Genomic DNA, 57671 nt, shown 5'->3' on the forward strand with positions numbered 1-57671 from the left:
GACACCTGGTCGGAGACATTCGTCAACGGAGTTCGCGCGACGTATACGGTCAACGACATCACCGGCAACAACGGCAGCTCCTACACCAACTCGTACAGCAGTTCCGGCGTGCTGCTCTCGCAGAGCGGAGTCTATGACAGCGGGGTGCTGACCGGGGATACCTATACCACCACCTACAATGCCAACGGGTCCGTGGCGTCGTATAGCGTGAGTGGTAACACGGGAAACAACGTTCTCAGCGGCGGAACCACCGCGGCCGTGCTCCGCGGCAACGGAGGATTTGATGAATATCAGTTCGGTCGAGGCAGTGGCCAGGATCGCATCATCAATGGGACCGGCAGCGGAACAATTGCGCAAGGGGAGTTGGATGTCGGGCCCGGCGTATCCACCAACCAGCTGTGGCTGCAACGATCCGGGAATGACCTCGCTGTTAATATCTTGGGTACGCATGATCAGGCAATCGTAGCGAACTGGTTCGGAGGTAATGCAGATGCCCAGCTCGCACGCATCGTAACGGCGGACGGGAGCGTACTTGACACCCAAATCAACCAACTCGTTCAAGCTATGGCGACCTACGCCTCGGCAAATAGCGGCTTCGACCCAGCCACTTCAACACAGGCGCCGAATGATCCTGCTCTCCAAAATGCAATTGGGAGCGCGTGGCATCACTAAACGACGCGGCCTTCAGCCAGGACAGGTGAACTACACGAATGAGTTTTAGGGGAGGTTGTCGGACAGCTATTGACCGCCTGGAGCTTTCGCTCGGCAGTGGCTGGGCAGGTAGCGTTGCTGATACTTCGGTAACCGTCGCGGTTTGGATTGAACGTGAGTAGCAAAAGTAGAGGACACCGGCGATAGCCCAGTGCGCACACTTGGAGCCGCAGAACCATCCAGTGCGATAGCGGGCGTCCTTCTTGTTGAGACACCCTGCGGGTGGGGACGCAGGAGCCGTGCGTCGCCAATGGGCGGGCTTGGCATTTGCAGTTCGGTTGTAACCTATTGATCCATATGGTCCCGCCGAGAAGGATTTTTATAGCTAAGAATCTGTAATCGCCTGCAAAGGAGCTGACATCAGCTGCTCTTCTGAGGAGGCAACTGGTTAGCTCGTGAGCGACGAAAGGCGCGTAGTACGACCCAAACTAACTGCCTGCCGCCGTCAAATGACAGTGGTGCATGAACCTGCGCACGAACGAAAAGAGGACGTACCTAGTACGGTCTCTGGTGCGGTCGTCGCGCCGGCGGCAAACAGCTCCGGTAAGGTGTTGATCTTCTTGGTGGGCTCGGCAGGACTTGAACTTGCAACCAGACCGTTATGAGCGATCGGGCCCGCCTGACGCGGCGTAGCACGGGCCATTTTCAGTACGCCTAGCCCGCCCTCGGTGCCGCGTGGACGACATGAGATCTGGCGTGCCTGAAGTGTGAAACAGGGCCAAAGGCACTTTCGAGCGCGAAACGCACCTCAGCTCGTTCCTCTCCTCTGTAACCCATTGAAATCGCACCAAATGCGAACGCCCTCCGAGCGCACCATAAACCCACGCCCAGTTGTGCGACCCCCGTCGAATATACGGCTCGGCATCAATCTCACTTGCCGCGCGGACAGACCTCGCGGTCTGTAGTGTTGAATGTATCCAATCTATATTTTTCTGCTCCGCACTTTCGATCTGGTGTCGCCTTGGCTAATGCAGAATATGGCGGGTCATCATGTGTAACCAACTGATAATAATTACTATATTGTCGATCTTGGCGGCTACGTTTCCTTGCGCGAGATATCCCGTCACTTGGCCATCTGGATACAGAAGTTGACTTTTGGATACATCTTGTCCAGTTTCCGTCTAGAATAAAAATCAACCTTGGGAGGACCCGGTGACCGGCACTTCGGGCGCGCGCGGGCCGAAATTGACGCAGACGACCGCCGTGCTGGCGATGTGCGCGGTCTTGATCGTCGTTTTCTCGATCTTCCTGAAGGGCTTTCTGACGCTCGGCAATCTGTTCGCGCTGGCGCGCAACATTTCGATCCTCGGTATTCTCGCGCTCGGCATGGCCGTTGTCGTGATCGGCCGTGGACTCGATCTGTCGCAAGTCGCTTCCTTCGCTGCCTCCACCGCGATCGCGATCATTCTGATGAACTCAGGCTACGCGACGCCGGTGGCGCTGCTGATCGGGTTCGTGATGGCAATTGCCATCGGCATCCTGAACGGGTTTCTCATCTCGGTGATCGAGATGCCGCCGCTGCTGACGACCCTGGCGTCGAGCCTTGCAGTGTTGGGTATCGTACGCACCACTGCCGTGCAGCACTATGTCGTGTATCTTTCCAAGGGGCATGATGAGTTCCTGCGGCTGGGCGGAAACATCTGGGGTGGCGTCCCGATCTCGATCCTGATCTTCGCAGCCACTGCGGTCGTCGTGCATCTCTTCCTGTCGCGCACCGTCATCGGCCGCTTCGTCTATGCGCATGGCGACAACCCCGACGCGGCGCGCCAGACCGGTCTGCCGACCCGTCCACTGACCATGATCGAATACGCGCTGTGCGCGGCGATCGGTTACGTCGGCGGCGTCGTGATGGTCGCGCAGACAGCGTTGATGCATCTCCAGGTCGCGGAATCGACGATCATTTTCGATGTCATCATGGTCGTGGTGCTCGGCGGCGTCAGCCTCGTCGGCGGCCGCGGCAATGTGATGAGCGTCATCGCCGGAACATTGCTGATCGGCGTGCTGCTGAACGGCATGACCATCATGGACATGGACGTGCAGACGCAAAACATCGTCAAGGGGATTGTGCTGCTGATCGCGATCCTGCTCGATTCCCGGCTGCATCCGCGCGACGAGGAGACGTCGAAGCAGGGCGATTGAAGCTCAGCTTCCATCAACGGGCCGCAACAGTCGGCCGGCATAGAAGGGGAGGAAGAAACATGACGAAAGCAGTGTACGGGAAGGTGCTTGCCGGCATCGGGTTGGCGGCGATGGTGACGACAGCCGTGCTGGTGGCCGCTCCATCACAGGCGGCCGGGCCGCGCGACCAGTTGCGCGAGAAATTCGACAAGGCACTCAAAGGCAAGACGGTGGCCTGGTCGCCGGTCTGGATGGGTGTACTGGAATCCGAATGGACGCGCGTGATGAAAGACCGTTTCGATGATTACGGCATCAAGCTCGTCACGCGTGACGCCAACATGAAGTCGGACATCCAGCTGCAGACCGTCAGCGACTACATCAACGAAAAGCCTGATGTGCTCGTGGTCCAAAATCCGAACGTTACGCTGCTCGCCAAGGAGCTCAAGCGAGCGATGGACGCAGGCATCTATGTCGTGCAGGTCAACATGGCGTCGAACACCCTCAGCGACGCCTATGTCGGCGTCGATGCCAAGGATCTCGGCACCAAAATCGCTCGCGAGGTGATCAACCAGTGCGGCGGCGGCAAGGGCTCGGGGGAGATCGCGATCCTCGAAGGCGAGGCGACTGCAGCCTATTCGCTGGACATGAAGAACGGCGCCATGGAAGTGTTCAAGACTGACCCGTCGATCAAGGTCGTGTCGTCGCAGCCGACAAGTTGGGACGCCAACAAGGCCGGTGATATCACGACGACCGTGTTGCAGCAGCATCCCAAGCTGTGCGGGATCCTCAGCGTCTGGGGACCGCAAACTGCCGGCGCAGCGCAGGCGATCAAGGCGGCCAACATGGGCGACAGGGTGAAGGTGTTCGTTGCCAGCGACGGACAGCCCGCCGATTGCGATCTGCTGGAACAGGGCGCGTTTTCCGCGAACCTGTCGTATCGCGCCGACGTGCAGGGACAGACCATTGCCGACGCGGTGATCGCGCTCTTGCAGAGCGGCGACAAACCGGGCTCGAAGAACGTCGCCTATTACACGACCCCCGCCTGGGTGAAGTCGAAGGACGATCGGATGTACTGCTTCAGCATCCCGAAGGGCGCGAAGTAAACGTTCCGGCGCCCGCGCCCCCTGCGGCGCGGGCATCCCGGAGTTGCCGACCCCCATTCCCTGCGTCGTCCCGCCGTTCGGTCGCGCTTGCGCCGAACCCGCCGGAGTCTGTTGATGAAAAGCCTGCAACGAGCCTGGCACCGCCATTCGCCCCAGCTGTTTCTGGGCGAGCTGCTTGAGAAGCGGTGGATGGAGCCGATCATTCCATTCACGCTCACGATCGTGGTGTTCCTGGCATTCGCGGTAATGATCCCGCGTTACCTGACGGCGGGCAGCCTTCAGGAACTGATGCGGAATTTCGCGGAGCAGGGGATGGTTGCGGTCGCGATGGCCTTCTCGGTGCTGTCAGGTGGTATCGATCTGTCGGTCGGTGCGGTGTTCGCGATGTCGAACTTCCTCGCGCTCTATCTATATCTCATTGTCGGGTTGCCGCTGCCGCTGACGATCGTCCTTGTCATCCTGTTCGGCGCCGCAATGGGTGCGATCAATGGCGGCCTGATTGCCTACGGCAAGACCCGGCCGTTCCTGACGACGCTGGTGGTTCTCATCATCGTCCGCGCGGCTTACAATAAGGTGACAGTTGCGTTTACGGATGAACTCGCAAGCATCGATGGCGGCTCCAGCACGTGGGATTTCATTGGATCGGGCAGAGTCATCGGTATTCCCTTCAACATGCTGGTGTTGATCCTGCTTGCCGTCGGAACGCACTTTTTTCTTACCCGCATCAAGCCCGGCGTCCACATCATGGCGGTCGGGTCGAGCCGCAAGGCGGCCCGGCATGCCGGCGTCAACGTCAAGCGCGTGCTGTTCTCCGCGTATGTGATGTCGGGGGCTATCGCGGCACTGGCGGGAATCCTTTATGCAGCTCGGCAAAGCAGTTCGGGTACCGACACCGGCGTCGGCTGGGAGATCAACGCGCTGGCCGCGGTGGTCCTCGGCGGCATCAGTCTTGCCGGCGGCCGCGGCACCATCGCGCGCGCCGTCATGGGCGCAGCGATCATCTTCATGCTCACCAGCGGCATGGTGCGGCTCGGGATTTCCGGCAACCTGACGACTGCCATCATTGGCATCATCTTGCTGCTCGCGGTCGGCTTCAATGTGAAGTGGGTCAAGAACAAGGGCAAGGTGCTGCAAAAGGTCTATGTCACCCCAAGCTGGGTCGATTTCGAGCCGCCGCCGTCGGTCGAGCGCGGCAGCGGCACGCCGTTCGCGGAGAACGACCGCTTGAAGAATGCAGAGGCGATCGCGCTCAACATGATCGAGGGCCCGGAGGACGTCATCCTCGACCGCAAGGACAACCTCTACACCGTCAACCGCAACGGCTCGATCATTCGCTTTCTCGCGCCTGACTATACCGCGCGTGAGGAGTTCGCGCGCATCGGCGGCCGGCCGCTCGGTTTGGCGTTCGATCGGGATCAGAATCTCCTTGTCTGCATCGCTGGGATGGGAGTGTATGGCGTCAAGCCCGATCGTTCGGTCTTCAAGGTCACCGACCGTACTACGCGGACGCGCACACGGCTCAAGGACGATTCGCGGCTCTATCTCGCCGATGATCTCGATGTCGCTCCCGACGGCAAGATCTACTTCAGCGAAGCCTCGACGCGGTACGAACTGACCGACTGGGCGCTCGACGGCTTCGAGGGCCGCGGCAACGGGCGCCTGATCTGCCACGATCCGAAAACCGGCACCACCAAGACCGTCCTCAAAAACCTGACGTTCCCCAACGGCATCTGCATCTCGCATGACGGCCGGTCAGTGCTGTGGGCGAGCACCTGGCTGTGCCAGGTCAACCGCTACTGGATCGCCGGCCCGAAGGCAGGCATCAGCGAGATCCTGATCGACAACCTTCCAGGCTATTGCGACAACATCAACCGCGCCTCGGATGGCAAATATTGGCTTGCCTTCGTCGGCCTGCGCACGCCGGTCTATGACCTTGCCATGCGCAATCCCGTTTTCCGCACCCGGATGGTCAAGCAGATTCCGCCGGATGAGTGGCTGTGCCCGGGGATCAACTACGGCTGCGTGGCCAAGTTCGACGACAATGGCGTGGTGACCGAATCGCTTTGGGATCCGGGCGGGCTTTCGCATCCGACGATCACCTCGGTCCGCGAACACAAGGGCTACCTCTATATCGGGGGTCTCGAGAACAACCGCATTGGACGTATCCGCCTGCAGGACGCTGATCCGACCTGGGAAGCGCACAAATCCTATTGGGGAGAGGCCTGAGCCATGTCTCTGCTTGGCGACATCGTCGATCGCGTGTTGTTCCCAAACCGGGAGCTTCATGGCATTCCGGTGCTCGACGGCGCGTTCTCCCCGAACCAGCGGCTCGATGGCGCTCGCAAGCTAGGCGCGGAGATCGAACGGCCGGATGACATCGCATTTGGGCAGGACGGTGCGCTTTATGTCTCGACCGGCAACAGCATCCTGCGTTGTACTGGCGATGATTTCGATGTGCGGGAGGTGTTCGCAACGCTTGACGGTCCTGTCGGCGGGCTTGCCTCAGCGCCGGACGGCAGGCTGCTGGCTTGCGTCTCCGGAGTTGGGTTGGTGGCCCTTTCGCCAGTCGGCAAGACCGTCGCAAAGCTCGAAGGCGTCGGCGGGGAGAGGATTGCCTGTGCGTTGTCGGTGACGGTAGCCCCCGATGGGACGATCTATCTGACCGACGGTTCGCGTACCAACCAGGCTGACCTCTGGCTCACCGACCTGATGCAGAATCGTGGCCCGTCGGGCCGGCTCATCGCTTGTGATGCCTCGCTCGGTGGCGCGAGCGTGCGTGCGGACAAGCTTGCATGGCCGCTTGGCGTAGTCGCTTCCAGCGACGGCACGGAGGTGTGGGTCGCCGAATCCTGGGCTCATCGCTTGACCGCTTTTCCACGCGCCGGCGGTGAGAGACGCGTGATCGTCAAAAACTATACCGGCTATCCGGCGCGTCTTGGCCGCGGCGCGGACGGAGAGGTCTGGATGGCCTTCCTGGCGCTTCGCACGCAGCTGACCGAATTCGTATTGCGCGAGCGGGCATTCTGCGAAGAAATGATGCGGACGGTACCATCGGAGCTTTGGATCGGGCCGGTGCTGGATGGTCGCCTCAATCCGCGCGAGCCGACCCAGATCGGCCGCATCAAGAAGCTCGGCATTCAGAAGCCGTGGGCGCCGCCGCGTTCGTATGGTCTTGTTGCGCGGCTGGATGCCAAGGGCATGGCGGTGGAGACGTTGCACAGCCGAGTAGATGGTCGGGTCCATGGAGTAACGGCCGTCCGCCCGATTGGCTCTCGCGTGCTCGCGGTGTCCAAGGGACGCGATTGCCTGGTTGAACTGCCGCGTGGTCGCGGCGCGCGGGAAGGATGAGCGCCATGCGGGCGGAACAACAGGCAGGCACCCCGCTGCTGCAGGTCGTCGATGGCAGCAAGGTTTATGGCGGCCTGCATGCGATCGACGGCGTCAACTTCGATCTGCGGCCGGGCGAAATCCACGCGCTGCTGGGCGAGAATGGTGCGGGAAAGTCGACGTTGTGCAAGGCAATCGCCGGCGCAATCGTCCTGACCTCCGGGGACTATATGATCCGCGGACGCAAGGTCTCGTTTGCCTCGCCAAAGGAGGCGCTCGAGGGCGGCGTCGCGATGGTCTACCAGGAGTCCAGCCTGGTGCCGTCAATGACGGTCGCGCAGAATCTCGAACTCGGCATGGAGAAGTGGGTTACTGTCTACAGCAAGATCAATATTGCGGCGACGCAGTCGTTGCAATCGATGAACTTCAATGTCGATCCGCTGGTGCTGGTCGAGAATCTCGGAACTGCCAAGCGGCAGATGGTCGAGATCGTGCGTGCCGTACGTCACAATGCGCAGGTCTTCATCTTCGATGAACCGACTGCGTCGCTGACGCCCGAAGAAACGCAGCATCTGTTCCATCTTCTCAACACCCTGAAAGAGAAGGGCGCCGGGATCATCTTCATCTCGCATGCGCTGGAAGAAGCGCTCAATATCGCCGATCGCATCACCGTACTCCGGGACGGCAAGCTCGTCGCCACGGTGCCCGCAAAGGACGTCACCCGCGACTCGCTCGTGCGCATGATGGTTGGCCGCGAGGAAACGGCAGCTCAGTACGCGACCCACGGGGCTGATCCGGATGCACCGAAGCTGGAGTCGGCGCGCGGAGAGAAGGTGCTTTCGGTCGAGAATGTGACGATGGGCAGCATCGTCAAGAATATGTCCTTCTCGGTCTTCAACGGGGAAGTGGTCGGTATTTTCGGACTGGTCGGCGCAGGACGTTCCGAGATCGCGCAGATCGTCAGCGGCGCGCGCAAGCGCAACTTCCTGCGCGGCGGGATGATCTACCTGCGGGATAGGCCGGTCCGCTACCGGGTGCCGCGGCAGGCGGTGCGCGACGGAATCGCATATATCACCGAGGATCGGAAGGTCGACGGCTTCTTCGAGACGATGACGGTGGATCAGAATATCTATCTTGGCTATCTGTCGTCGCCGCGCATCAGGCGGTTCTTCTACTCCGCGCGCGAGATGAAGCGGATTGCCGATCGATGGATCTCGGCACTCTCCATCTCTGCGCTGAAGCGAACGTTGAAGATTGTGGAATATTCCGGCGGCAATCAACAGAAGGTCGTGGTGGGGAAGTCTCTGGCGCAGGAACCGACAGTGGTCATCTTCGACGAGCCGACGCGAGGCGTCGACGTCAGCGCCATTCCGCAGATCCACCAGGCAATTCGCGGGCTGGCGCGCGAGAACAAGGCGGTCGTCGTGATCTCTTCCTATTTGCCGGAGATCCTGGCGATCTCGGATCGGATACTGGTCGCGCGGGGCGGGCGTATCGTCGAGGAAATGACGCGGGCCGATGCGACCGAAGACAAGATCATGTACGCGGCCATTCACTGACAAGGAGGGCCTTTCATGAGTGCCTATCAGCGGCCTCCCCATTGGAACGACGCGGCCCGCGACGCCAATGAAGACGATCCGGATGGCGGTCGGCTAATGAGCGAGCGGATCGCAAGTGAAATCCGCAGCGCGGTGTTGAGCGGGGAGATGCGGCCGGGTACGCGGATCCGGCAGGAGCTTCTCGCGGCACATTTCGGAGCGAGTCGCATTCCCGTGCGCGAAGCCCTGAAGCAGCTCGAGAACGAGGGGCTGGTCGTGATGGCGCCGAATCGCGGTGCCTGGATTGCGGACGTCAATTCCGGGGAGTCGATCGAGATCTACAAGATCCGCGAAGCAGTCGAACCGCTGGCTATCGGCGAAAGTGTACTGAACCTGACCGACGAGGACATCGAGACGCTTGACCGCATCGTGCGTGAACTCGAGCAGGTCACGACGCTCGAGGAATACATCCAGCTTGATCGGGAGTTTCATCTGCGCACATATTCGCGCGCGCAGATGCCGCAACTGCTGGCGATGGTCGAGCGTTTCTGGAACAGCACGCAGCATTTCCGGCGACAGTTCGTCAGCGAAACCTATGCCAAGGACGGCTTCCCTTTCTCCGATCCCCAGCACGTCCTGATCATGGATGCGATCCGGGCGCGCGACGTTGACGCTGCGCAGGTGCTAGTACGTCTCCACATCCGGCGCACGCGCGTTGTCATTCAGGCAAAGGAGAGCGGGATGGTCCGACCGCCCCTTGCGAACCGCGCCGCGTCGCCGCACGCCCGTCTCGGCTCGGTCTATCGAGGGAAAAGGTCCAATGAGTAGTGTCCGGAGCGCCGGCGTCGTCCGCGACACAATGATGATGGCGGCCGGCCATCAGAGCGGCAGGGCTGGGCGCGGCGCGAATCGTCGCGACCGCGGCGGCAACGGGCAACGAGGATGATGGCCGACTCCGATTCCGCATCACGGCTGCGCGCTTATGAGGAAGCCGCAGGCCGGCTGCGGGCGCGTCTCGGGGATGCGCCTGTCGCTGTTCCCGATCACAGAACGCTGACGGCGCTCGATCTGTTTCGTGCCGCGCCGCGCGCGGCACCAGCACTGTTCTATTTCGATGCGACGTGGACCTATGGCGATGTTGACCTGTACAGCGACCGGCTCGCGGGAGTGTTCGCGCGCAAAGGGGTTGGGCGGGGGGACCGGGTCGCCATTATTCTTCAGAATGTGCCGCAATTCGTCATCGCCAGCTTGGCGGCCTGGAAGGTCGGCGCCATTGTCGTCAGCCTCAACCCGATGTACCGCACGCCGGAGCTTCGGAAGCTGTTCAAGGACTGCGAACCCAAGGCGTTGATTTGCCACGATGATCAATGGGACAATGTTTTCCCGGCGGCCACTACGGTCGATCCCGAACTGGTGCTCTGGACTGCCGCTCGCGAATTCCAGATGAGAAACGATGTCCGCGTGCTGCCGGAGCCGGGCCGAGCGCCGCAAGTTCATGCGCTGGACATGATCCTCGCCGAAGACCAGCTGGCCCCGCCGGCTCCGGTTCTGGCCTCCGACGACATCGGCCTGCTGCTCTACACGTCCGGAACCACGGGCGTTCCCAAGGGTGCGATGCTGACGCATCGTAATCTGGTGGCTACGGCGGTGATCTGCCGCGATCATTTTGAGCTGAACGGCATGTCGCGGATCTTTGGTGTCGCGCCGCTGTTCCACATCACCGGCTTCGAGATCCAGATGGTCGCGGCATTCGCCGCGCACGCGGCGATGGTGCTGACCTATCGCTTCCAGCCGCAAGTCGCGCTCGATGCCTTTCTTGAATGGCGGCCGACATTCATCGTGGGCGCCATTACCGCGTTCATCGCGCTCATGAATCAGGCCGACGCGACCAGCCGCCATTTCGAGAGCTTTGTACATCTCTATTCCGGCGGCGCGCCGATTGCTCCCTCGGTCATCGACGCGTTCGCGAAACGGTTTGGGAGGGCGATCCGCAGTTCCTACGGAATGACTGAACTGACCTCTGCAAGTCACCTTGCACCCAACGAAGGTCCGATTCCCGTTGATCCAGGGTCCGGTGCGCTTTCTATCGGCAGGCCGACGGCCGCCGTCGATGCGATCGTCGTTGACGACGAGCGTCGCCCGCTCGGGCCCGGTGAGCATGGCGAAGTAGTTGTGCGCGGCTCAGGCGTGATGGCGGGCTACTGGAAAAAGCCGACGGAAACCGACGAGGTGCTGAGCAATGGTTGGCTGCACAGCGGCGACGTCGGCTTCTTTGACGAGAACGGCTGGTTCTATCTGGTGGACCGCAAGAAAGACATGATCTCCGCCTCCGGCTTCAAGGTCTGGCCACGCGAGGTTGAGGACGTGATCTACGGCTTTCCGGGTGTGCGCGAGGCAGCCGTCGTCGGCGCCGCCGATTCCTATCGAGGAGAGACGGTGGTGGCGTTCGTGTCCGCCCAAGCTGGTACGATAATCGATGTCGCCGCGCTCTCCCACTTCTGTCGCGAGCGACTGGCAGCCTACAAATGCCCCGTCGACATTCGCGTGTTGGACGATCTGCCGAAGACGGAATCCGGAAAGATCACCCGAAACACGCTCAGGGACGGCGGTCTGCGCACCCGTTAAGGAGAATTTACGTGGATATCACCCAAAGCGAACGCAGCCTTGAACTGGCCGAGCGCATCCAGCGCTTTATGATGGAGCACATCTATCCGAATGAGCACCGATACTATCAGGAGGCGGAACGCCTCGGGCCCTGGGCCGTGCATCCGGTTGTCGAGGAGCTGAAGCCGCTCGCCCAACGCGCCGGCTTGTGGAACCTGTTTCTGCCGGCTCACGAGGACGGGCTGACGAATCTCGAATATGCGCCGCTGTGTGAAATCATGGGGCGCTCGCATCTTGCTCCCGAGGTCTTCAACTGCAGTGCGCCGGACACCGGCAACATGGAGACGATCCTGCGCTATGGTACGGAGGCGCAGAAGGAGCGCTGGCTGAAGCCGTTGCTCGCGGGCGAAATTCGTTCTTCGTTCGCGATGACCGAGCCCGACGTTGCCTCGTCGGACGCGACCAATGTCGCCAGCCTGATCGTGCGTGACGGCGGCGATTACGTGATCAACGGCCGCAAGTGGTACACGACCGGTGCCACCGATCCGCGGTGCAAGATCATCATCTTCATGGGGCAGACCGATCCGGCACACCCTGACCGTCACAAGCGCCAATCGATGATTCTTGTGCCGAAAGATACACCGGGCGTGCACGTTGTCCGTTCGCTGCCGGTGCTCGGATTTTACGGCGTGCCGGATCGTGCATCCGAGGTGATGTTCACCAATGTGCGCGTGCCCGCCACCAACATGCTGCTTGGCGAAGGGCGTGGATTTGAGATCGCGCAGGGACGGCTTGGGCCTGGACGCATCCATCATTGCATGCGGTTGATCGGTCTTTCCGAGCGCGTGCTCGAGCGCATGTGCCGGCGAGCGCTAAAACGTGTTGCTTTCGGCAAGCCTCTCGCCGAGCAAACGGTTACGCTTGAGCGCTTGGCCGAAGCGCGCATGAAGATCGAGCAGGCCCGCCTGCTGACTCTCAGAGCGGCTTATATGATGGATACGGTCGGCAACAAGGCCGCGCGGCAGGAAATCGCGATGATCAAGGTCGTCGCGCCAAACATGGCGCAGACGATTGTTGACTGGGCAATACAGGTTTTCGGTGGGGGTGGAACCAACAACGACCATTTCCTTTCTGCGGCGCTCGCTACGACCCGCTTGCTGCGGCTAGCCGACGGACCCGACGAAGTCCACCGCAACCAGATAGGCAAGCTCGAGTTGCACCGCTGGCTCAATTCCGATCCTGCACGGACCGGCGGCGGAGCCGATCCGATGTCCCCGGAAGAGTCTGAATCATGGTCCGAGGGAGGCCTGTGGCCACCTCCCAAGGGTCGATCCTAAGGTTCGGAAGGTGAGGGGTCTTGGTGACCGTGTGTCGAGTCCTGCCGGGTCTACGTGCATTTGCCGCAAGCCAACAGCGCGGTGTTGGAAACCCCAATCTTCCCGATTTGAGTTTCTTCGCCGCGATGAAGCGGCGAGCGACCGCCAGCAATTAACTCGTTAGCCCTCGCTCAGTTTGGCTAATGGCGGGCGGAGCGCAAGCGACCCACGAACGAAAGGAGGACGTATCTGGTGCGGTTTCTGGTGCGGCAGCCGCGCTGGCGGCAACCAGGATCCTGCAAGGTATTGAACTCATTGGTGGGCCCGGCAGGACTCGAACCTGCAACCAGACCGTTATGAGCGGCCGGCTCTAACCATTGAGCTACAGGCCCCGCCGCCTTGCAGGCCGCATGGCGCGGCCGGCAACGGTGCGGGCTCCGTTTACAGGCTGCGTCGGGTTTCGGCAATGCCGCCCCCGACCGGCCCGTGGCGGCCATCCACGCCTCAATCAACCGAGACGCCGGCGAACTCGACGACCTTGCGCCATTTCTCGGTCTCGTCGGCCACCAGCTTGCCGAATTCGGCCGGGGTCATCGGCTTCGGGATGCCGCCGACCTCGGCGAGGCGCGCCACCAGCTTGGGGTCCTTCAGCGCTTCGCCGACCGCCTTGTTGAGGATCTCGATGACCTCTGGTGGCGTGCCCTTCGGCGCCGAGATGCCGTAGAAGCCGACCGCCTCGAAGCCCGGCACGGTCTCGGCGATCGCGGGCACATCGGGCACACCCGGCCAGCGCTGCGGCGAGGTGACGCCGAGCGCGCGGACGCTGCCGCCGCGCGACTGCTCCAGCGCCGACGGCAGATTGTCGAAGATCAGCTGCACCTTGTTGGAGATGATGTCGGGGAACGCGATCGCCGATCCGCGATACGGCACGTGCTGCATGTCGCACTTGGTCATCGCCTTGAACAATTCGGCCGACATGTGCACCGAGGTGCCGTTGCCGGACGAGGCGTAGGCGATCTTGCCCGGGTTGGCCTTGCAGTAGTCGATGAACTCCTGAACCGTCTTCACCGGCATCGCATTCGACACCACCAGCATGTTGGTGAGCTGCATGATGCTGGCGACCGGCGTGGTGTCGCGCAGGAAGTCGTAGGGCAGCTTCTTGTAGAGCGAAGTCGAGATCGCGTTGTTGGGCGCGACGAACAGCAGCGTGTAGCCGTCGGCCTGCGAGTTGATCGCTGCGGCGGCGGCGATGTTGCCGCCGGAGCCGGCGCGGTTTTCGACCACGAATTGCTGGCCGAGATGATCCGACAGCCACTGGCTCATGATGCGGGCGACGATGTCGACCGGGCCGCCTGCCGCAAAGCCGATCAGCCAGCGCACCGGACGGTTCGGATAGTCGGCGGCGGAGGAGGGGGCAATCGAAGCAATGCAACACATCAAACCAAGCAATGCAGCACGTGCGAACCGGAACATCGTCTCTCCCGTCATTTTCTTGTGACTGTTGCCGTCATCGTTTCACAAAACGCTCGCTTTGCCTACGACGTCGCCCGTGCGACGATAGTCGCGCTCACGTGCAATGCTTGAGGCCAAGGCTTGAGGCTCGAAATGAAATTCGCTGTTATGATTTGCGCCGGCACGCTGCTGCTCGCGGGCAGCGCGGCGGCGCAAGAGGGGGGCAGGACCATTTCCAAAACCACGATCAGTTTCGCCACGGCGACGCCGGGTGGCGGCTTTCCGCTCTATGGCAATGCGCTTGCCGAGGTGATGAACGCAGCCGATCCGACGCTGTCGATCGAGCCGCGCAACACCAAGGGCTCGAACGAGAACATCCCGCTGCTCGAGGCCGGCAGCGTCGACATCGCAACCGTTGCGGGCGAGCCGTCCTACGAGGCCTTCATGGGCATCGGTCGGCCGAAGGCAACCAAGCTGAAGATCCTGACTGCGATGTATTCGAGCCCGGGCATGTTCGTGGTCCGCGCCGACAGCCCCTACAAGACGATCCAGGACCTGGTCGGCAAGCCGGTGGCGTTCGGTGCCAAGGGCTCCGGCCTGCCGATCCTGTCGCGCTACATTCTCGACGGCATCGGGCTGAAGCAGGACGAGGACTTCAAGTCGATCTATCTCGATCGCGCCGGCGACGGCCCTGCGATGGTCGAGGACGGCCGCGCGGCTGCGCTGTGGGGTGCCGGCATCGGCTGGCCCGGCTTCAGCAAGATGGCCGAGAGCGCGAGCGGTGCGCGCTTCATTGCGCCGACCGCCGACGAGATCGCGCGGATCCGCTCCAAGCACACCTTCCTGAAGCCGCTGACGATCGCAGCCGGCAGCTATCCGAAGCAGACTGCGGCGATTAGCTCGGTCGGCTCCTGGAGCTATATCCTGGTGCGCGAAACCTTGCCCGACGATATCGCCTATCGGCTGGCCAAGACGCTGCACGGCGTCGAGGCGGAGTTCTGCAAGAAGCTCGCCCAGGCCTGCGAGACCACGGCAGCAAACACCGTCGCCGCCGCGCCTGACATCAATCTGATCCACCCCGGCGTGCTCAGATATTACCGCGAGATCGGGGTGACCAAATAGAATTGCCAATGGTGCAGGACGAGTAGCGAACGACAACATCCGTTCGCTACTCGCCGCCACGCTACGCAGTCACTTCTTCACCATCGGGCACGCCGGATCCGGCGGGCCGAATGCGTCCTCGCCGGAGATTTTGGCGAGAATCTTGTAATAGTCCCACGGATATTTCGACTCGGCCGGGGTCTTGACTTGGACCAGCCAGAGATCGTGCACCATCAGATTGTCCTCGCGCAGTCTGCCGTTGCGGGCGAAGAAATCCTCGACCGGCTTCTCGCGCATCTTGGCCGCGACCTTGAGCGGATCGTCGGTGCCGCTGTCCTTGATCGCATTCAGATAGGCGGTCACCGAGGAGTAGACGCCGGCCTGCCACATCGTCGGCATCCGGTTCATCTTGGCGAAATATCGCTTCGACCATTCCCGCGTCTTGTCGTCCATGTCCCAGTAGAACGAGGTGGTCAGCAACAGGCCCTGCGCGGCCGACAGCCCGATCGAGTGGATGTCGGTGATCAGCGCCAGCAGCGCCGCCATCTGCTGGCCGCCGGCGAACACGCCGAATTCGGCGGCGGTCTTGATCTCGTTGGTGTTGTTGGGCGGTCCGCCGGCGATGCCGATGATCTTGGCCTTCGAGGCCTGCGCCTGCAGGATGAAGGACGACAAATCGGGCGTCGCGAACGGAGGCCGCACCGCGCCGAGCACCTTGCCGCCGTTCTTGGTCACGATCGCGGAGGCATCCTTCTCCAGCGAATGGCCGAACGCGTAATCGTCGGTGATGAAGAACCAGCTGTCGCCGCCACGCTTCACCACCTCCTGCGCGGTGCCGACCGCGAGCGCGCGGGTGTCGAACACCCACTGTATCGCGTAGGGCGAGCAGAACTTGCCGTGGAAATCGGTCGCGCCGGTCGAGTGCGTGATGAACAGCTTCTTCTTCTCGTTGGCGATGTTCTGCACCGCGAGGCCGACCGCCGAGACCGGCACGTCGACGATGAGGTCGACCTGATCGACGTCATACCAGCGCCGCGCAATGGTCGCGCCGATGTCGGGCTTGAGCTGGTGATCGCCGACGATCACCGAGATCGGCTTGCCGAGCACCTTGCCGCCGAAATCGTCGACCGCCATCTGCGCGGCGGTCACCGAGCCCTGTCCGGTCGGCGTCGAGGCCGGGCCGTTCATGTCGGTCAGCACACCGATCTTGACGATGTCGTCGGATACCTGCGCCGATACGGCCGAGGAGGCCAGCAGCGCGGCTGCGAGCGTCCCGAACATGGCTAGTCTGGTGGCGTTCATTCTGTCTCCCTCCTGAACTGGCGCATTGGCCATTATGGTTGTCCCGGGTCTCTGGAACCCGGTTATATTGGTTTCTTTTGCAACTAATTTGGGGTCCGCGTCAACGCGCCATCGGTCTAATGCAGGTGCCCCGGCACGGCCCAAGCCGGTTTCTTTCGGGGCCGATTCAGTCCATAGCGGGCCATGGTCACCGCCAAGCGCCTCCCGGCTTCGCTCACCCCGCTCGATGCGGCGCTGGCCGCCGTGCTGCGCGACCTCGCCCCTGTCCAGCCGGTGGAGCTGCCGCCGGCCGACGCGCTGCACTGCGTTGCGGCCGAGATGCCGGCCTTGCGTGCCTATCCGCCGCAGGATGTCGCGGTCGGCGACGGCTGGGCGATGCGCGCCAACGATCTGGTCGGCGCGTCGTCCTATGCGCCGCTGCCGCTCGCTGCGCTCCCGGTCTGGGTGGCGGCAGGTGCCACGATGCCCGACGGCACCGACTGCGTGGTCGACGCCGATGCGGTCGATACCTCCGGCCCGCTTGCGCAGGCGATTGCCGAGGCCATCCCGGGGCAGGGTGTCCGGCGTGCCGGCAGCGATATTCCGATCGGGCGTACTATGGTCGCAGCGGGAGAGCCGCTGCTGCCGCGCGGTTTGCTGCTCGCGCGTGCTGCCGGGCTGGAGCTGCTGCATGTGCGCCGGCCTCGACTGCGCATGATCAACATCTGCAACGGTCAGCTGACCGCGCAATCGATCGCTGACACTGCGCGGCTTGCGGGCGCTGCGGTGGTTTGCACCGAGGCGGCGCCGGATGTGGCGGCGATCGCAAATGCGCTCGATACCGCCGGCTGCGATCTGATCGTTACGATCGGTGGCACCGGCGTCGGTCACACCGATGCGGCGGTGAATGCGCTGGCAACGCGCGGGACGCTGATTGCGCATGGCATTGCCCTGCAACCCGGACGCACCATGGCGGTCGGCCGGATCGATGCGACGCCGGTCATCGCCTTACCGGGCGCGCCGGATCAGGCCTTCGCGGCCTGGTGGGCGGTCGCGCTTCCCCTGCTCGACCGCCTGTCGGGCCGGCAGCCGCGCAAGACACTGGCGCTGCCGCTGGAACGCAAGATCGCCTCCGGCGTCGGTATGGCGGAGGTGGTGCTGCTGTCGCGTCAGCAAGGCCACTGGGCTGTGCTTGCGATCGGCGACCTGTCGCTCGACGCCATCGCGCGGGCCGAAGCCCTGCTGATCGTGCCCGGCGCCGCGGAAGGCTTCGCTGCGGGCAGGGTCGTCGATGCCTATATGTTGCGGGAGTGAGTTCCCGAGATGACCCAACCGTTCACGCCGAAGCCGAACCCATCCGTCGAGCAGGACCAGTTCCTGACCATCCTGTCGCGCGAGGAGGCGATCGCGCGCTTCGAGGCGGCGCTGTTCCCGCGGCAATTACCGTCGGAGATACGGCGGCTCGCCGATGCGCTCGGCCGTGCGCTGGCGGCGGACGTGGTGGCGCCGATCGACGTGCCGCCATTCGATCGCTCGAATGTCGACGGCTTTGCGGTGCGCTCAGCCGATCTCGCACGCGCGGGCGAGGGTGGACCGGTGCGGCTCGTGCTGAACGGCGAGACCATTTCGTGCGGCACCGCGCCGGCCCTGCCGGTGCTGCCGGGCACCGCGACCGTGATCGCGACCGGCGGCCCGGTGCCGCGCGGCGCGGATGCGATCGTGATGGTCGAGCACACCCAACCCGCTGCCACCGGCGCCATTGAGGTCCGCCGCGCGGCGTCGCCTGGGCAATTCGTGTCCTATGCCGGCTCCGACATTGCGCGCGGCGAGGCGCTGCTGCGCGCGGGAACGATCATCGGCTCGCGCGAGATCGGCATGCTCGCGGCCTGCGGCATCGCCGAGGTTCAGGTGACGCGCCGTCCGCGCGTTGCGATCCTCTCCACCGGCGACGAGCTGGTGCAGCCGGGTGAGACGCTGCGACCGGCGGCGATCTACGACACCAATGGTGCGATCGTCACCGCGGCGATCGCCGAGAACGGCGGCGACGCGTCCTTCCTCGGCGCGATCGCGGACAATGAGGTGATGCTCGAAGCCGCGATGCGCAAGGCGCTGGCGGACAGCGACATGCTGGTGCTGTCGGGTGGCACCTCGAAAGGCGCGGGCGACGTCTCGCACCGGATCATCGCAAAACTCGGCAAGCCCGGCATCATCGCGCATGGTGTGGCGCTGAAGCCGGGCAAGCCGCTGTGTCTTGCGGTCTGCGACGGCAAGCCGGTGGTGATCCTGCCGGGCTTTCCGACCTCGGCGATGTTCACCTTCCACGACATGATCGTGCCGGTGCTGCGGCGGATGGCCGGCCTGCCGCCGCGCCCGGATGCGAGGGTGATGGCGAAGGTGCCGGTGCGGATCGCGTCCGAGCTCGGCCGCACCGAGTTCGTGATGGTGTCGCTGGTCGAAGGCGCCGACGGCCTGATCGCCTATCCGAGCGGCAAGGGTTCGGGCGCGATCACCTCGTTCGCGCAGGCCGATGGCTTCCTGAAGATCGAGGCGCTGGCCGATCAGTTGCCGGCCGGCAGCGAGACCGAGGTGACGCTGCTCACGCCGCATGTGCGGGTGCCCGATCTCGTCATCGTTGGCAGCCATTGCACTGGGCTCGATCTCGTCACCACACCGTTGGCGCATGCCGGCCTCGTGGTGCGTTCGATCGCGGTCGGTAGTCTCGGCGGACTCGCCGCCGCCAAGCGTGGCGAATGCGATCTCGCCCCGATCCATCTGTTCGACGACAAGACCGAGACCTACAACACGCCGTATCTGGCCGACGGTCTCGAACTGGTGCCGGGCTGGCGGCGCATGCAGGGCATCGTGTTCCGCAAGGACGACACGCGCTTCGCCGGCCTGAGCGCGGAGGAAGCGGTGCGCGCCGCGCTCGCCGATCCCGCCTGCATCATGGTCAACCGCAACCAGGGCGCCGGCACCCGCATCCTGATCGATCGCCTGCTGGCAGGCAGTCGTCCCGATGGATACTGGAATCAGCCGCGCTCGCACAATGCGGTTGCGGCCGCGGTGGCGCAGCATCGCGCCGACTGGGGCATGACGATTGCGCCGGTCGCGCACGTCTCCGGGCTCGGCTTCATTCCGCTTGCCGAAGAGCATTACGACTTCGCGCTGGTAACCGCGCGCAAGCAACGGCCCGCGGTACAGGCCTTTCTCGAAGCGCTGGCATCGGAGGAGAGACGGGCTGCGTTGGTAGCGGCGGGGTTCAGGCCGGCGTAGTGGCGCGCCTCGCAGACTCACTCATGGCGCATCAACAATCACCATTGTCGTCCCGGCGAAAGCCGGGACCCATACTCCGCGGCGGTCGTTGTTGAAGGGACTCGTCATTCCAGCTCGTTCAGCAATTGCGTTTGGTGGTTATGGGTCCCGGCTTTTGCCGGGACGACACCGAATGTGTTGCGCAGCCGATGGGCCAAACATCCGCAATTCTCCCGACACCAATCGTCCGAGCTCCGAGCAGCTCCGCCCGACTCTGCCTGATCACTCGTGCAGCTTGCGGTCCAGGAAGCCGACATAGGAATTGTCGGGGTCGAGCTTGACGGCGAGGCGAAGCGCGGCGCGGGCGGCGGAGGCGTCGCCGTCAGCGGTGGCCTTGTGCTCATCCAGGATCGCATTGGCGACGGTGCGCGCGGTGTCGAGGCGGGCCTCGTCGATGCGCGTGCCGGCGAGATAGGCTTCCACCGGCTCGCGGAGGCGCTTCAATTCGTCGACGCTGATCGGGCTCAGCGGATACCAGTTGTAGTATTCGAGCCGCGGCCGATCATCGGTCAGGGTCGGCACATCGCCGACAAAGGCCGCGAGCTTTGCATCGGCGGCGATGAATGTCGCCAGAAAATCCTCGGGCTCGCCCAGGCCGTTTGCGGCCAGGTCGTCAGCCACACCGGGTTTCGACATGCGCATCGCGAGCGTGCGCGGATCAATCTGCAAGGGTTCGTCGGAGGCGATGGCGACGCCTTCCATTCTGGACGGCAGCCACAGCGAGACATGCTTGAACTGGCCCATCATGGCCTTGAGGATCATCTTCGGAAGAATGCCGCGGTTGAAATCCAGTGGCACCCATTGCGCGAGCACGGCGCCGGGACGCATCCGCTGCTTCGCCAGCGCATAGAATTCTTCGGTATAGAGGTTGATGACGCCGGCGTCATGCGGCGGCGGCGGCTCGAGGGTGATGACGTCGAAGCTCTCTTTGGTCCCGAGCAGGAAGTGGCGCCCGTCCGCGACGATCTGATGGACCTTCGGGTTCTGATAGAACTGCTTGTTGATCGGCACGAAGTGCGGCGCGACTTCGAAAACCGTTGAAGCCAGATCGACCGCGTCGATGGATTGCAATTCCTGGTGGGTGCTAACCGCGCCCACCGTGGTTCCGGTCCCGATGCAAATCACGACCGCGGTTTCGACCGGGCCCTGGTGCAGCAGGATGGGATAGTGGCCCATCGCGGCCATGTAGCGCCGGCCCTCGGGGCGGTTGTTGGCATAGCTCTTCGAATTCACCACCAGCTGCTGATAGGTGCCCGCCGCCTTCTCGCGATACTCGACCACCGCGAATGTGGCCTGCTTGGTTTCGCGCAATTCGAGGACATCGCCGCCCTCGATCGCCGTCAGCATCCGCTCCAGATAATGCGGGGTGAGCAGCAGCAGCGATGCGGCGATGACGCTGGCGGCGATCGCGCCTTGCCGCCACAGGCTGTGTTGTTTCAGAAGATCTCCCTGCGACAGGGTCGTCGCGACAAACAGCAGCACGTTCAGGACAATCAGCGCGGTGAGCGCGCCCTGGCTGCCCAGATAGGGGATCAGGAGAAACCCCGCCGCCAGCGAGCCCAGCACGCCGCCGATCGTGTTCAAGGCGTAGAGCGTGCCGATCCTGCGGCCGAGTGCGCTCATCTGCATCACGGTCAGTTCGCTGGCCAGCGGAAAACTGATGCCGATTAGCGTGGTCGGCAGCAGCAGGGCAACGGCGCAGGTCAGGAAAAATGGAACGTCACCGCCCAGCAGCTCCTGGGCCTGAACCGGCATGAGGCTCGACACGATCGGAGACAGCGCTACGCCGACGGTGCGCGCCTTGCCGAGGATTGCGACGGTCAGCGTGGCCGTAACCGCGATCAAGAGCTGCGTGACGGCGAAGTATCGCAGCAACTGATCCTTGCGCGGGGCGAGCAGCCGCGCGCAGATCAGAGCGCCGATCACCAGCCCCAACAGGTAGACGCCGAGCATCCCTGAGAATGCGTAGACACTCGAGGTGCTGACATTGGTCAGGAAGCGGAACCAGACCACTTCATAGGCGATCGAGGCAAAACCGGAGCATGCGAAGATTGCGATCAGGATCGACGTCCCGTCATGGGCCGGCGCGGCGGTTGGCACCGGCGCGGTTGCCGTGACCGCAACGATCGGGCTTGCGCTGCGCGCAACCAGCAGGGCCACGGCACCGACGCAGAGATAGAGCGCCGCCGCAACCAGGCTCGATCCCGTGATGCCGCACAGGCCCATCAGGACGAAGCCGACGGTCAGGGTGCCAATGGCGGCGCCCAGGGTGTTGAACCCGTAGAGCAGGCCGATGCGGTTGGCCAAATCGGTTTGCGTCCGGGTCAGGAATTTCACCAGGAACGGTAGGGTCGCGCCCATCAACATCGTCGGCAGCGACAGGATGGCGAGCGACAGCGCGACCATCAGAGGCAACCGGAATGGTGACTCCAGGTCGAGCATCGGCGACAGCCAGCCCACCCATGTCGACCAATGCGACAGCAACGCCGTCACAGCCAAGGAAACGACTGCGAGGGCAAGCTCGAGAACCCCGTAGATCGTCAGCGGGCGGCTGACGGTGTCGGCGATCCGGCCGCCGAGGGCGCTGCCCAGGGAGAGACCGAAGAAGAAGCTCGCCACCGTGACGCTGACCGAGACGGTCGCGCTGCCCAGCACGAATTGCAGTTGCTTGAACCAGAGCACCTGAAGGATCAGGGATGCCGCGCCCGATGCCAAAAAGATCGCGGTGACCAGGACTCGGTTCCTGGCGCCTATGGCGTCTCGCACAGTATCACGATTGAGCACTGGTCGGATCTCCCGTTGACCGGGAGAACAGGTAAGGCAGATGCTGTTAATATTGCCTTATGAGACGGCGGTGGGAGCCGCCGAATAACCCATTTATCTCATTGGGATATCTGGATTTGGGCGGGGTTTGAGCCCGCCGGCACCGGATCATGGCCGATGACGGCGATCCCGCTCAGTGCCGCATCGCGGTTTCGACGAACTGCCGCACCGAACTCGGGACTTCGTCGTATTCGACGAAACGGCGCCGCAGCTCGTCGGCAATATCGGTCGTGACGTCGCGCGACCATCCCTCGCTGGTATTGAAGGCCACGATACGGACCGGATGGCTGTACTGGTCATCCAGCAGGCGGCGGATCAGCGTTTTCCGGTCGGAGCCTTCCTCTTCGGTTTCGCACCAGGCACGGCCAAGCCGGCCAAAATCGTTCAGCACCAGATAGGTGTCGTGGTCGACTTGCTGCGGCACGATCGAAGGCGAGCGAGGCATAGATGGTCCTCCGGTGCGCCACATTATCGTGTTCCGGCCGTTCCGCGCATTGGAAACTTCGAGGTATATCCGCTGGATAGCCGGTTGGCGTCATCCTCCGGCGAGGCTGGCATGACACGGCCTCAAGGCTGATATAAGCAGCGTTGGACGCTAAGTGGCTTCGGAGACACGGATGAAAGTGATTGGCCTCGCGGGATGGAGCGGTGCCGGCAAGACCACCCTGCTGTCGCGGGTGATCCCCCATCTGCTCGGCCGGGGCTTGCGGGTTTCCGTGATCAAGCACGCCCATCACGAATTCGATGTCGACGTGCCCGGCAAGGATTCCTGGGTGCACCGGCAGTCCGGCGCGACCGAGGTGCTGGTGTCCTCGACGCGACGCTGGGCGCTGATGCACGAGCTGCGCGGCGCTCATGAGCCGCGGCTGCCTGAACTGCTCGCCAAGATGGCGCAGGTCGATCTCGTCGTGGTCGAGGGCTTCAAGCGCGAGCCAGTCAACAAGATCGAGGTGTATCGCGCCGCCAATGGCAAGCCACTGCTGTTTCCCGATGACCCGCGCGTGGTCGGGATTGCCAGCGACGTCGCGATCGAGACCGCGCTGCCGGTCGTGCATCTCGACGATATCGAGGACGTCGCCGAATTGATGCTGCGCGCCGCGATCCCGATCGACGATGTGCGCGCGTCGGCGCCCGCCGAAAGCTGAACAGGTGGCGCGTTGACGATGCATGACGGCTTCGCCATGGTCGAACCATGACAACGACCAAGCTCGATCTCACCGGTCTGAAATGCCCGCTGCCCGCGCTGAAGACACGCAAGGCGCTCAGGGGCGTGACGGCGGGAGATTTCCTCGAAGTGCACTGCACCGATCCGCTTTCGGTGATCGATATCCCGGCGCTGATCCAGGAGACCGGCGACAAGGTCGAGATCACCGAACGTAGCGACGTCCGGATCGTTTTCCTGATCGAGAAGATCAATGGAGCGATAGATAATTCAAATGCTGCATCGCCGCGTACAGGCTAGATGCAGCTGAATATCTACCTTTTGCCTATCGACACCTATTTCCCCTTCTGCGCGAATTGATAATCTCCGCCGGGTTGTGCAGGTGGAGCTGTGCCCTGACGTGGGCACGTGGACGGACAAGAGCCGGCCTGCGTCCTGACCGGGCTGCACGGCTAGGCATATCCGTTCGTATTGGGGGTTAACATTTCCGGAATGCGCGTGGTTGGTCCCGGCGCATCGAGGGAATGTGCGGAGCAGCCGGGTTTTCGGTTGCCGCAAGGGCTGAGACGGGATCGAAGACGCAGATGCGCCTGATGTAACGGCGGCTGCAGGGGAGGTTGCAATGACAACGATGAGCAGCGCCGGACGCGTGTCCGCGGAGGGCGCAGGTTTCCTCGACAAGGAACACACGATCGCGACCGCCGGCTTCAACCGCTGGCTGGTGCCGCCGGCGGCGCTGTGCATCCATCTGTGCATCGGCATGGCCTACGGCTTCTCGGTGTTCTGGCTGCCGCTGTCGCGCGCGATCGGGCTGACCGCGCCGAAGGCGTGCCCCGATATCTCGCTGATGCAGGAGTTGTTCACGACGACTTGCGACTGGAAGGTCGCGAGCCTCGGCTGGATGTTCACGCTGTTCTTCGTGGTGCTCGGCGTCGCCGCCGCGGTGTGGGGCGGCTGGCTCGAGAAGGTCGGGCCGCGCAAGGCCGGCTTCGTCGCCGCGCTGTGCTGGTGCGGCGGCCTCGTGCTCGGCGCGATCGGTATCTACTTTCATCAGCTGTGGCTGATGTGGCTCGGCTCCGGCGTGGTCGGCGGCATCGGGCTCGGCCTTGGCTACATCTCGCCGGTGTCGACGCTGGTGAAATGGTTCCCCGACCGTCGCGGCATGGCGACCGGCATGGCGATCATGGGCTTCGGCGGCGGCGCGATGATCGGTGCGCCGCTCGCCGACAAGCTGATGACCTACTTCAAGACCCCGACCTCGGTCGGCGTCTGGGAAACCTTCCTCACCATGGCGGTGATCTATTTCGTGTTCATGATGATCGGTGCCTTCCGCTATCGCCTGCCGCCGGCTGGTTGGCAGCCCGACGGCTGGACGCCGCCGTCCAAGACCAACGCGATGATCTCGACCAAGAACGTGCATCTCGACAACGCGCACAAGACGCCGCAATTCTGGCTGATCTGGTGGGTGCTGTGCTTGAACGTGTCGGCGGGTATCGGCGTGATCGGCATGGCCTCGCCGATGTTGCAGGAAATCTTCGCCGGCAAGCTGATCGGGCTGCCCAACGTTCCCTTCAACGGGCTCGATGCAACGCAGAAGGCGCAGATCGCGGCGATCGCCGCCGGCTTCGCCGGACTGCTGTCGCTGTTCAACATCGGCGGCCGCTTCTTCTGGGCGTCGCTGTCGGACAAGATCGGCCGCAAGAACACCTACTATACGTTCTTCGTGCTCGGCATCGTGCTCTACGCATTGGCGCCGACCTTCGCCGTGATGGGCTCGAAGCTCTTGTTCGTGCTCGGCTTCGGTATCATTCTGTCAATGTATGGTGGCGGCTTCTCCACCGTGCCGGCCTATCTCGCCGACATGTTCGGCACCCAGTTCGTCGGCGCGATCCATGGCCGGCTGCTGACGGCGTGGTCGACCGCGGGCATCATCGGTCCCGTGGTGGTGAACTACATCCGTGAATTCCAGCTCGCCGCCGGCGTGCCGCGCGACCAGCTCTACAACACGACGATGTACATCCTGTGTGCCATGCTGATTGCCGGCTTCATCTGCAACTACATGATCAAGCCGGTTGATCCGAAGTGGCATATGAGCGACGCCGAAGTCGCCAAACTGCAGGAGGCGACGGCGACTGCCGGCGCCGGAGCGACTGGGTCGTTCGGCATCGGCAAGGGCGGTCTCGACGGCAGGGCGGCGCTGTTCTGGCTGTTCGTCGGCATTCCGCTGGCCTGGGGCATCTACATGACCTTGCTGAGTGCGGTCAAAATCCTCTGATCGCGACTATTGTCGCCGCGGGTTGCCGATTCTCCGGTGCCCGCGGCGTTCGCACTATTCAATGAACAGTTATGGAATTGGGGGATTTCAATGTTTCGCACCCGGATTTGCCTTGCCGCTGCGCTGCTCGCCGTAGGTCTTCATGCCGCGTCGGCCCAGACCGCGGCGCCGGCCGCACCTGCGCCGGCTGCCACCACGACAGCCAAGCCGTCGAAGATCAAGCTGACGATGGCGAAATTGAAGGCCATGAAGGAGCAGTGGCGCGCCAACAAGCCCAAGCTCAAGGCCTGCCGCAAAGAGGTGAAGCAGAAGGGACTGACCGGTGACGACCGCTGGTTCTATATCTCGGACTGCATGGCCAAGAACTGAGCGAACCGCTCCGGCGTGAATGCGCTTAGCGTTAAGTTGAGAGCGCACGCTGTGCGGCACCCCTCTCCCTAACCCTCCCCCGCAAGGGGGGAGGGAACCCTTCCGCCGATGGCTCCCTTACATTTCCGCCGCCGAGACCGTCCAAATTAGTTGGTGCTCGTAGCGCGGACCGTTCGGCTATTCAAACATCGTCGGCGCTTCTTGCGCGACGTGAGGTGAGCAAGCTGATCAGGCTCCCTCCCCCCTTGCGGGGGAGGGTTGGGGAGAGGGGTGAGCCCCGAGTGAGATCGATCGATGCGGAGCATACGCCCGCCGCCGCTCACTCCGCCGCCGCAGGCGTCGCCTTGGCGGGCTCCAGCGCGGCGGCGATCGCCTCGTCGACGCGTTCGAGCCAGATGAACTCGAGCTTGGCGCGGGCGCCGGCGGGGATGTCGTCATAGTCGCGCTTGTTGCGCGCGGGCAGCATCACCCGGGTCAGCCCCGCGGCCGCGGCGGCGACTACCTTCTCCTTGATGCCGCCGACCGGCAGCACCAGGCCACGCAGCGAGATTTCACCGGTCATCGCGGTGTCGCTGCGCACGGTGCGGTCGGTCAGGAGCGAGGTGAGGGCGGTGAACATCGCAACGCCTGCGCTCGGGCCGTCCTTCGGCGTAGCGCCGGCGGGAACGTGGACGTGGATGTCGCTCTTCTCGAACACGGCGGGGTCGATGCCGAGCTGCGCGGCACGGCTTTTGACCAGCGTCATCGCGGCCTGCACGCTTTCGCGCATGACGTCGCCGAGCTGTCCGGTGATCATCAGCGCGCCGCGGCCCGGCGTGCGTGAGGCCTCGATGAACAGGATGTCGCCGCCGACCGGGGTCCAGGCGAGGCCGGTGGCGACGCCGGGGATGCTGGTGCGCTGCGCGATCTCGTTCTCGAAGCGCGGCTGGCCGAGCAGCGCCACGATATCCTTTGGCGCGATGGTGACGTGGCTGGTGCTGCCCTCGGCGATCTGCACCGCGACGTTGCGCAGCACCTTGCCGATCTCGCGCTCCAGATTGCGGACGCCGGCCTCGCGGGTATAGCTCTTGATGATCAGCCGCAGCGCGTCCGGATCGATCTCGACCTGCTCGGCCTTGATGCCGTTGGCCTCGAGCTGGCGGCGCACCAGGTAGCGCTTGGCGATCTCGAGCTTCTCGTCCTCGGTGTAGCCGGGGAGGCTGATCAGCTCCATGCGATCCAGCAGCGGGCCCGGCACGCCGTCGAGCATGTTGGCGGTCGCGATGAATACGACGCGCGACAGGTCGAACGGCACGCCGAGATAATTGTCGCGGAAGGTGCCGTTCTGCTCGGGGTCGAGCACCTCGAGCATCGCGGCCGACGGATCGCCCTGGACGCCGCGGCCCATCTTGTCGATCTCGTCCAGCATCATCACGCAATTGCGCGCGCCGGCCTTCTTGATCGCCTGGATGATGTTGCCGGGTAGCGCGCCGATATAGGTGCGGCGGTGGCCGCGGATCTCGGCCTCGTCATGCACGCCACCGAGCGAGACCCGCACGAACGGCCGCGACATCGCGCGCGCGATCGATTGGCCGAGCGAGGTCTTGCCGACACCGGGGGGACCCAAGAAGCAGAGGATCGGCGCCTTGCCGCCGGGCGCGAGCTTGCGCACCGCGAGATATTCGATGATGCGGCTCTTGATCTTCTCCAGGCCGTAATGGTCCTGGTCGAGGATCTTGCGCGCCTCGGCGATGTCGATCGGCTTCTCCTCGGGAATGCTCCAGGGCAGGTCGATCAGCCAGTCGAGATAGCTGCGCACCATGCCGGCTTCGGCCGCGGCCTCCGGCATCCTCTCATAGCGGCGCAATTCCTTCTGCGCCTGGCTCTCGGCCTCCGGCGGCATCTTGGCGTCCGCGATCGCCTTGGTCAGCTCGGCGACCTCTGCGGCCTTGCCGTCGCCTTCGCCGAGCTGGCGCTGGATGGTCGCCATCTGCTCGCGCAGGATCGCCTCGCGCTGCCGCTCGTCGAACACCGCCTTGGTCTTCTGTCCGATCTCCTGGCTCAGCCGCAGCACCTCGATGCGCTCGGCCAGATGCCGCGACACCTTGTCCATCCGCGCCACGAGGTCGATGGTCTCGAGGATGTCCTGCTTCTCCGCCGGCTTGATGTCCATGTAGGAGGTCGCAAGGTCGGCCAGCGTCGCCGGCGACGTCGTGCCCTGCAGCGCGGCGATCAATTCGGGCGGCGTCTGTGGCAGCAATTGCGCGGCCTCCAGCGCCTGGCGCTGCAGATTGAGGAAGCGCGCCTCGATCTCGGGCGAGGTGGTGGTCGGCTCCGGGATCTGCAGCACGCGCGCGGCGAGGAACGGGGTGCCGGGCAGATAGTCGAGCACGCGCATGCGCTGCACGCCCTGGCAGACCAGATGGTGGGTGTCGTCGGCGCCGGTGATGTAGCGCACGATGTTGGCGACGGTGCCCACACGATACAGGCCGTCCGGGCCAGGATCGTTCGTTTCGGGATCGCGTTGCAGCAGGATGCCGATCGGTCGCTGCTCGCGCACCGCCTGCTGGGCGGCGGCAATCGAGGTCGCACGCGCGATCGTGATCGGGATGATGACGTCCGGAAACAGCACGGTGTTGCGGACAGGGACGATGATCATCGCATCGCTGGGGATCGGCGCCGAAGTCGATGCCGGGCTTGAAACGTCTGAAGCGGCCATGGCGAAATCCCCTCAGCTCGATTTTCCGAGCCGCAGGCCGACGCAACCATGCGCGGCAAAGCGGCTGATGGTGTAGCGGCCGGTCGGCAGCGCGATGCGCCGCTCGAAGCGGCCTTGCGGCAGTTCGAGGCGCAGGATGCGGGCGTTGCGGAGCTCGGCGGGCAAAGTGCGACGGCCGCTGATCACAAGCGTGCCGCCGTCGAGCGCGGCCTCGACCTCGTCGGGATCGACCCCAGGCAGCGCGACCAGGATCAGGATCTCCTGCTCGGTCTCGATCACGTCCATTGGCGGTTCCCAGCTCGGCTCGCTGCTGCCCGCGCGCGGGTGGATGTTCAGGAAGCTCTGGTGCAGCCGTTCCGCCCGGGCGAGCGCCTCGATCGCGTCTGTCAGCATCCAGTTGATCGGATCCTTAGGGCCCATGGGCACTCTCCACGTCGCATTGGGAGGCGAGGTTACCGGTCTTGCCGCCGACCGTAAACCGGCCCCTCGCGCCGCCGGTCGAAGGTAGGATTGTCCGAAATCTCGTGGCTTGCGGCATGGCCGCGATGCGCCGCCACGTTCGGCGCCGGATCAGAAGGGCGCGATATTCTGATCGCGGCCTAAAGCCAGCCGGAACGCCTGAACCGCCAGAACAGCCCGCCGCATGCGAGCAGCATCAGGCCCATCACGACGAAATAGCTGTATTCCCATTGCAGCTCCGGGATGTACTTGAAATTCATGCCGTAGATGCCGGCAACCGCGGTCGGCACGGCAACGATCGCAAGCCATGAGGCGAGCTTCTTGGAGATCGCCGTTTCCTGCGCCTGACCGACCAGCAGGCTTGCTTCGAAGGCAAAGGCGAGCACCTCACGCAGTGAGTCGATCCGCTCCTGGATGGTGCGGACGTGGTCGGTGACGTCGCGGAACAGCGGGCGCATGGTGGCGCGCACCATCGGCAGGTCGTCGCGCTCGAGCCGGCGGCAGACCTCCACCAGCGGCCCGACCGCGTTGCGCAGCCGCAGCAGGTCACGCCGCAGCAGGTACAGCCGCTCGATCTGCGCCCGCGTCATCGCGCTCGCCAGCACCTCCGCCTCCATCGCCTCGACCTCGTCCTGGATCGTCTCGAGCACCGGGGAGTAGTTGTCGACGATGAAATCGAGGATGGCATAGAGGATGTAGTCCTCGCCTCGGGCAAGCGCGCGCGGACAGCTCTCGCAGCGCTCGCGGACCGGCGTGTAGGACGTCGAGGCGCCGTGCCGCACCGAGACGATGTAGCCCTCGCCGACGAACAGATGCGTCTCGCCAAACGCGATGCTCTCGCCTTCGAGCTGCGCGGTTCGCGCCACGATGAAAAGCGCATCGCCGTATTGCTCGATCTTCGGCCGCTGATGCGCGTGATCGGCGTCTTCGATCGCGAGGTCGTGCAGCTGGAATTGCCGCTGCAGGCTGCTCAGCAGCGTCATGTCGGGCTCGTGCAGGCCGATCCACACCACGTGATCCGGCTTGGTGCGCCAGCTCGCGGCCTCATCGATCGCGATATTGGCGATGCGCCGTCCCTCGACATAGACGCCTGCCGCGATCACGCCATCGGAGGGGACCGGCCCGGCAGTTGCGGCAGTTGGCGATACGAGGTTCATGGTCGCTACCCTCGGCTATCGAACCCGCTTGACGCGATTGGCTGCCAAAAGGCTAGCACTGAATGCGCGTTGGTCAACACGGGCTGTGGCGTTGCGCTCCGGCCCGGGCCAGCCGGCGCGGCCGATCCCCACGCGCGGTTCACCGTCTTTATGCGGCTCCTATGCCGCACCGCGGCGCGTCCTCTCGAATTCCTACGGCCTACCCAGCATCTTCTGGCGTGATGCGGTGCGTTCGCGCGCCGCCAACAGGAAGGTGGGACATGACCTTGCTCCATGTACACGATGTCCGGCCGCATGGCTCGGCCGGAGCCATCCGTCCCGTACTGAAGCGGACGATTCGCCGGATCGGCGCCGCGTTCAGGACGCTTCACCGCGCCATCGCGGCTGCCAAGATCCACCGGCTGCGCAACGAGCTGCTGCTGCATCGCGGGCATGAGGATTGGGCGCTGATCCATCTCGATGCCGGCATGTACGGCGGCGATGCCGAAAGATATCCGCGGGCACCGGTCGTGCTCGGCGAGAAGTGGGATTACTGAGATGCGCGCGGTGACTTCGATCCGTTCGCTGCTGCGCGGCGCCGCACAAGGCCTGCTCAAATTCCTCGCCTGGATCGGCGAGGAGCCGATCACGCCCTACCGGCCCGAGGTGCACTATATGCGTGGCCCGGGACCTGCGTGGCGAGCCAAGCATCACGGGCATTAGAGCGCCGACCCGTCCGCGTCATTGCGAGGAGCATCGCGACGAAGCAATCCATATCTTCGCTTGCGGCGCCATGGATTGCTTCGCTTCGCTCGCAATGACGCGGGGAGGCCGCGGAGCTTACGAGAGCGTCGACATTGAGCGGCCGTCGCTTCCGCTCCCAAACCAGATCAAGTTGCCTCACTTCGGCGCGTCAGGTGATCGAGCAGGTTCATCGGCAGCGGGAAGACCACGGTGGAAGAGCGCTCGCCGGCGATGTCATGCAGTGCCGCGAAATAACGGAGCTGCATCGCCTGCGGCTCCTGGGCGAGGATCCGTCCGGCCTCGACCAGCTTCTCGGCGGCCTGCTGCTCGCCCATCGCGTTGATCACCTTGGCCCGCCGCAGCCGTTCCGCCTCGGCCTGCTTGGCGATTGCCCGCACCATGGTCTCGTTGATGTCGATATCCTTGATCTCGACCGCGTTGACCTTGATGCCCCAGACATCGGTCTGCTTGTCGAGCGTCTCCTGGATATCGGCGTTGAGCCGGTCGCGCTCCGCCAGCATCTCGTCGAGCTCGTGCTTGCCGAGCACCGAGCGCAGCGTGGTCTGGGCCAGCTGGCTGGTCGCGGCCATGTAGTCGCTGACCTTGATGATGGCGCGCTCGGGATCGACGATGCGGAAGTAGAGCACGGCGTTGACCTTGACCGAGACGTTGTCGCGCGAAATCACATCCTGCGGCGGCACCACCTGCACCACCACCCTGAGATCGACCTTCACCAGCTGCTGCACCACCGGAATCAGGATGATGAGCCCCGGGCCCTTCACCCCGGTGAACCGGCCGAGCGTGAAGATGACGCCGCGCTCGTATTCGCGCAGGACACGCACCGCCTGGGTCAGGAAGATGATGATCAGCAGTGCGATCGCCGCATAGGTGAAATAATCGAGCATCATGCTTTACCTCCTTCGCCGGCGGCAGCCGGCGCACGCCGGACCACCAGCGTCAAATCCACGATGTTGGCGACCTCGACCGTCTCTCCAGCTCTGAACGCCTCAGTGCTGCGCGCCTGCCAGCGCTCGCCATTGGTGAAGACGTGACCTGATGTCCCGGTCCAGTCGAGAACCTCGGCCGATAGTCCGCGCATGGCCTGCGCGCCAAGGCGGATTGGGCCGTTGCGCGCGCGGCGCAGCGCGCCGAGCACGACGAGGATGAGGCCTGCGAACATCGCCGCGACGATGCCGATCACCTGCCAGGACAGCGTGTATCCGGGCGCTTCGATCCGGAACAGCATGGCGGCGCCCAGCACGAAGGCGACGATGCCGCCGAGGCCGATCACGACGGTCGGGTTGAAAGCCTCGATCGCGAGCAGCGCGATCCCGACCAGCATCAAAGCGAAGCCGGCATAGTTGATCGGCAGCATGTTCAGCGCGTAGAGGCCGAGCAGCAGGCAGATCGTGCCGACCACCCCGGGCGCCACGGCACCGGGGGACATGAACTCGAAGATCAGGCCGTAGATGCCGACCATCAGCAGGACGAATGCGATGTTGGGGTCGGTGACGACCGCAAGCGCGCGAGAGAGAAAGGTGGGATCGATGGCCTCGATCACGGCGTCCCTGGTCGCCAGGCGTTGTGTCTTGCCGCCGGCAAGCTCCACCGTCCGGCCATCGACCTGCCTGAGCAGGTCGGCGGAATCGCGCGCGGTGAACTCGATGACATTGGCTTGCAGCGCGGCGTTGGCGGTGAGGGTGGCGGCATCGCGGACCGCCTTCTCGGCCCAGTCGGCATTGCGGCCGCGCAGTTCGGCGAGGCTGCGGATGAAGGCGACGGCATCGTTCGTCACCTTCGCCGTCATGGCATCTTTTGTCTCCGACGCGCTGCCGCCGTTCTTCTCCTTGCCGCCCTTGTCCGGGCTGCTGCCTGGCAGACCCGGCATCGGGCCGCCGATCTGTACCGGCGTCGCGGCGCCGATATTGGTGCCGGGCGCCATGGCCGCGAGATGGGTCGCATAGAGGATGTAGGTCCCGGCGCTGGCTGCATGGGCGCCCGACGGCGCAACGTAGCCGACGACGGGAACGGGCGAGGCCAGCACGTCGGTGATGATCTCGCGCATGCTGGTGCTGAGGCCGCCCGGCGTATTCATCCGCAGAATGACGACTTCGGCGCGCCGCTCGGCGGCCTTGGCCAAAGCATCCTTGACGTAGCTGGCCGATGCCGGCCCGATCGCGCCATCGATGGAAATGGTCAGGGCAAGGCGGTTGTTGTCCGCGGCCGTGCCGGGACCGATGGAGAAAACCAGGGCGACCAGGACGGTCGCCATAACGAGAGCCGCCTTGAGGGTCTGCACGGCAAGCACTCCCTTGCCGTGGATATGGGGCGCCGTCCGGGAACCTCAATATGGCGAGGTGTCACGGACCCGTGCGCTGATCCCATTGTGCATTGCGATGGCGGGTGCGGCCTCGATCTCACTGAGCCGCTGCAAGATATTCGTCGGCAAGCTCAGCCATCGCCTGCGCGACCTCGGCCTTCGCCGGTCCGCCGAGTTGCACGATCGGCAACCGGGTCGCCGGCTGCATGAAGCCCAGCAATGCCAGCGCGAACTTCAGGGCAGCGGGATGCTCGCGCTCCAGCAGGGCTGCAAGCGGCATCAGCCGCCGATGCAGCTCGCGCGCCTGATGCAGTCGTCCGGCGCGAAGATGCCGGGCGACGGCCACGCACAGATCGGGCGCGACATTGGTCACCGAAGAGATGCAGCCGTCGCCGCCGGCGGCGAGATAAGTGAGCGACGTCGCGTCGTCGCCAGTCAGCATCCGAAAGTCTGCCGGCAGGCGCGAGCGCAGGCGCACGAGCCGGGCGATGTCACCGCTGCCGTCGCATAATCCAACGAACCCTGGCACTGCTGCGAGCTCAAGCAGGGTCTCATCCGCAAGTCCCTTGACCGTCCGTGACGGAATGTCGTGCAGGATCACGGGCAACGTGGTGGCCGGGGCGACGGCGCGGAAATGCGCCGCCATGCCCTGCGGCATCGGCTTGTTGTAATAGGGCACGACCGACATGATGGCGTCGGCGCCGGCCGCCTCGGCCGCCTGCGTGAACGTGACGGCACGATCCGTCGCGTTCGACCCGGCGCCGGCGATGATGCGGACCCGCCTACGCGCGACGCGGGCGGCGATGCGGACCAGCTGCGCGCGTTCCGCGGGCTCCAGCGTTGAGCTTTCGCCCGCGGTCTCGCCGACCACCAGCGCCGTGGCGCCGGCTGCGATTTGGCGCTCGCACAGCCGGCCGAATGCCTCGGTGTCGATCTCGTCGCGGTGGGTAAAGGGGGTCGGAAGATCGGCGATGAAGCCCGACAGCCATTCGGCCGTGTCAGCTTGCGCAGTCATGGGAGTGGCTCAGGCCACGCGGCTTGCGGGGAGGTTCGCGATCTCGCCGCGCATGTCGAGCTCGAGCTCACGCGACAGTTCAACGATCATTTCGGGGTGCTGGCCGTTCTCGAACAGCGCGTATTTGACGGCCTGGGCGCGGTTGACGAACAGGCCGCCATAGAGGCCGTTCTGCTGCTGCGCGACCCATTGGCCGCCGCGGTTGCGGCCGATGAAGACAATGGTGGACGTTGCGCTACACGAGGGAGGTTCGACGAGTTTCACTGACGTAGTCCTTGAGGTGGAAGTCACGCGATCAATGTCTGTCGTGGGCGATATAAAATCGAGCGCGACGAGCGGCCGACTTCATAGGAGCGGCATAGGATTTTCGGGGATGGTTCAGAGACCCTGGAGGATACCGGTGCCGAGTGCGCACAGCGCGACATAGGCGGTCATTTCGTCCCAGTGATTGAGGTCGGCGGCAAACGGCATCTCGCGCTTGACGAGGCCTGCGAGCGCGCAGATCAGCGCCGACATCCACAGCAGCGTGACCAGGCCCTTGCCGAAGCCCGCACCGGCGAACACGGCAAAGCCGATCATGATGGCGAGCCGGAAGCCGAACCGGACCATGACCTGGACCGATTGCAGCTGCCGCGGCAATTGTTTGGTGTTCACGCTGCGCCGCCGTCAGCCGAGATTGTCGACGAACAGCGGCTCGTACAGCGCGCGGGTGTCGCGACGGACAGTCGGCACGCTGGTGCGATTCTCGGGCGCCGAGATCCGCTGCGCCTCGACGAACGCGCTGAGGATTGCGATCGCGAGATCGGCATGGTGGGTCTCGATCGACTGGTCGAGCCAGTCGGGCAGCTCGCGTTCGCGCGACAATGCGCAGTGCCACTCGCCTTCGTCATAGACCAGGCGGCGAACCTGCCATTGCGGCAGCTCGAGATCGAGCAGCGCGATCGCGGCATCGGTCCATGCGCCGGACTGGATCAGGCGCTCGACGCGCGAGGTCTTGGCGCTCTGGCCGGCCGAAGGAAAGCGCCGGCAGGTCTGGCTGATGATGTCGGCCATGAACTCGGCGGTGACCGTGTAAGCGTCGCGCAGCCGTTCGCCGAGGTCGGTCGAGCTGGATTCGGATAGCACGGACATGGCGTCATCTCGTCGTGGGTGCGGCTCAAAGCATTGACCGCAGGCCCAAAATGGCCGGAGTGCCATTTGAAAACGAGATGAGGCGAGGGGCGGAGATATAGGGATTCCATAAAGACGGAACCTCCGCTGTCGTCCTGGCGAACGCCAGGACCCATAACCACCGATTTCAGTTGTCGTGTCGCGCTGGGGCCCCAGCCATCGCAAAATGCGGCCCTATGGTTATGGGTCCCGGCTTTCGCCGGGACGACAGCGGAGCGCAGTTCGGCACTTATACAATTCCTATAACGTCCTTATGCGTCACATCTCGAAAACCTATGCCCCGGATGGCACCTCACGGCGATCCGGCGCGGAGCGCTTATACGGTCGCCCGCGCCACTCGGACGCATAGGAGTCTCTCATGATGGACATTCTCATGGCGGCGCTCGCGATCGGCTTCTTCGCGGCCGGCATCGGCTACGCCTACGCCTGCGAACGGCTGTAGCGGAGGCGGCGATGATCTTCGATTACTCGCTCGCCGGCCTCGTCTCGCTCGGCCTCCTGTTCTACCTCACCTACGCATTGCTGCGGCCCGAACGCTTCTAGGCGGCCCGCGATGCTCACGCTGTGCCAGATTTTGTTAGCCGACGCGGTGTTGACCGGGCTGTTGCTCGGTCTGTTTGCGTCGCTGCTGCGCTTCGCTCCCATTCGAAAGGTTTGACGCGATGACCGTCATCGGCTGGATTCAAATTATTCTGTTCTGCACGATCGTGATCGGGCTGGTCAAACCGCTCGGCTGGTACATGACCCGCGTGTTCAACGGTGAGCGCACCTTCCTCTCGCCCGTGCTGCGCCCCCTCGAGCGCGGTATCTACTGGGTCGGCGGCGTCGACGAGCGGCGCGAACAGCACTGGCTGACCTATACAGTCGCCATGCTGCTGTTCCATGTCGGCGGCTTCGCCCTCATCTACGGTTTGATGCGGCTGCAGGCGGTGCTGCCGTTCAACCCGGCCGGACAGTCGGCGGTATCAGAGGATCTCTCCTTCAACACCGCGATCTCCTTCATCACCAACACCAACTGGCAGAACTACGGCGGCGAGAGCACGCTGTCCTACCTGGTCCAGATGCTGGGCCTGACTCACCAGAACTTCCTATCGGCGGCGACCGGCATCGCACTGGCGATGGCGCTGATCCGCGGCTTCACCCGTTCGTCGATGCGCACAGTCGGCAATTTCTGGGTCGACGTCACGCGCTGCGCGCTCTATGTGCTGCTGCCGATCTGCATCGTCTACACGCTGTTCCTGGTCTGGCAGGGCATGCCGCAGACGCTCGGCGCCTATGTCAACGCCACCACGCTGGAGGGCGGCAAGCAGACCATCGCGCTGGGACCGGTCGCTTCGCAGGTTGCGATCAAGATGCTCGGCACCAATGGCGGCGGCTTCTTCAATGCCAATGCCGCGCACCCGTTCGAGAACCCGACCGCGCTGTCGAACCTGGTGCAGATGATCTCGATCTTCGCGTTGGGCGCTGCAATGACCAACGTGTTCGGCCGCATGGTCGGCAACGAGCGCCAGGGCTGGGCGATCTTCGCCGTGATGGGCATCCTGTTCGTCGCCGGCGTCGCCGTCACCTATTGGGCGGAAGCCAGCGGCACCTCTCTCCTGCAGGCCTACGGCCTGACCGGCGGCAACATGGAGGGCAAGGAGGTGCGCTTCGGCATCGTCGCGTCCTCGCTGTTCGCCGTCGTCACGACCGCGGCCTCCTGCGGCGCGGTCAATGCGATGCATGACAGCTTCACCGCGCTCGGCGGTATGATCCCGCTGATCAACATGCAGCTCGGCGAAGTCATCATCGGCGGCGTCGGCGCCGGCTTGTACGGCATGCTGCTGTTCGTCGTGCTGGCGATCTTCGTCGCCGGCCTGATGGTCGGTCGCACCCCGGAATATGTCGGCAAGAAGATCGAGGCGCGCGAGGTCAAGATGGCGATGCTCGCGATCCTGGTGCTGCCGCTGATGTATCTCGGCTGGACCGCGGTCGGCGTGGTGCTGCCGTCGGCGGTGGCCTCGATGGCCAATGCCGGTCCGCACGGTTTCACTGAGGTGCTCTATGCCTATACTTCCGGAACCGGCAATAACGGTTCGGCGTTCGCGGGCCTCACCGGCAACACGCTGTTCTACAATCTGACGCTCGCGATGGCGATGTTCGTCGGCCGCTTCTTCATGATCGTGCCGGCGATGGCCATTGCAGGTTCGCTGGTCGAGAAGAAGTCGATCCCGGCCTCGGCGGGCACCTTCCCGACCACCGGCGGCCTGTTCGTCGGCCTCGTCATCGGCGTGATCCTGATCATCGGCGGTCTGACGTTCTTCCCGGCGCTGGCGCTCGGGCCGATCGTCGAGCACCTCGCCATGAACGCCAACACCTTGTTCTGATCTGATTTGTCCGGAGTGACATCCATGGAAACCACAAGACTGCAGAAGCAGGTGACGGCGTCGACCATGCTCGACCCGAAGATCCTGGTGCCGGCGATCAAATCGGCCTTCGTCAAGCTCGATCCCCGTCTGATGGCCAAGAACCCCGTGATGTTCGTGGTCGAGGTCGTGGCAGCGCTGACCACCGTGATCTTCGTGCGCGACCTCGTCACCGGCAACGCCAATCTCGGCTTCACCTTCCAGATCATCCTCTGGCTCTGGTTCACGGTGCTGTTCGCCAATTTTGCCGAAGCGGTCGCCGAAGGCCGCGGCAAGGCGCAGGCGGAATCGCTGAAGAAGACCCGCACCGAGAGCCAGGCCAAGCTGCTCACCGGCACCGACCGGACCTACCGCATGGTGCCCGGCACCTCGCTGAAGGTCGGCGACATCGTGCTGGTCGAGGCCGGCGACAACATTCCCTCCGACGGCGAGGTGATCGAAGGCGTCGCCTCGGTCAACGAAGCCGCCATCACCGGTGAATCCGCGCCCGTGATCCGCGAGTCCGGCGGTGACCGTTCGGCGGTCACCGGCGGCACCCAGGTGCTGTCGGACTGGATCCGCGTCCGCATCACCGCGGCGCAGGGCTCGACCTTCATCGACCGCATGATCAAGCTGGTGGAGGGCGCGGAGCGGCAGAAGACGCCGAACGAGATCGCGCTCAATATCCTGCTCGCCGGCCTCACCATCATCTTCGTGTTCGCCACGGTGACGATCCCGAGCTATGCCGCCTATGCCGGCGGCTCGATCTCGGTCGTGGTGCTGGTGGCGCTGTTCGTCACGCTGATCCCGACAACGATCGGTGCGCTGCTGTCGGCAATCGGCATTGCCGGCATGGACCGCCTGGTCCGCTTCAACGTGCTGGCGATGTCCGGCCGTGCGGTGGAGGCCGCCGGCGATGTCGATACGCTCTTGCTGGACAAGACCGGCACCATCACGCTCGGCAACCGCCAGGCGACCACGTTCCGTCCGATCCGTGGCATCTCCGAGCAGGATCTCGCCGACGCGGCACAGCTTGCTTCGCTGGCTGACGAGACACCGGAGGGCCGCTCGATCGTGGTGCTCGCCAAGGAGAAGTACGGCATCCGCGGCCGCGGCATGCATGAGCTGGCCGCGACCTTCGTGCCGTTCACGGCGCAGACCCGGATGAGCGGTATCGACGCCGGCGCAATGTCGGTCCGCAAGGGCGCGGTGGATGCGATCCTTGCTTATGTCGAGGGCGGCACACCCCGCACCGTCGCCTCCGGCAACACCGTCCGTGCGGTCGCGGCGAATATGAGCCCCGAGGCGCGCGAGATCCAGGCGATTGCCGACGAGATCGCCAAGGCCGGCGGCACGCCGCTGGCGGTCGCCAAGGACGGCAAGCTGCTCGGCGTCGTGCACCTGAAGGACATCGTCAAGGGCGGCATCCGCGAGCGCTTCGCCGAATTGCGCCGCATGGGCATCCGCACCGTGATGATCACCGGCGACAACCCGATGACCGCGGCGGCGATTGCGGCCGAGGCCGGTGTCGACGACTTCCTGGCGCAGGCAACCCCTGAGGACAAGCTCAAGCTGATTCGCGACGAGCAGTCCAAGGGCAAGCTGGTCGCGATGTGCGGCGACGGTACCAATGACGCGCCGGCGCTGGCGCAGGCCGATGTCGGCGTCGCCATGAACACCGGCACGCAGGCGGCGCGCGAGGCCGGCAACATGGTCGACCTCGACTCCAACCCGACCAAGCTGATCGAGGTGGTCGAGATTGGCAAGCAGCTGTTGATGACCCGCGGCGCGCTGACCACGTTCTCGATCGCCAACGACGTCGCGAAATATTTCGCGATCATCCCGGCGATGTTCCTCGCGTTCTATCCGCAGCTTCAGGTGCTGAACGTGATGCATCTGGCGAGCCCGCAGAGCGCGATCCTGTCGGCGATCATCTTCAACGCGCTGATCATCATCGCGCTGATCCCGCTGGCGCTGAAGGGCGTCAAGTATCGCGCGGTCGGTGCCGGCGCGCTGCTCAGCCGCAACCTGATGATCTACGGTCTCGGCGGCATCATCATCCCGTTCATCGGCATCAAGGCGATCGACCTCATCGTCGCCGCTTTGGGCCTGGCTTAAGGAGCCGCAACCATGTTGAGAGAAATCCGTCCCGCCATCCTGGTGCTGGTGTTGCTGACCGCGATCACCGGTCTTGCCTATCCGCTCGCCATGACGGCGATCGCCGGCGTCATCTTTCCGAAGCAGGCGCAAGGCAGCCTGATCGAGCGAAACGGCAAGGTGATCGGCTCGGCCCTGATCGGGCAGGAGTTCAAGGATGAAAAATACTTCCACGGCCGGCCGTCGGCGACGGTCGCACCCGATCCGAACGACTCGTCCAAGACCGTGCCGGCGCCGTACAACGCGGCCAATTCCGGCGGCTCCAATCTCGGCCCGACCAGCAAGGCGCTGAACGACCGGGTCAAGGAGGACGTCGAGAAGCTGAAGGCGGAGAACCCGACCGCCACCGTGCCGGTCGATCTCGTCACCACCTCGGCCAGCGGGCTCGATCCCGACATCTCGCCGGATGCGGCGCTGTTCCAGCTGCCGCGGGTCGCCAAGGCGCGCAGCATGTCGGAGGATGCGGTGCGCGAGTTGGTGACGCAGAACACCCAAGGCCGCCTCGCCGGCGTGATCGGTGAGCCCCGCGTTAACGTTCTTGCGCTCAACCTGGCGCTCGACGCGGCAAACGCGAAATAGGGGAGTAGGCCCGCTCTCGCAGGATGACTATATTGCGGCATGGCCAATCAGCGTGACCCCGAAAAGAGACCCTCGCCGGATGCGCTGCTGGAGGCGGCGCGCCGCGAGACCGATCGATCGGGGCGGCTGAAGATCTTCATCGGCGCCGCACCCGGCGTCGGCAAGACCTACGAGATGCTCTCGAGCGCCCACGCCCGCCTCAAGGCGGGCGTCGACGTCGTGGTCGGTGTCGTCGAAACCCACGGGCGGGTCGAGACCGAGGCGCTGCTGAAAGGCCTCGAGGTGATCCCGCGCAAGCGGCTGGCCTATCGCGACCAGACGCTGGAGGAGATGGATCTCGACGCCGTGATCGCGCGCCGGCCGCAGCTCGCCCTCGTCGACGAGCTCGCCCATACCAACGCGCCGGGCAGCCGCCACCCGAAGCGCTATCTCGACGTCGAAGAGCTGCTGTCGCACGGCATCGATGTCTACACCGCGATCAACATCCAGCACATCGAGAGCCTCAACGACGTCGTCGCGCAGATCACCCATGTGCGGGTGCGCGAGACGGTACCGGATTCGGTGGTCGATCGCGCCGATGCCATCGAGCTGATCGACCTCACGCCCGACGACCTGATCCAGCGGCTGAAGGAGGGCAAGGTCTATGTGCCCAAGCAGGCCGAGCGCGCGCTGGAGCATTACTTCTCGCCCGGCAACCTGACCGCGCTGCGCGAGCTCGCGCTGCGCCGCACCGCCGAGCGGGTTGACGAGCAGCTGCTCAACCACATGCAGGCCAATGCGATCCAGGGCCCCTGGGCCGCCGGCGAGCGCATCCTGGTCTGCCTCAGCGAGGACCCGCGCGCGGCCGGCCTGGTGCGCTACACCAAGCGTCTCGCCGACCGGCTGCATGCGCAATGGACCGCGGTCAGCATCGAGACGCGGCGCAGCCTGCAACTGAGCGACGAGCAGCGCGACCGGTTGGCCGACACCATGCGGCTTGCGGAATCGCTCGGCGGCGAGGCGCTGACGCTGCCCGGTGTCGGCCGCCGCATCGCCGACGACGTCATCAGTTTCGCGCAAGCCAACAACGTCACCCAGATCATCATCGGCAAATCGACCCGCTCGCGGTGGTTCGAGCTGACCCACGGCTCTGTCGTGCACGATCTGGTGCGCCGCGCCGGCAATATCAGCGTCAACGTGATCGCCGGTGACGAGCAGCCGGTCGGCAAGGCGGCGGTGCAGACCGCGCAGCGGCAGGACCCGTTCAATCCGCGGCCCTATCTGATGTCGCTGCTGCTGACGGCGATCGGGCTCGGCGCGGCCAAGCTGATCCAGCCGTTCTTCGGCATCGAGAATGTCGACCTCGTGTTCATCACCGCCGTGGTTGGTGCTGCGGCACGCTACGGCCTGTGGCCGTCGCTGCTGGCGAGCGTCGCGGCGTCGTTGTGCTACAATTTCTTCTTCCTGCCGCCGGTCTACACCTTCACGATCACCGACCCGACTAACGTCGCGGCGTTCTTCTTCTTCATGCTGATCGCGCTTTTGGTCTCCAACGTCGCGGCACGGGTGCGGACCCAGGCCGACACCGCGATCGGCCGCGTCCGCACCACCGAGTCGCTGTACGCCTTCAGCCGCAAGCTCGCCGGCACCGCGACGCTTGACGACGTGCTGTGGGCGACTGCCTACCAGATCGCGCTGATGCTGAAGGTGCGCGTCGTGCTGCTGCTGCCGGAGGCCGGCATGCTGACCGTCAAGAGCGGCTATCCGCCGGAGGACCAGCTCGACCAGGCCGATCTCGCCGCCGCCAATTGGGCCTGGGGCAACGACCGCCCGGCCGGCCGCGGCTCGGACACACTGCCCGGCGGCAAGCGGCTGTTCCTGCCGATGCGCACCGGCCGCGGCCCGATCGGCGTGATCGGCATCGACGACGACCGTACCGGGCCACTGTTGACGCCGGACCAGCGCCGGCTGCTCGACGCGCTGGTCGACCAGGGCGCGCTCGCAATCGAGCGCGTGCTGCTGGTCGAGGACATGGACCGCGTCAAGCGCACCGTGGAATCCGACCGGCTGCGCGGCGCGCTGCTGACCTCGATCTCGCATGACCTCAAGACGCCGCTGGCCTCGGTGCTCGGCTCGGCCTCGGCGCTGCGCGATCTCGGCGCGAACCTGAGTGACGCCCAGAAGCACGATCTGCTCGCCACAGTGATCGACGAGTCGGAGCGGCTCAATCGCTTCATCGCCAATCTGCTCGACATGACCAAGCTGGAGTCAGGCGCGATCGTACCCAACACCGCGCGGCATGATGTCGGTGAGATCGTCGGCAGCGCGCTGCGCCGTGCCGCCAAGATCCTGGTGCATCACCGTGTGTCGCTGGAGCTCGCCGCCGACCTGCCGATGCTGGAGCTCGACGCCGTGCTGTTCGAGCAGGTGCTGTTCAATCTGCTGGACAACGCCGCCAAATACGCCCCGTCGGACACCACGATCTCGATCCGCGGCGCGCGCGACCGTGGCGCGGTGACGCTGCAGATCCTCGACGAGGGCAACGGCATCCCGGCCGCCGAGCTCGAAAGCGTGTTCGATAAGTTCTATCGCGCCGAGAAGGGCGACCATGTCCGCCCCGGCACAGGTCTTGGGCTGGCGATCTCGCGTGGCTTCGTCGAGGCGATGCGCGGCACGATCGCGGCAGCCAACCGTTTAGACCGGACCGGCGCCGTCATCACCATCCGCCTGCCGATCCCGGCCGACACCAACGCGCTGGACACTGCTGCATGAATGCGACGCCCATCAAGGTCCTGGTCATTGACGATGAGCCGCCGATCCGCAAGCTGCTGCGGATGGGGCTGAGCACGCAGGGCTACGACATCCTCGAAGCCTCCAACGGCAAGATCGCGCTGGAGATGCTGGCCGAGGGGCCGGCGCTGATCATCCTCGACCTCGGGCTGCCCGACATCCAGGGCCACGACCTGCTGCGCATGATCCGCGGTCGCAACGAGAGCGTGCCGGTCGTGGTGCTGTCGAGCCGCGGCGATGAGGCCGGCAAGGTGCAGGCGCTCGATCTCGGGGCGGACGACTATTTGACCAAACCGTTCGGCATGGACGAATTGCTGGCGCGGCTGCGCGCGGCGCTGCGCCACCAGTTGCAGGTGCAGGGCGAGCGGCCGGTGTTCCGCTCCGGCGATCTCTCGGTCGACCTGGTGCGCCGGATCGTCAAGGTCGGCGACAAGGAGATCAAGCTGTCGCCGAAGGAATACGACCTGCTGCGCGTGCTGGTGCAGCATGCCGGCAAGGTGCTGACCCATCGCTTCCTGCTGAAGGAATTGTGGGACGAGTTGACCGACGCGCAATATCTGCGGGTTTATGTGCGCCAGCTTCGCCAGAAGATCGAGGCCGACCCCGAGCGCCCGCAATTCGTGCTGACCGAGACCGGCATCGGCTATCGGCTGCGCGCGGCGGACTGAGCTTCGGAACCTTCGCTCTCATCGAGGCTTGTTCTTCCCTACCGGGAGAGAAGCCATGGCACGAAAATACTCGCGAAAGGCATCTGGCGATGTCGAGCGTGTGATGAAGAAGCGCAAGGCCGGGACGTTGCGCAGCGGCCGCTCCAAGAAGAAGGCGAAGAGCCGCAAGCAGGCGATCGCGATCGGCCTGTCGGAGGCACGCGCCAAGGGCCGCAAGGTGCCGAAGAAGGCGTCCAAGAAAACGGCGAAGAAGGCAGCGAAGAAGCGCAAGGCCGCGAAGAAGCGGTAGGCCGAACTCCCTTCGATCGTCATGGCCGGGCTTGACCCGGCCATCCACGTCTTTCTGGCCAAGCAGATGGATGCCCGGGTCAAGCCCGGGCATGACGAGTGCAAATCAATTCACCCCGCCTTGCGAGACCGCGCGCTCGACCGGTGCGTCTTCTTCGCCGTACGGTGGTGCGCGGTCGGACGCCGACCGGTGGCGTGCGACCGCCGTGCGCCGCGTTTCCCACTCTTCAGGCTCTGCTGCAACGCGTCCATCAGGTTGACCACATTGCTCGGCTTCTTCTCGCGTTCCGCGGCCTTGATCGGCTTGCCGGCGGCTTTGCGGCGGACGAGCGCCTTCAGCGCGGTCTCGTACTCGTCCTTGAATTTCGATGGATCGAAATGCGCCGCCTTGCTGTCGAGGATGTGGCTCGCAAGCTCGATCATGTCCTTGGTCACCTTCGGGCTCTTGATGTCGTCGAAATAGTCGTCGGCATCGCGGACCTCGTAGGGGTAGCGCAGGGTGGTGCCGAGCATGCCCTTGTCGAGCGGTTCGATCGCGATAACGTGCTCGCGGTTGGTCAGCACGATCCGCGCCAGTGCGACCCGGTCCTGGTCCTTCATGGCGTCGCGGATCACCGCGAATGCGTCGACGCCGGCCTTGCCGTCGGGCCTGATGTAATAGGGGTGGTCGAGATAACGCTTGTCGATCTCGCCCTCGGGCACGAAACTGTCGATGTCGATGGTGTGGTTGCTCTCGATCTGGACCGCCTCGAGCTCGTCCTTCTCGATCTCGACATATTTGCCCTTGCTCACCTCGTAGCCGCGGCCCTTCTGGTCGCCCTCGACCACGTCGCCGGTTTCGGTATCGACCATCTGCTGCTTCAGCCGGTTGCCAGTCTCCCGGTTGATCATGTGGAAGCGGGTCTTCTCGACCGTGGTCGAGGCCGGGTAAAGCGCCACGGGGCACGACACCAGCGAGAGTTTGAGCGTGCCTTTCCAGTAGGCGCGGGGAGCGGCCATGATCGTCTCCAAACAGCTTGAGTTTGGAACTTGAACGGATACCGTAGGTTTTGGTTCCTGATGGCCGCGCCGAGGCGGCGGTCGCCGTTTGTGCCGAGGCCTGCACGTGTCGCTGAGAAATCTCACCACCTATCGCAAGAAGCGCGACTTCGAGAAGACCAATGAGCCGTCAGGCGAGGTCAAGGTCGCGCCAGCCAAGCAGCGGCGCTTCGTGATCCAGAAGCATGACGCGACGCGGCTGCACTATGATTTCAGGCTCGAATTCGACGGCGTCTTCAAGTCCTGGGCGGTGACGCGCGGGCCTTCGCTCGATCCGCATGACAAGCGGCTGGCGGTCGAGGTCGAGGATCATCCGCTCGACTATGGCGACTTCGAAGGCACCATTCCGGACGGCCAGTATGGCGGCGGCACGGTGCAGCTGTGGGATCGCGGTACCTGGGAATCGGACGATCCCGAGCGCGGCTTCAAGAAGGGCGACCTCAAGTTCACGCTGAATGGCGACAAGCTGCATGGCAGCTGGGTGCTGGTGCGGATGAAGAACGATCGCACCGGCGGCAAGCGCACCAACTGGCTGCTGATCAAGCACCGCGACGAATATGCCGTGGAGGGCAACGGCGAAGCGATCCTCGATGAGGATCGCTCGGTCGCCTCCGGCCGCTCGATGGCCGAGATCGCGGCCGGCAAGGGGCGGGCTCCGAAGCCGTTCATGCTGGCCAAAGGCAACGGCAAGGCCAAGGCGGATGCGGTCTGGCAGTCCAATCACGGCATGGCGGCGGATGCGCGTGCCAGGACCAAGGCTCAGGCGCCGAAAGCGAAGTTGAAGGAGCGAAAGGCGACGTCGAGGCAGGTGTCGGAGATGCCCGATTTCGTCACGCCGCAACTCTGTGCCGCGGTCGAGAGCCCGCCGAACGGCACGGGCTGGTGCCACGAGATCAAGTTCGACGGCTATCGCGTCCAGCTCCGCGTCGAAGACCGCGAGGCGGTGTTGAAGACCCGCAAGGGGCTCGACTGGTCCGAGAAGTTCGGCGCGATCGTGAAGGAGGCCGGCAAGTTGCCGGATGCCTTGATCGATGGCGAGATCGTCGCGCTCGACAAGAATGGCTTGCCGCATTTTTCGACGCTGCAGGCGGCGCTCTCGGACGGCAAGACCGACGGGCTGATCTTCTATACGTTCGACCTGTTGTTTGCAGGCCACGAGGATTTGCGCCCGCTGCCGCTCAGCGAGCGCAAGGCGCGGCTGAAGGCGTTGCTCGCTGCACGCAAAGGCAGGAACCTCCTGATCCGCTATGTCGAGCATTTCGAGGAGCGCGGCGAGGCCGTGCTGGAGTCCGCGCGCAAGCTCGGGCTGGAGGGCATCGTCTCCAAGCGGCTCGACGGCGCCTATCGCTCCGGCCGGTCCGACGACTGGACCAAGGCGAAGATCCGCGCCGGCCATGAGGTGGTGATCGGCGGCTGGAAGACTACCAACGGCAAATTCCGCTCGCTGATGGCCGGCGTCTATCGCAGAGATCATCTGGCCTTTGTCGGCATCGTTGGCACCGGCTTCGGCCAGGACACGGTTCGCCGTATCATGCCGGCGCTGAAGGCCGCGGCATCCGACACCAGCCCGTTCGGCGGCAAGGACGCGCCGAAGAAGACCCGCGACGTGCACTGGCTGAAGCCCGAACTCGTCGCCGAGATCGAGTTCGCCGGCTGGACCGACGCCGGCAATATCCGCCAGGCGGCGTTCAAGGGCCTGCGCCAGGACAAGCCGGCGCATGAGGTCGAGGCCGAGCGGCCGGTCGTAACCAAAGTGGTGAAGCCGATGGCCAAGGGCGTGGCGAAGAAGGGGACCGCCGAGGTGATGGGTGTCATCATCTCGCATCCCGCCAAGGCGCTGTGGCCGGACGCCGGCGATGGCGAGCCGGTGACCAAGCTCGACCTCGCGAATTATTTCGAGGCGGTCGGCGCCTGGATGATCTCCTACCTCAAGGGCCGGCCCTGCTCGATCGTGCGCGCGCCTGATGGCATCAAGGGCGAGACGTTCTTCCAGCGTCACGCGATGGCCGGCACGTCGAAGCTGCTGAAGCTCGCCAAGGTCTCCGGCGACCGCAAACCTTATCTGCAGATCGACCAGGTCGAGGGGCTGGCTGCGGTCGCGCAGCTCGGTGGGCTCGAGCTGCATCCCTGGAATTGCGCGCCGGATGCCTATGACACGCCGGGCCGGCTGGTGTTCGATCTCGATCCCGCGCCCGATGTCGCTTTCGTCGACGTGATCGATGCCGCCAAGGACATGCGCCGGCGGCTCACCGCGGTTGGGCTCGAGAGCTTTTGCAAGACCACCGGCGGCAAGGGCCTTCACGTCGTGGCGCCGCTATCGTCAGGCGCAAAGGACAAGGTGACCTGGAAGGAGGCCAAGGCGTTTGCGCAAGGCATCTGTCAGTGGATGGCGCAGGAAGACCCCGAGCGTTATCTGATCAACATGTCGAAGGCCAAGCGCACCGGAAAGATCTTTCTCGATTATCTGCGCAACGACCGGCTCTCGACCGCGGTCGCGGTGCTGTCGCCGCGGGCGCGTCCGGGCGCGACGGTCTCGATGCCGCTGACCTGGACGCAGGTGCGCGGTGATCTCGATCCGAAGAAATACACGGTGCGCTCGGTGCCGGCGCTGCTCGCCAAGACCAAGGCCTGGGACGGCTATGAGGATGCGGCCTCGTCGATCAAGGCGGCGATGAAGAAGCTCGCGGCACAATAGCCGCTATTGGGCGGGCTCATGTCGTTAGCTCAGCTCGTCATACCCCGCGGCTCATCGATTCAATCGCTGACGTCTCTGGAATACTGGATCACCCGCTTTCGCGGGTGATGACAGTTGTCGATACGGATAGTGCACAACACCCGGTCGCTACAACCGACCGAGCAGCAGCAGGATCAGCAGGATCACGATCACGAGGCCCAGACCGCCGCCGCCGTAGTAGCCGGTGCCGTAGAACGGTCCGCCGCCGATGCCGCTGAAGCCGCCAAGCAGCGCAATGACCAGAATAATAAGGATGATCGTTCCAAGTGACATCTCAACTCTCCTCAGCCCGGCGGGCCTGTTGGTCTCTTCCCTTCCGGAGAGCAAACAACCCGTAACTGTGAAGGTTCCGGGTTGAGCGATGCGATAAAGCTGTGTGGTCTTCAGTTTGCGTTGGAACGGAATTACATCAACGGAATCCATGGAGGAGTGCACTGCGATGTCGGCTCCGCTGATCGTCTCGATTCCCCACAGCCTCGGCCGCGACGAGGCCATGCGCCGCCTGAAAACCGGCCTGTCGCGCGCGGCGGCCAACGTGCCTGTCATGAGCGTCGATGAGGAGCGCTGGGACAATAACCGAATGAACTTTCGTGTCCGCGCACTGGGGCAGGTTGCGGCCGGGCACCTCGATGTCGAGGACACTCATGTGCGCCTGGAGGTGACGCTGCCGTGGCTGCTGCAACGCTTCGCCGAGGTGGCGCAGGTGGCCATTCAGAAGAGCGGACAGTTGCTGCTGACCAAGCGCTGACGCGCGGTGTTAGCCGTGCGCGCGTGCACGCCTTGCGGCGTGCTTCGTTCCTGCCGCGACCTTGGCCTTCAGCACTGCGACCGGCAGTTTGGCGAACAGCGTTGAGAGCTGTATCTTGCTGTCGCCGCCCAGCAGCGCATATCCGGCCAGATCGATCTCACCTTCAAAGGCCTCAGGACGCGGCCAGTTGCGGCCGCCCTGCGTGAACGGCGCAAATGATCTTGACACCGCGACGATAGCAGCCTCGCGGCCATGGCGCCGCGCGAAGGCGATGACATGATCGCGATGCGGGCCATTCACCGTTAGCGGCTGGTAGTCGCCATTGGTGAACACGTCGGCCATTTCGTTGCGCAGCCGCAGCAGATGCCGCGTCCATGCGAACTTCAGGCGGCCGTCGCGCCAGCTCGCGGCCAACGCATCCCAATCAGGCGCTTCCAGCGATGCAAGCATGCCAGCACGTTTGGCAAAGTCGACCGGACGGCGATTGTCGGGGTCGACCAGCGAAAGATCCCAGCTTTCGGTGCCCTGGTAGAAATCCGGTACGCCCGGCATCGTCGCCTTCAGCGTGATCTGACTGAGCGAGTTCAGCGCGCCGATCAGCGCGGTGCGCTCGGCCAGCGTGTTCAACGCATCAAGAAATTCAGACGCTGTATTGCGATCGAGGATTCGCGCGATGAAGGTTTTGACGCCTGCTTCGTAAGGCTCGTGCGGATTGAGCCAGCTGGTCTCCTGCTTGCCCTCGCGCGCCGCCTTCAGCGCATAGGCCCGGATGCGTCCGACCAGCGATGGATCGTCCGGGTCCCAGGCGCCGAGCAGGGCCTGATAGAGCATGTATTCGAAGGTCGCCGATGGGGCGCGCGTCTCGCCGTCCAGCACCAGATGCGGCGCGTTCAGCACCTTCCAGCGCGCCACCGCGCTGGTCCATTCGCCGGGGATTTCCGCGAGCGCCATGATCCGGGCGCGGGCGTCCTCGCCGCGCTTGGTGTCGTGGGTCGCCGTCGCCGTCATGCCGTGCGGCCAGTCGCGGGCGCGGGCTTGCATCATGGCGTGGAAGGTCTCGGGCGCGATCGCGCTGGCCGCGGGATCGCCGCCGACCTCGTTGAGCGCGAGCAGTCGGTGATAGCGATAGAACGTCGTGTCCTCCAGCGACTTCGCCATCATCGGCCCGGTGAATTGCTGCACTTTCAGCGCGAAGCGGCGGACCCGCGGCGCGCTGTGCGGGGGACGGCCGGGCTTCAGCAGGTCCATCGTCAAGGCGTCGCGCAGGAAGTCGAAGATGCCTTCGTCGGCGGCAAACCAGTCGGCGCGGGCGCGCTCGATGGTCTCGCTGATCAGCGCACGGTCATGTGCGGCTGGTCCAGAGCCGGTGAGATAGGTGCGATAGACCGGGAAGTGCAGTACGTAGAGTTCGAGCGCCTGCCGCAGACTGTCGGCGGAGAAATCGCGAGTGGAATAATGCCCGCTGGCGATGCGCGCGACGAGCCGCGCCAGCACGGTGAATTCGCTGGTCAGCAGGGTCTCCAGCACGCGGCGCTTGGCCGCGCGCAGTACCGGCACGAGGTTCGGCGACTGGTTGCTGATCTGACGCCAGATCTCGTTGAGCGGATCGAGGCCGGCGCCATCGACCAGTGCCTGGCTGATCGTGTTCATCCATTCATAGCCGGTGGTGCCGTGGACGCCGGCAAACTTGGTCAGCTTCTCGTCCTCGCCGAGGATCTTCTCGATCACCATGTAAAACGGCTTTGCCTTGGCACCCTGCGCCGAGCGGATCAGACGGCGCAGCCGCTGGAAGTACTGCGCGGGATCGCGCAGGCCGTCGATATGGTCGAGCCGCAGGCCTTGCAGCCGATCCTCCGCGATCAGGCGCTTCACCAGGCTGTGGCTCGCCTCGAAGGTGGCGGCGTCCTCCACCCTGAGGCCGGCCAGGGTGTTGACGTCGAAGAAGCGGCGATAGTTGATGTCGCTGGAGGCCAGCCGCCAGTGACCAAGCTTGTAGTGCTGGCGCTCCAGCAGGTGATGCAGTGCCAGCGTCTGGGCCGGCCGATCCTCGCCGGCGCGATAGGCTTCGAGCCCGCGCGCGATGAGCTCGGCGCTATCATCGATCGCCTGGATCGCCGCCTTCAGCGTCGGGGCCTCGACGCGGTTCGGGTGACGCAGCCCGCGATACCTGGCGGCGAGTTCGAGCAGTGCGCGCCCGGCCGGACTGTCTTCGGCACCGGCCTCGCGGACGATGCTCCGCAGCACCTCGCCATAGCGTTCCGGCGCGATCGGCAGACGGTGCTCGAAATACCAGGCGGAGAAGCTGCCTTCGTTGGCGTCGTAGCGCAGCGCGATGTCGCCGCGCTCCAACGCCTGGCCGTAGGACGAGCCGAGGATAGGCAGCAGCACGCCGCCGCGCGCGCGATAGGGCAACTGGTCCCAGTCGATGTCGAAGGAGACCGCGTGCGGCGATACCGGTCCCCATTCCAGCACGTCGAGCCACCACGGATTGTCGGCAAAGTGCACGCCGACATGGTTGGGCACGAAATCCAGGATCAGCCCGAGGTCATTGCGCTTCAGCGCATCGCTCAGTCGGGAAAAACCTTCCTCGCCGCCGAGTCCGGGATTGAATTTGGTGTGATCGACGACGTCATAGCCATGGGTCGAGCCCTTGCGCGCCTTCATGAAGGGTGAGGCATAGACATGGCTGATGCCGAGCGCCTTCAGATACGGCGCCACACCGGCTGCGGCATCGAAGTCGAAATCGGCGGTGAGTTGCAGTCGGTAGGTCGCGATCGGGATCGCCGGAGGCATTGTGCTATCCGATGTGCCAGCGCACCGCCCAGCCGGGGAGGTCGCCGGACAACGCGCCGCCCCAGATCGCGGTTCCCTTCGACTCCGCCACGCCGGTGATGGCCCGATCCGACAGATTGGCTGCGAGCCACAGCGTGCGGCCATCGCCCAGCCGCCAATGCGCGGTCAACAGATCGCCGCTGACGCGGTCGCCGCCGAACCGTGCGCCTGGGAGGTGCGGTGTGATCTCGCGTCGCCGCAGGGCGAGCAGGTCGCGCACCAGCGCAAGCCGGGCGCGGGCCGGATCGTGGCCGAGCGCCGCCCAGTCGAGTACGGCCGAGCGCAACGTTGCCTCGGCAAGCGGATCGGGAATGTCGTCGCCACACTTGGCATAGGCCCAGGCGAACTCCCGGCGCCGCCCGGCGCGGACCGCGTTGGCGAGGTCGCCCTTGAAATCGCAGAAGAACGGGAAGGGGGTCGTCGCGCCCCATTCCTCGCCCATAAACAGCATCGGCGTATTCGGGGCGATCAGCGTGACCGCCAGCGCCGCCTCGATCGCCTCCGGCTTCGCGAGGCTCTCGAGCCGATCGCCGAGCGGCCGGTTGCCGATCTGGTCGTGGTTCTGCAGGAAGTTGATGAAGCAAGTCGGCGACAGCGCGCCGCTCGGCTCGCCGCGGGCCTTGCCGCCCCAGAACTCCGAGACCTCTCCCTGATAGATGTAGCCGGACGACAGCGCGCGGGCGAGGTCCTGCTTCGGCGCGCGGTAGTCGCCGTAGTAGCCTTGGGATTCTCCGGTCAGCAACACGTGCCAGGCGTGATGATAATCGTCGTTCCACTGGCCGCGGAATTTGCCGTCCGGCGGGTCCTCGGCGGCGTCGAGCAGGCTCGCGATGTTGTCGCCGTTCTCCAGCACGAGGTTGATCTGCCGGCCGGTCTCGGTGGCGAGGCGGCCTGCGGCCTTGCTGAAATCATGAAGGATCGAGATTTCGCCGGCTTCGACGATGGTGTTGACGGCGTCGAAGCGGAGCCCGTCGAAGCGATAGTCGCGCAGCCAGCTGACGACGCTGCCGATCGCAAACGCCCGCACTTCGGGCACGCGGTAATCGATCGCGCTGCCCCATGGCGTGTGCGCGTCGCTGAAGAAGGTGGGTGCGTAGCGGCCGAGATAATTCCCCTCAGGCCCGAAATGGTTGTAGACCACGTCGAGCATCACCATCAGCCCGCGCAGATGCGCTTCGTCGATCAGGGTCTTGAGGTCTTCGGGACGGCCATAGGCGCTGTCGGGCGCGTACCACAGCACGCCGTCATAGCCCCAGTTGCGCTTGCCTGCGAAATCCGCCAACGGCATCAGCTCGAGCGCGGTGATGCCGGTTGCGACGAGATGATCGAGCTTGTCGATCATGGCGCGATAGGTCCCCTCTGCCGTGAAGGTCCCGACATGGGCCTCGAGAACGACGGCCTCGTGCCAGGGGCGGCCGCGCCAGTCGGTCGCGCGCCATTTGAAGGCCGTGTGATCGATCACCTCGCTCGGGCCGAATACGTCGTCCGGCTGGAAAGCAGAGGCAGGATCGGGCACATCGACCTCGTCATCGATGTGGAATTTGTACCGCGTGCCGGCGCGGGCGCCCGGAATCTCGGCGACGTACCAGCCGGCCGCATCGCGCGTCAGCGGGTGCGGCTTGTCGAGCAGAAGGTCGACACGCTTGGCCGCCGGCGCCCACAGCCGGAAGCGAGTGCCATCTGGTGTCAGCTCGGGGCCGAAATGCTGCGCGCTCATACGGAGCCTGCAAACGCCAGCACCGAGCGCGGCGGCGCCGTCATGTCGGCGCCGGATGCAAACTGCTCACCGGTTTGCTCCGTCTTGGTGGTGTTCAAGACCTGCTGCCAGCTGCTGAATTCCGTCATCCTCGGCATCCTGAACACGATCTCCTGCGGCGCGGCATTGAGCACGATAAAGATCGGCGCCTGCCCTTGTTCCATCGGTCCCAGCACATAGGCGAGGAATCGGCTCTCCGGGAATTGCCAGTCGGACTCCTTCATTTCCTCTGCCGCGGGCGTCAACCACAGCACGCCATAGCTGCCGTCGGTGCGACGGCCGTCGAGCCAGCTCTGGCAGCGGATCTGGCCGAAGCGCTGGCGCAACGCGGTGAGGTGGCCGATGAAATCGATCGCGTCGTCGTCGGTGCCGAGATTGTCCCAGCCGATCCAGCCGGTCTCATTGTCCTGGCAATAGGCGTTGTTGTTGCCGTCTTGCGTGTTGGCGACCTCGTCGCCGGCGAGGATCAGCGGCGTTCCCTGGGCGAGCAGCAGGCAGGCCAGCGCGTTCTTGCGAAGCTGGCGGCGCAGCGCGATGATCGCGGGATCGTCGGTCGGGCCTTCGTGGCCGCAATTGTTGCTGTGATTGTCGTTGGAGCCGTCGCGATTGTCCTCGCCATTGGCCTCGTTGTGCTTCTCGTTGTAGCTGAACAGGTCGGCGAGCGTGAAGCCGTCATGCACCGTGATGTGGTTGATGCTGGCGCGGGTGGCGCGGTTGTCGTGGTGAAACAGATCCGATGACGCGGTCATGCGCCCGGAGATATCGCCGATCAGACTGCCTTCGCCGCTCCAATAGCGCCGCATCGCGCTGCGATAGCGGTCATTCCACTCCGACCATTGCGACGGAAAGGCACCGACCTGGTAGCCGCCGAGGCCGAGGTCCCAGGGCTCGGCGACCATCTTCACCGTTGCAAGTACCGGGTCCTGGCGGATCGCGGCGAGGAAGGGGTGATTGCGATCGAAGCCGTTCGGCCCGCGCGCCAGCGTCGTGGCGAGATCGAAGCGGAAGCCGTCGACATGGCAGACCTCGACCCAGTAGCGCAGTGAATCCATCACCATCTGCAGCACGCGCGGATGGGTGAGGTTGACCGAGCTGCCGCAGCCGGTGAAGTCGTCGTAGAAGCGCGGGTTCTCGCGGTTCAGCCAGTAATAGGAGGCGTTGTCGATGCCGCGAAAGCACAGCGTCGGGCCCATATGGTTGCCTTCGGCGGTGTGGTTGTAGACGACGTCGAGCAACACCTCGATGCCGGCATCGTGCAGCCGCGCGACTGTCGTACGAAACGAGTCCAGCGCATTGTCCTGCGCGTAGCGCGCCTCGGGCGCGAAGAAGGCGATGGTGTTGTAGCCCCAGTAATTGGCGAGCTTCTTCTCGACCAAAGTGCGGTCGTCGATCAGGCCATGGATCGGCAGCAGCTCGACGGTGGTGACGCCGAGCCGCTTGAGGTGATTGATCATCGCCGGCGACGACAGGCCGCCATAGGTGCCGCGCAGGTTCGGCGGCACGTCCTCGCGCTTCTGGGTCAGGCCCTTGACGTGCGCCTCGTAGATGATGGTGTCGGACCATGGAATCTGCGGCCGGATCTCACGCCGTCCCCAGTTGAAGGTCTCGTCGACCACGACAGCCTTCGGCATGCCGCGGGCGTTGTCGCGCCGATCGAAAGAGAGGTCCTCGCGGGCGCTGCCGGTGCGGTAGGCGAAATGCGCATCGCTCCACACCAGCCGGCCGGCGAGCCGCTTGGCGTAGGGATCGAGCAGCAGCTTGTTGGCGTTGAAGCGGTGGCCGCGCTCCGGCGCATAGGGCCCGTAGACGCGATAGCCGTAGAGCTGGCCCGGCGAGACGTCGTTGAGGTAGCAATGCCAGACGTCCTCGGTGCGCTCCGGCATCTCGATCCGTTCGAGCTCGCGGCGGCCCTGGCCGTCAAACAGGCATAGCTCCACCTTCTCCGCATTCGCCGAGAACAGCGCAAAATTGGTGCCTCTGCCGTCCCAGCTTGCACCGAGCCGCGCGGACGTTCCTCCGGTCAGCCGCATCAATCAGCTTTCCGGTACGAGGAAGATCGCAGCCAGCGGCGGAAGGGTCAGGCTCAATTCCGGCGTGGCGCCTTCGGAAGCCCGCACCTCGCCGATATTGCCGACATTGGTGCCGCCGTAATGGGAGGAGTCCGAGTTGAACACCTCGTGCCATTTGCCGGCGAACGGCACCCGGACGCGATAGTTGCGATAGACGTTGGGCGAGAAGTTCAGGACCACGAGGCAGCGCGCGCGTGCGTCATTGCCCTTGCGGATCCAGCCGAACACATTGTTGTTGGCATCGTCGGTGATGACCCATTCGAAGCCGGCCTGATCGCAGTCGAGCTCATGCAACGCCGGCAGTGCGCGATAGAGCCGATTGAGGTCGCGGACCAGGTTCTGGATGCCGCTATGCTTCGGCTGTTGCAGCAGATGCCAATCGAGTGAGTAATCGTGGTTCCACTCGCGCTCCTGGCCGAACTCGCAGCCCATGAACATCAGCTTCTTGCCGGGATGCCCGAACATGAAGCTGTAATAGGCGCGCAGATTGGCAAAGCGCTGCCAGTCGTCGCCCGGCATGCGGCCGAGGATCGAGCGCTTGCCGTGCACGACCTCGTCGTGGGACAGCGGCAGGATGAAGTTCTCCGAGAACGCGTAGTGCAGGCCGAACAGGATGTCGCCGTGATGGTGTTTGCGGTGGATCGGGTCCTTGCCGATGTATTTCAGCGTGTCGTGCATCCAGCCCATGTTCCACTTGTAGCCGAAGCCGAGCCCGCCATATTCGACCGGGCGCGACACCTGAGGCCAAGCGGTGGATTCCTCCGCCGCGGTCGTCGCCTGCGGGAAGTGCGCGAACAGTTCGGTGTTGAAGCGGCGCAGGAAGTCGATCGCCTCGATGTTCTCGCGGCCGCCATATTTGTTCGGAATCCAGCCGCCGGCCGGACGGCTGTAGTCGAGATAGAGCATCGAGGCGACGGCATCGACGCGCAAGCCATCGATGCCGTAGCGATCGAGCCAGAACAGCGCGTTCGACACCAGGAAGTTGGTGACCTCGGTGCGCCCGTAATTGTAGATCAGCGTGCCCCAGTCGAGATGGCGGCCCTGCAGCGGATTGGCGTGCTCGTAGAGCGCGGTGCCGTCGAAATTGCCGAGACCGTGCGGATCGTCGGGGAAATGCCCGGGCACCCAGTCGAGCAGCACGGCAAGTCCGGCGCCGTGGCAGGCGTCGATCAGCGCGGCGAAATCGTCGGGCGAGCCGAACCGGCTGGTCGGGGCGAACATGCCGGTCGGCTGGTAGCCCCAGGAGCCGTCGAACGGATGCTCTGATATCGGCAGGAATTCGATATGGGTGAAGCCCATGTCGCTGGCATAGGCCGGCAGCTGCTCGGCCATCTCGCGATAGGTCAGCCACTCATTGCGGCCCTTGCGCCGCCACGAGCCGAGATGGACCTCGTAGATCGACATCGGCGAGCTCAGCGCGTTGACGCGATCGGGCGCCGGGCGCGGATGCGGGATCTTGCGCTCGTCGATCACGATCGAGGCGGTCTTCGGCCGCACCTCGGCGGCGAACGCCAACGGATCGGACTTCAGCGGCAGATGCTGGCCGTTGCGGCCGATGATCTCGAACTTGTAGTGATCGCCGACCCGCGCGCGCGGGATGAACAGCTCCCAATAA

At 64.4% G+C, this 57671-nt stretch carries 46 protein-coding genes and 1 tRNA gene (1 of these 47 running past the window's edge); 27 read left to right on the forward strand and 20 right to left on the reverse strand.

Translation table 11 applies throughout. From position 1 onward, the window contains the following. From JQ616_RS31965 to JQ616_RS32005, 9 genes are all read left to right on the forward strand, one after another. Positions 1-672, forward strand: a 672-nt coding sequence (locus tag JQ616_RS31965; RefSeq protein ID WP_283812695.1) for a calcium-binding protein, incomplete at its 5' end; no start/stop codon positions are given. Positions 673-1863: 1191 nt separating this feature from the next. After that, the gene (locus JQ616_RS31970; RefSeq protein WP_212021725.1) at positions 1864-2850 is read left to right on the forward strand and encodes an ABC transporter permease; all 987 of its coding nucleotides are present in this window, start codon (positions 1864-1866) and stop codon (positions 2848-2850) included. Positions 2851-2909: 59 nt separating this feature from the next. Next, positions 2910-3932 (forward strand): sugar ABC transporter substrate-binding protein, encoded by a 1023-nt coding sequence (locus JQ616_RS31975; RefSeq protein WP_212021727.1) that lies wholly within the window; start codon positions 2910-2912, stop codon positions 3930-3932. Between the two features lie 114 nt (positions 3933-4046). After that, positions 4047-6158, forward strand: coding sequence for an ABC transporter permease (locus tag JQ616_RS31980; RefSeq protein ID WP_212021729.1), 2112 nt, complete (start codon positions 4047-4049; stop codon positions 6156-6158). Between the two features lie 3 nt (positions 6159-6161). Continuing rightward, the gene (locus JQ616_RS31985) at positions 6162-7280 is read left to right on the forward strand and encodes an SMP-30/gluconolactonase/LRE family protein (RefSeq protein ID WP_212021731.1); all 1119 of its coding nucleotides are present in this window, start codon (positions 6162-6164) and stop codon (positions 7278-7280) included. Continuing rightward, on the forward strand, positions 7277-8818 hold the full coding sequence (locus JQ616_RS31990; RefSeq protein WP_212021733.1) for a sugar ABC transporter ATP-binding protein: 1542 nt from the start codon (positions 7277-7279) through the stop codon (positions 8816-8818). The genes JQ616_RS31985 and JQ616_RS31990 overlap by 4 nt, the downstream gene beginning before the upstream one ends. Before the next feature lie 15 nt (positions 8819-8833). Beyond that, positions 8834-9625 carry a GntR family transcriptional regulator gene (locus tag JQ616_RS31995; protein ID WP_212021735.1) on the forward strand — a complete coding sequence of 264 codons (792 nt, stop codon included), beginning with the start codon at positions 8834-8836 and terminating at the stop codon, positions 9623-9625. A gap of 114 nt (positions 9626-9739) precedes the next feature. Next, a complete protein-coding gene (locus JQ616_RS32000) occupies positions 9740-11422 on the forward strand; it encodes an AMP-binding protein (RefSeq protein ID WP_212021736.1) in 1683 nt (560 codons plus the stop codon). An 11-nt stretch (positions 11423-11433) separates the two neighbouring features. Next, entirely contained in the window at positions 11434-12738 is a 1305-nt protein-coding gene (locus JQ616_RS32005) for an acyl-CoA dehydrogenase family protein (protein WP_212021738.1), read from the forward strand. Between the two features lie 295 nt (positions 12739-13033). Here JQ616_RS32005 and JQ616_RS32010 read toward each other — a convergent pair. Together JQ616_RS32010 and JQ616_RS32015 are read right to left on the reverse strand one after the other, a co-directional pair. Beyond that, positions 13034-13109: transfer RNA gene (locus tag JQ616_RS32010), tRNA-Ile, on the reverse strand. A 112-nt stretch (positions 13110-13221) separates the two neighbouring features. Then, positions 13222-14190 carry a Bug family tripartite tricarboxylate transporter substrate binding protein gene (locus JQ616_RS32015; RefSeq protein ID WP_433996021.1) on the reverse strand — a complete coding sequence of 323 codons (969 nt, stop codon included), beginning with the start codon at positions 14188-14190 and terminating at the stop codon, positions 13222-13224. A gap of 132 nt (positions 14191-14322) precedes the next feature. On the opposite strand from JQ616_RS32015, the gene JQ616_RS32020 reads away from it, so the two are divergent. Further along, positions 14323-15291: a TAXI family TRAP transporter solute-binding subunit gene (locus JQ616_RS32020; RefSeq protein WP_212021749.1), complete on the forward strand. Its 969-nt coding sequence runs from the start codon at positions 14323-14325 to the stop codon at positions 15289-15291. A gap of 69 nt (positions 15292-15360) precedes the next feature. Here the strand turns inward: JQ616_RS32020 and JQ616_RS32025 are convergent, their stop codons facing one another. After that, positions 15361-16572: an ABC transporter substrate-binding protein gene (locus tag JQ616_RS32025; protein WP_433996022.1), complete on the reverse strand. Its 1212-nt coding sequence runs from the start codon at positions 16570-16572 to the stop codon at positions 15361-15363. A 183-nt stretch (positions 16573-16755) separates the two neighbouring features. On the opposite strand from JQ616_RS32025, the gene JQ616_RS32030 reads away from it, so the two are divergent. Both JQ616_RS32030 and JQ616_RS32035 read left to right on the forward strand, forming a co-directional pair. Then, positions 16756-17865, forward strand: a complete 1110-nt coding sequence (locus tag JQ616_RS32030) for a molybdopterin-binding protein (RefSeq protein ID WP_212021751.1) — start codon at positions 16756-16758, stop codon at positions 17863-17865. Positions 17866-17874: 9 nt separating this feature from the next. Beyond that, complete coding sequence (locus JQ616_RS32035; RefSeq protein ID WP_212021753.1) at positions 17875-19824, forward strand: molybdopterin biosynthesis protein; 1950 nt, start codon at positions 17875-17877, stop codon at positions 19822-19824. A gap of 261 nt (positions 19825-20085) precedes the next feature. On the opposite strand, the gene JQ616_RS32040 is transcribed toward JQ616_RS32035, so the two are convergent. Together JQ616_RS32040 and JQ616_RS32045 are read right to left on the reverse strand one after the other, a co-directional pair. After that, positions 20086-22647, reverse strand: coding sequence for a fused MFS/spermidine synthase (locus JQ616_RS32040; RefSeq protein ID WP_212021755.1), 2562 nt, complete (start codon positions 22645-22647; stop codon positions 20086-20088). Positions 22648-22819: 172 nt separating this feature from the next. Continuing rightward, on the reverse strand, positions 22820-23131 hold the full coding sequence (locus tag JQ616_RS32045; protein ID WP_212021757.1) for a hypothetical protein: 312 nt from the start codon (positions 23129-23131) through the stop codon (positions 22820-22822). A 172-nt stretch (positions 23132-23303) separates the two neighbouring features. On the opposite strand from JQ616_RS32045, the gene mobB reads away from it, so the two are divergent. From mobB to JQ616_RS32065, 4 genes are all read left to right on the forward strand, one after another. Beyond that, complete coding sequence (mobB, locus tag JQ616_RS32050) at positions 23304-23831, forward strand: molybdopterin-guanine dinucleotide biosynthesis protein B (protein ID WP_212021759.1); 528 nt, start codon at positions 23304-23306, stop codon at positions 23829-23831. Positions 23832-23878: 47 nt separating this feature from the next. Further along, the gene (locus JQ616_RS32055) at positions 23879-24148 is read left to right on the forward strand and encodes a sulfurtransferase TusA family protein (protein ID WP_212021761.1); all 270 of its coding nucleotides are present in this window, start codon (positions 23879-23881) and stop codon (positions 24146-24148) included. A 322-nt stretch (positions 24149-24470) separates the two neighbouring features. Further along, the gene (locus JQ616_RS32060) at positions 24471-26123 is read left to right on the forward strand and encodes an OFA family MFS transporter (RefSeq protein ID WP_212021763.1); all 1653 of its coding nucleotides are present in this window, start codon (positions 24471-24473) and stop codon (positions 26121-26123) included. A gap of 90 nt (positions 26124-26213) precedes the next feature. Beyond that, positions 26214-26492 carry a hypothetical protein gene (locus JQ616_RS32065; RefSeq protein WP_212021765.1) on the forward strand — a complete coding sequence of 93 codons (279 nt, stop codon included), beginning with the start codon at positions 26214-26216 and terminating at the stop codon, positions 26490-26492. Between the two features lie 319 nt (positions 26493-26811). Here JQ616_RS32065 and lon read toward each other — a convergent pair whose 3' ends face one another. The 3 genes from lon to corA all read right to left on the reverse strand — a co-directional run bounded on the left by lon (position 26812) and on the right by corA (position 30806). Continuing rightward, positions 26812-29190: an endopeptidase La gene (gene lon / locus JQ616_RS32070; RefSeq protein ID WP_212021767.1), complete on the reverse strand. Its 2379-nt coding sequence runs from the start codon at positions 29188-29190 to the stop codon at positions 26812-26814. Positions 29191-29202: 12 nt separating this feature from the next. Beyond that, positions 29203-29610, reverse strand: a complete 408-nt coding sequence (locus JQ616_RS32075; RefSeq protein WP_212021769.1) for an Hsp20/alpha crystallin family protein — start codon at positions 29608-29610, stop codon at positions 29203-29205. A gap of 179 nt (positions 29611-29789) precedes the next feature. Then, positions 29790-30806, reverse strand: coding sequence for a magnesium/cobalt transporter CorA (gene corA, locus JQ616_RS32080; protein ID WP_212021771.1), 1017 nt, complete (start codon positions 30804-30806; stop codon positions 29790-29792). Positions 30807-31066: 260 nt separating this feature from the next. On the opposite strand from corA, the gene JQ616_RS32085 reads away from it, so the two are divergent. Together JQ616_RS32085 and JQ616_RS32090 are read left to right on the forward strand one after the other, a co-directional pair. Then, on the forward strand, positions 31067-31342 hold the full coding sequence (locus JQ616_RS32085) for a hypothetical protein (protein ID WP_212021773.1): 276 nt from the start codon (positions 31067-31069) through the stop codon (positions 31340-31342). Between the two features lies 1 nt (position 31343). Further along, complete coding sequence (locus JQ616_RS32090) at positions 31344-31508, forward strand: hypothetical protein (RefSeq protein WP_212021775.1); 165 nt, start codon at positions 31344-31346, stop codon at positions 31506-31508. A 167-nt stretch (positions 31509-31675) separates the two neighbouring features. Here JQ616_RS32090 and JQ616_RS32095 read toward each other — a convergent pair whose 3' ends face one another. From JQ616_RS32095 to JQ616_RS32120, 6 genes are all read right to left on the reverse strand, one after another. Further along, positions 31676-32437 (reverse strand): slipin family protein, encoded by a 762-nt coding sequence (locus tag JQ616_RS32095; protein WP_163149928.1) that lies wholly within the window; start codon positions 32435-32437, stop codon positions 31676-31678. Beyond that, positions 32434-33828 (reverse strand): NfeD family protein, encoded by a 1395-nt coding sequence (locus tag JQ616_RS32100; RefSeq protein ID WP_212021777.1) that lies wholly within the window; start codon positions 33826-33828, stop codon positions 32434-32436. Before JQ616_RS32100 ends, JQ616_RS32095 begins: the two co-directional genes overlap by 4 nt. A 118-nt stretch (positions 33829-33946) precedes the next feature. Then, positions 33947-34864, reverse strand: a complete 918-nt coding sequence (gene dapA, locus JQ616_RS32105) for a 4-hydroxy-tetrahydrodipicolinate synthase (RefSeq protein ID WP_212021779.1) — start codon at positions 34862-34864, stop codon at positions 33947-33949. A 9-nt stretch (positions 34865-34873) separates the two neighbouring features. Beyond that, complete coding sequence (locus tag JQ616_RS32110) at positions 34874-35128, reverse strand: hypothetical protein (protein ID WP_212021781.1); 255 nt, start codon at positions 35126-35128, stop codon at positions 34874-34876. Between the two features lie 114 nt (positions 35129-35242). After that, the gene (locus JQ616_RS32115; protein WP_212021783.1) at positions 35243-35518 is read right to left on the reverse strand and encodes a hypothetical protein; all 276 of its coding nucleotides are present in this window, start codon (positions 35516-35518) and stop codon (positions 35243-35245) included. Between the two features lie 12 nt (positions 35519-35530). Next, positions 35531-35995, reverse strand: a complete 465-nt coding sequence (locus JQ616_RS32120) for a hypothetical protein (RefSeq protein ID WP_212021784.1) — start codon at positions 35993-35995, stop codon at positions 35531-35533. Positions 35996-36487: 492 nt separating this feature from the next. On the opposite strand from JQ616_RS32120, the gene JQ616_RS32125 reads away from it, so the two are divergent. From JQ616_RS32125 to JQ616_RS32155, 7 genes are all read left to right on the forward strand, one after another. Continuing rightward, entirely contained in the window at positions 36488-36577 is a 90-nt protein-coding gene (locus tag JQ616_RS32125) for a K(+)-transporting ATPase subunit F (RefSeq protein WP_016846764.1), read from the forward strand. 119 nt (positions 36578-36696) lie between these two features. Beyond that, positions 36697-38400, forward strand: a complete 1704-nt coding sequence (gene kdpA / locus JQ616_RS32130; protein WP_212021785.1) for a potassium-transporting ATPase subunit KdpA — start codon at positions 36697-36699, stop codon at positions 38398-38400. Positions 38401-38424: 24 nt separating this feature from the next. Continuing rightward, positions 38425-40536, forward strand: a complete 2112-nt coding sequence (kdpB, locus tag JQ616_RS32135; RefSeq protein ID WP_212021786.1) for a potassium-transporting ATPase subunit KdpB — start codon at positions 38425-38427, stop codon at positions 40534-40536. A gap of 12 nt (positions 40537-40548) precedes the next feature. Then, positions 40549-41154, forward strand: coding sequence for a K(+)-transporting ATPase subunit C (locus JQ616_RS32140; protein WP_212021787.1), 606 nt, complete (start codon positions 40549-40551; stop codon positions 41152-41154). A 39-nt stretch (positions 41155-41193) separates the two neighbouring features. Then, complete coding sequence (locus JQ616_RS32145; protein ID WP_212021788.1) at positions 41194-43905, forward strand: sensor histidine kinase; 2712 nt, start codon at positions 41194-41196, stop codon at positions 43903-43905. Beyond that, positions 43902-44591: a response regulator gene (locus tag JQ616_RS32150; protein WP_212021789.1), complete on the forward strand. Its 690-nt coding sequence runs from the start codon at positions 43902-43904 to the stop codon at positions 44589-44591. The genes JQ616_RS32145 and JQ616_RS32150 overlap by 4 nt, the downstream gene beginning before the upstream one ends. 55 nt (positions 44592-44646) lie before the next feature. Next, complete coding sequence (locus JQ616_RS32155) at positions 44647-44880, forward strand: DUF6496 domain-containing protein (protein ID WP_212021790.1); 234 nt, start codon at positions 44647-44649, stop codon at positions 44878-44880. A 110-nt stretch (positions 44881-44990) separates the two neighbouring features. Here JQ616_RS32155 and JQ616_RS32160 read toward each other — a convergent pair whose 3' ends face one another. Then, complete coding sequence (locus JQ616_RS32160; RefSeq protein WP_212021792.1) at positions 44991-45878, reverse strand: Ku protein; 888 nt, start codon at positions 45876-45878, stop codon at positions 44991-44993. Positions 45879-45984: 106 nt separating this feature from the next. Here JQ616_RS32160 and ligD point away from each other — a divergent pair, with 106 nt between their 5' ends. Beyond that, positions 45985-48612 carry a DNA ligase D gene (ligD, locus tag JQ616_RS32165; protein WP_212021794.1) on the forward strand — a complete coding sequence of 876 codons (2628 nt, stop codon included), beginning with the start codon at positions 45985-45987 and terminating at the stop codon, positions 48610-48612. 147 nt (positions 48613-48759) lie between these two features. Here the strand turns inward: ligD and JQ616_RS32170 are convergent, their stop codons facing one another. Next, positions 48760-48924, reverse strand: coding sequence for a DUF3309 family protein (locus JQ616_RS32170; protein ID WP_076865768.1), 165 nt, complete (start codon positions 48922-48924; stop codon positions 48760-48762). Positions 48925-49090: 166 nt separating this feature from the next. Here JQ616_RS32170 and JQ616_RS32175 point away from each other — a divergent pair, with 166 nt between their 5' ends. Next, positions 49091-49399, forward strand: a complete 309-nt coding sequence (locus JQ616_RS32175) for a polyhydroxyalkanoic acid system family protein (RefSeq protein WP_212021796.1) — start codon at positions 49091-49093, stop codon at positions 49397-49399. Between the two features lie 9 nt (positions 49400-49408). Here the strand turns inward: JQ616_RS32175 and treY are convergent, their stop codons facing one another. The 4 genes in view from treY to glgB are tightly spaced (at most 4 nt apart) and all read right to left on the reverse strand, a layout consistent with a single transcriptional unit that may run on beyond the window. Then, entirely contained in the window at positions 49409-52192 is a 2784-nt protein-coding gene (treY, locus tag JQ616_RS32180) for a malto-oligosyltrehalose synthase (RefSeq protein WP_212021798.1), read from the reverse strand. A gap of 4 nt (positions 52193-52196) precedes the next feature. Next, a complete protein-coding gene (gene treZ, locus JQ616_RS32185) occupies positions 52197-53948 on the reverse strand; it encodes a malto-oligosyltrehalose trehalohydrolase (RefSeq protein WP_212021800.1) in 1752 nt (583 codons plus the stop codon). After that, the gene (gene glgX, locus JQ616_RS32190; RefSeq protein WP_212021802.1) at positions 53945-56017 is read right to left on the reverse strand and encodes a glycogen debranching protein GlgX; all 2073 of its coding nucleotides are present in this window, start codon (positions 56015-56017) and stop codon (positions 53945-53947) included. Before glgX ends, treZ begins: the two co-directional genes overlap by 4 nt. Before the next feature lie 3 nt (positions 56018-56020). Beyond that, positions 56021-57671 carry the 3' portion of a 1,4-alpha-glucan branching protein GlgB gene (gene glgB, locus JQ616_RS32195; RefSeq protein WP_212021805.1) on the reverse strand. It continues 497 nt past the right edge of the window, so only the last 1651 of its 2148 coding nucleotides appear in the window; its start codon lies beyond the right edge, outside the window — the gene reads right to left on this strand; it ends in the stop codon at positions 56021-56023.

Source organism: Bradyrhizobium tropiciagri, assembly GCF_018130545.1.
GTDB classification, from domain to species: domain Bacteria; phylum Pseudomonadota; class Alphaproteobacteria; order Rhizobiales; family Xanthobacteraceae; genus Bradyrhizobium; species Bradyrhizobium tropiciagri_A.

Coding starts and splice junctions, on each gene's coding strand:
- JQ616_RS32020 (WP_212021749.1), top strand. CDS start 14,323: ATGAAATTCGCTGTTATGATTTGCGCCGGCACGCTGCTGCTCGCGGGC.
- JQ616_RS32065 (WP_212021765.1), top strand. CDS start 26,214: ATGTTTCGCACCCGGATTTGCCTTGCCGCTGCGCTGCTCGCCGTAGGT.
- JQ616_RS32095 (WP_163149928.1), bottom strand. CDS start 32,437: ATGATGCTCGATTATTTCACCTATGCGGCGATCGCACTGCTGATCATC.
- JQ616_RS32015 (WP_433996021.1), bottom strand. CDS start 14,190: ATGTTCCGGTTCGCACGTGCTGCATTGCTTGGTTTGATGTGTTGCATT.
- JQ616_RS32155 (WP_212021790.1), top strand. CDS start 44,647: ATGGCACGAAAATACTCGCGAAAGGCATCTGGCGATGTCGAGCGTGTG.
- kdpA (WP_212021785.1), top strand. CDS start 36,697: ATGACCGTCATCGGCTGGATTCAAATTATTCTGTTCTGCACGATCGTG.
- JQ616_RS32060 (WP_212021763.1), top strand. CDS start 24,471: ATGACAACGATGAGCAGCGCCGGACGCGTGTCCGCGGAGGGCGCAGGT.
- JQ616_RS32160 (WP_212021792.1), bottom strand. CDS start 45,878: ATGGCCGCTCCCCGCGCCTACTGGAAAGGCACGCTCAAACTCTCGCTG.
- JQ616_RS32170 (WP_076865768.1), bottom strand. CDS start 48,924: ATGTCACTTGGAACGATCATCCTTATTATTCTGGTCATTGCGCTGCTT.
- JQ616_RS32030 (WP_212021751.1), top strand. CDS start 16,756: ATGGTCACCGCCAAGCGCCTCCCGGCTTCGCTCACCCCGCTCGATGCG.
- JQ616_RS32140 (WP_212021787.1), top strand. CDS start 40,549: ATGTTGAGAGAAATCCGTCCCGCCATCCTGGTGCTGGTGTTGCTGACC.
- JQ616_RS31990 (WP_212021733.1), top strand. CDS start 7,277: ATGAGCGCCATGCGGGCGGAACAACAGGCAGGCACCCCGCTGCTGCAG.
- corA (WP_212021771.1), bottom strand. CDS start 30,806: ATGAACCTCGTATCGCCAACTGCCGCAACTGCCGGGCCGGTCCCCTCC.
- JQ616_RS32125 (WP_016846764.1), top strand. CDS start 36,488: ATGATCTTCGATTACTCGCTCGCCGGCCTCGTCTCGCTCGGCCTCCTG.
- JQ616_RS32035 (WP_212021753.1), top strand. CDS start 17,875: ATGACCCAACCGTTCACGCCGAAGCCGAACCCATCCGTCGAGCAGGAC.
- JQ616_RS32025 (WP_433996022.1), bottom strand. CDS start 16,572: ATGAACGCCACCAGACTAGCCATGTTCGGGACGCTCGCAGCCGCGCTG.
- kdpB (WP_212021786.1), top strand. CDS start 38,425: ATGGAAACCACAAGACTGCAGAAGCAGGTGACGGCGTCGACCATGCTC.
- JQ616_RS32150 (WP_212021789.1), top strand. CDS start 43,902: ATGAATGCGACGCCCATCAAGGTCCTGGTCATTGACGATGAGCCGCCG.
- mobB (WP_212021759.1), top strand. CDS start 23,304: ATGAAAGTGATTGGCCTCGCGGGATGGAGCGGTGCCGGCAAGACCACC.
- JQ616_RS32090 (WP_212021775.1), top strand. CDS start 31,344: ATGCGCGCGGTGACTTCGATCCGTTCGCTGCTGCGCGGCGCCGCACAA.
- treY (WP_212021798.1), bottom strand. CDS start 52,192: ATGCCTCCGGCGATCCCGATCGCGACCTACCGACTGCAACTCACCGCC.
- JQ616_RS32120 (WP_212021784.1), bottom strand. CDS start 35,995: ATGTCCGTGCTATCCGAATCCAGCTCGACCGACCTCGGCGAACGGCTG.
- JQ616_RS32055 (WP_212021761.1), top strand. CDS start 23,879: ATGACAACGACCAAGCTCGATCTCACCGGTCTGAAATGCCCGCTGCCC.
- dapA (WP_212021779.1), bottom strand. CDS start 34,864: ATGACTGCGCAAGCTGACACGGCCGAATGGCTGTCGGGCTTCATCGCC.
- JQ616_RS31995 (WP_212021735.1), top strand. CDS start 8,834: ATGAGTGCCTATCAGCGGCCTCCCCATTGGAACGACGCGGCCCGCGAC.
- JQ616_RS32075 (WP_212021769.1), bottom strand. CDS start 29,610: ATGGGCCCTAAGGATCCGATCAACTGGATGCTGACAGACGCGATCGAG.
- JQ616_RS31980 (WP_212021729.1), top strand. CDS start 4,047: ATGAAAAGCCTGCAACGAGCCTGGCACCGCCATTCGCCCCAGCTGTTT.
- treZ (WP_212021800.1), bottom strand. CDS start 53,948: ATGAGCGCGCAGCATTTCGGCCCCGAGCTGACACCAGATGGCACTCGC.
- JQ616_RS32145 (WP_212021788.1), top strand. CDS start 41,194: ATGGCCAATCAGCGTGACCCCGAAAAGAGACCCTCGCCGGATGCGCTG.
- JQ616_RS31985 (WP_212021731.1), top strand. CDS start 6,162: ATGTCTCTGCTTGGCGACATCGTCGATCGCGTGTTGTTCCCAAACCGG.
- JQ616_RS31975 (WP_212021727.1), top strand. CDS start 2,910: ATGACGAAAGCAGTGTACGGGAAGGTGCTTGCCGGCATCGGGTTGGCG.
- glgX (WP_212021802.1), bottom strand. CDS start 56,017: ATGCGGCTGACCGGAGGAACGTCCGCGCGGCTCGGTGCAAGCTGGGAC.
- JQ616_RS32085 (WP_212021773.1), top strand. CDS start 31,067: ATGACCTTGCTCCATGTACACGATGTCCGGCCGCATGGCTCGGCCGGA.
- JQ616_RS32175 (WP_212021796.1), top strand. CDS start 49,091: ATGTCGGCTCCGCTGATCGTCTCGATTCCCCACAGCCTCGGCCGCGAC.
- JQ616_RS32000 (WP_212021736.1), top strand. CDS start 9,740: ATGATGGCCGACTCCGATTCCGCATCACGGCTGCGCGCTTATGAGGAA.
- lon (WP_212021767.1), bottom strand. CDS start 29,190: ATGGCCGCTTCAGACGTTTCAAGCCCGGCATCGACTTCGGCGCCGATC.
- JQ616_RS32045 (WP_212021757.1), bottom strand. CDS start 23,131: ATGCCTCGCTCGCCTTCGATCGTGCCGCAGCAAGTCGACCACGACACC.